The 57,671-nt window shown below is 47.8% G+C and carries 59 protein-coding genes (1 of these 59 running past the window's edge); 16 read left to right on the forward strand and 43 right to left on the reverse strand.

Going from position 1 to position 57,671, the window contains the following annotated elements; translation table 11 throughout:
- The 6 genes from EKM92_RS06965 to EKM92_RS06990 all read right to left on the reverse strand — a co-directional run.
- Window positions 1-2,408 (reverse strand): MucBP domain-containing protein (locus EKM92_RS06965; protein WP_191988948.1); only part of this gene is annotated, 2,408 nt, incomplete at its 3' end.
- Window positions 2,409-2,621: 213 nt separating this feature from the next.
- Window positions 2,622-2,927 (reverse strand): hypothetical protein, encoded by a 306-nt coding sequence (locus EKM92_RS06970; protein WP_056964496.1) that lies wholly within the window; start codon window positions 2,925-2,927, stop codon window positions 2,622-2,624.
- Window positions 2,928-2,993: 66 nt separating this feature from the next.
- Entirely contained in the window at window positions 2,994-3,857 is an 864-nt protein-coding gene (gene sdaAA / locus EKM92_RS06975) for an L-serine ammonia-lyase, iron-sulfur-dependent, subunit alpha (protein ID WP_125709250.1), read from the reverse strand.
- Between the two features lie 11 nt (window positions 3,858-3,868).
- Window positions 3,869-4,534, reverse strand: coding sequence for an L-serine ammonia-lyase, iron-sulfur-dependent subunit beta (gene sdaAB, locus EKM92_RS06980; protein WP_125709252.1), 666 nt, complete (start codon window positions 4,532-4,534; stop codon window positions 3,869-3,871).
- Between the two features lie 813 nt (window positions 4,535-5,347).
- A complete protein-coding gene (locus tag EKM92_RS06985; protein WP_125709254.1) occupies window positions 5,348-6,754 on the reverse strand; it encodes a C69 family dipeptidase in 1,407 nt (468 codons plus the stop codon).
- Between the two features lie 36 nt (window positions 6,755-6,790).
- A complete protein-coding gene (locus tag EKM92_RS06990; RefSeq protein WP_225420738.1) occupies window positions 6,791-8,620 on the reverse strand; it encodes an OPT/YSL family transporter in 1,830 nt (609 codons plus the stop codon).
- A gap of 274 nt (window positions 8,621-8,894) precedes the next feature.
- Here EKM92_RS06990 and EKM92_RS06995 point away from each other — a divergent pair, with 274 nt between their 5' ends.
- The 5 genes from EKM92_RS06995 to EKM92_RS07015 all read left to right on the forward strand — a co-directional run bounded on the left by EKM92_RS06995 (window position 8,895) and on the right by EKM92_RS07015 (window position 12,196).
- Window positions 8,895-9,305, forward strand: a complete 411-nt coding sequence (locus tag EKM92_RS06995; protein WP_125709258.1) for a peptide deformylase — start codon at window positions 8,895-8,897, stop codon at window positions 9,303-9,305.
- Window positions 9,306-9,514: 209 nt separating this feature from the next.
- Entirely contained in the window at window positions 9,515-10,510 is a 996-nt protein-coding gene (gene dhaK, locus EKM92_RS07000) for a dihydroxyacetone kinase subunit DhaK (RefSeq protein WP_125709260.1), read from the forward strand.
- A 15-nt stretch (window positions 10,511-10,525) separates the two neighbouring features.
- Entirely contained in the window at window positions 10,526-11,110 is a 585-nt protein-coding gene (dhaL, locus tag EKM92_RS07005) for a dihydroxyacetone kinase subunit DhaL (protein WP_125709262.1), read from the forward strand.
- Window positions 11,107-11,475, forward strand: coding sequence for a dihydroxyacetone kinase phosphoryl donor subunit DhaM (gene dhaM / locus EKM92_RS07010; RefSeq protein ID WP_125709263.1), 369 nt, complete (start codon window positions 11,107-11,109; stop codon window positions 11,473-11,475). The genes dhaL and dhaM overlap by 4 nt, the downstream gene beginning before the upstream one ends.
- 13 nt (window positions 11,476-11,488) lie before the next feature.
- Window positions 11,489-12,196, forward strand: coding sequence for an MIP/aquaporin family protein (locus tag EKM92_RS07015; protein ID WP_125709265.1), 708 nt, complete (start codon window positions 11,489-11,491; stop codon window positions 12,194-12,196).
- 525 nt (window positions 12,197-12,721) lie between these two features.
- Here EKM92_RS07015 and EKM92_RS07020 read toward each other — a convergent pair.
- The gene (locus tag EKM92_RS07020; protein ID WP_125709267.1) at window positions 12,722-13,195 is read right to left on the reverse strand and encodes a GNAT family N-acetyltransferase; all 474 of its coding nucleotides are present in this window, start codon (window positions 13,193-13,195) and stop codon (window positions 12,722-12,724) included.
- A 119-nt stretch (window positions 13,196-13,314) separates the two neighbouring features.
- Between EKM92_RS07020 and EKM92_RS07025 the strand changes: the two genes are divergently transcribed.
- Window positions 13,315-13,851, forward strand: coding sequence for a GNAT family N-acetyltransferase (locus tag EKM92_RS07025; protein ID WP_125709269.1), 537 nt, complete (start codon window positions 13,315-13,317; stop codon window positions 13,849-13,851).
- 33 nt (window positions 13,852-13,884) lie between these two features.
- Here the strand turns inward: EKM92_RS07025 and EKM92_RS07030 are convergent, their stop codons facing one another.
- From EKM92_RS07030 to EKM92_RS07045, 4 genes are all read right to left on the reverse strand, one after another.
- Window positions 13,885-14,472, reverse strand: a complete 588-nt coding sequence (locus tag EKM92_RS07030; protein WP_125709271.1) for a TIM44-like domain-containing protein — start codon at window positions 14,470-14,472, stop codon at window positions 13,885-13,887.
- Window positions 14,465-14,806 (reverse strand): thioredoxin family protein, encoded by a 342-nt coding sequence (locus tag EKM92_RS07035; protein WP_125709273.1) that lies wholly within the window; start codon window positions 14,804-14,806, stop codon window positions 14,465-14,467. Before EKM92_RS07035 ends, EKM92_RS07030 begins: the two co-directional genes overlap by 8 nt.
- A gap of 172 nt (window positions 14,807-14,978) precedes the next feature.
- Window positions 14,979-15,713: a hypothetical protein gene (locus EKM92_RS07040; protein ID WP_125709275.1), complete on the reverse strand. Its 735-nt coding sequence runs from the start codon at window positions 15,711-15,713 to the stop codon at window positions 14,979-14,981.
- 16 nt (window positions 15,714-15,729) lie between these two features.
- Window positions 15,730-16,422 (reverse strand): 2,3-diphosphoglycerate-dependent phosphoglycerate mutase, encoded by a 693-nt coding sequence (locus EKM92_RS07045; RefSeq protein ID WP_054717482.1) that lies wholly within the window; start codon window positions 16,420-16,422, stop codon window positions 15,730-15,732.
- A 143-nt stretch (window positions 16,423-16,565) separates the two neighbouring features.
- Here EKM92_RS07045 and EKM92_RS07050 point away from each other — a divergent pair, with 143 nt between their 5' ends.
- Entirely contained in the window at window positions 16,566-16,769 is a 204-nt protein-coding gene (locus tag EKM92_RS07050) for a hypothetical protein (protein WP_125709277.1), read from the forward strand.
- Between the two features lie 114 nt (window positions 16,770-16,883).
- Here EKM92_RS07050 and EKM92_RS07055 read toward each other — a convergent pair whose 3' ends face one another.
- The 8 genes from EKM92_RS07055 to EKM92_RS07090 form a co-directional block, all read right to left on the reverse strand.
- Window positions 16,884-17,831, reverse strand: coding sequence for an alcohol dehydrogenase catalytic domain-containing protein (locus EKM92_RS07055; protein WP_125709279.1), 948 nt, complete (start codon window positions 17,829-17,831; stop codon window positions 16,884-16,886).
- Between the two features lie 77 nt (window positions 17,832-17,908).
- Entirely contained in the window at window positions 17,909-18,919 is a 1,011-nt protein-coding gene (locus EKM92_RS07060) for an AI-2E family transporter (protein ID WP_125709281.1), read from the reverse strand.
- A 477-nt stretch (window positions 18,920-19,396) separates the two neighbouring features.
- Window positions 19,397-20,092: a class A sortase gene (locus tag EKM92_RS07065; protein ID WP_125709283.1), complete on the reverse strand. Its 696-nt coding sequence runs from the start codon at window positions 20,090-20,092 to the stop codon at window positions 19,397-19,399.
- A gap of 33 nt (window positions 20,093-20,125) precedes the next feature.
- Window positions 20,126-20,833, reverse strand: coding sequence for a sortase family protein (locus EKM92_RS07070; protein WP_125709285.1), 708 nt, complete (start codon window positions 20,831-20,833; stop codon window positions 20,126-20,128).
- A gap of 72 nt (window positions 20,834-20,905) precedes the next feature.
- The gene (gene sfsA, locus EKM92_RS07075; RefSeq protein WP_125709287.1) at window positions 20,906-21,631 is read right to left on the reverse strand and encodes a DNA/RNA nuclease SfsA; all 726 of its coding nucleotides are present in this window, start codon (window positions 21,629-21,631) and stop codon (window positions 20,906-20,908) included.
- A gap of 48 nt (window positions 21,632-21,679) precedes the next feature.
- Window positions 21,680-22,141: a universal stress protein gene (locus EKM92_RS07080; RefSeq protein ID WP_054717497.1), complete on the reverse strand. Its 462-nt coding sequence runs from the start codon at window positions 22,139-22,141 to the stop codon at window positions 21,680-21,682.
- A 624-nt stretch (window positions 22,142-22,765) separates the two neighbouring features.
- On the reverse strand, window positions 22,766-24,025 hold the full coding sequence (locus EKM92_RS07085; RefSeq protein ID WP_125709288.1) for a carboxylate--amine ligase: 1,260 nt from the start codon (window positions 24,023-24,025) through the stop codon (window positions 22,766-22,768).
- A 148-nt stretch (window positions 24,026-24,173) separates the two neighbouring features.
- Entirely contained in the window at window positions 24,174-25,154 is a 981-nt protein-coding gene (locus tag EKM92_RS07090) for an NAD(P)-dependent oxidoreductase (RefSeq protein WP_125709492.1), read from the reverse strand.
- A 996-nt stretch (window positions 25,155-26,150) separates the two neighbouring features.
- Here EKM92_RS07090 and EKM92_RS07095 point away from each other — a divergent pair.
- Window positions 26,151-27,509: an MFS transporter gene (locus EKM92_RS07095; protein WP_125709494.1), complete on the forward strand. Its 1,359-nt coding sequence runs from the start codon at window positions 26,151-26,153 to the stop codon at window positions 27,507-27,509.
- A 27-nt stretch (window positions 27,510-27,536) separates the two neighbouring features.
- On the opposite strand, the gene EKM92_RS07100 is transcribed toward EKM92_RS07095, so the two are convergent.
- The 8 genes from EKM92_RS07100 to EKM92_RS07135 form a co-directional block, all read right to left on the reverse strand.
- Window positions 27,537-28,628: a metallophosphoesterase family protein gene (locus EKM92_RS07100; RefSeq protein WP_191988949.1), complete on the reverse strand. Its 1,092-nt coding sequence runs from the start codon at window positions 28,626-28,628 to the stop codon at window positions 27,537-27,539.
- Between the two features lie 14 nt (window positions 28,629-28,642).
- Window positions 28,643-29,527 carry a 1,4-dihydroxy-2-naphthoate polyprenyltransferase gene (locus tag EKM92_RS07105; protein WP_125709290.1) on the reverse strand — a complete coding sequence of 295 codons (885 nt, stop codon included), beginning with the start codon at window positions 29,525-29,527 and terminating at the stop codon, window positions 28,643-28,645.
- Between the two features lie 8 nt (window positions 29,528-29,535).
- Window positions 29,536-30,435 (reverse strand): polyprenyl synthetase family protein, encoded by a 900-nt coding sequence (locus tag EKM92_RS07110; protein ID WP_164509926.1) that lies wholly within the window; start codon window positions 30,433-30,435, stop codon window positions 29,536-29,538.
- A complete protein-coding gene (cydC, locus tag EKM92_RS07115; RefSeq protein WP_125709294.1) occupies window positions 30,420-32,141 on the reverse strand; it encodes a thiol reductant ABC exporter subunit CydC in 1,722 nt (573 codons plus the stop codon). Before cydC ends, EKM92_RS07110 begins: the two co-directional genes overlap by 16 nt.
- Window positions 32,125-33,846, reverse strand: coding sequence for a thiol reductant ABC exporter subunit CydD (cydD, locus tag EKM92_RS07120; protein WP_125709296.1), 1,722 nt, complete (start codon window positions 33,844-33,846; stop codon window positions 32,125-32,127). The genes cydC and cydD overlap by 17 nt, the downstream gene beginning before the upstream one ends.
- Window positions 33,847-33,873: 27 nt before the next feature.
- Entirely contained in the window at window positions 33,874-34,875 is a 1,002-nt protein-coding gene (cydB, locus tag EKM92_RS07125) for a cytochrome d ubiquinol oxidase subunit II (protein WP_125709299.1), read from the reverse strand.
- Window positions 34,872-36,287: a cytochrome ubiquinol oxidase subunit I gene (locus EKM92_RS07130; protein WP_125709300.1), complete on the reverse strand. Its 1,416-nt coding sequence runs from the start codon at window positions 36,285-36,287 to the stop codon at window positions 34,872-34,874. Before EKM92_RS07130 ends, cydB begins: the two co-directional genes overlap by 4 nt.
- A 126-nt stretch (window positions 36,288-36,413) precedes the next feature.
- Window positions 36,414-37,715: a thymidine phosphorylase gene (locus tag EKM92_RS07135; protein ID WP_125709302.1), complete on the reverse strand. Its 1,302-nt coding sequence runs from the start codon at window positions 37,713-37,715 to the stop codon at window positions 36,414-36,416.
- A gap of 49 nt (window positions 37,716-37,764) precedes the next feature.
- Here EKM92_RS07135 and add point away from each other — a divergent pair, with 49 nt between their 5' ends.
- On the forward strand, window positions 37,765-38,778 hold the full coding sequence (gene add, locus EKM92_RS07140; RefSeq protein WP_125709304.1) for an adenosine deaminase: 1,014 nt from the start codon (window positions 37,765-37,767) through the stop codon (window positions 38,776-38,778).
- A gap of 36 nt (window positions 38,779-38,814) precedes the next feature.
- Here add and EKM92_RS07145 read toward each other — a convergent pair whose 3' ends face one another.
- Both EKM92_RS07145 and EKM92_RS07150 read right to left on the reverse strand, forming a co-directional pair.
- Complete coding sequence (locus EKM92_RS07145; RefSeq protein ID WP_125709305.1) at window positions 38,815-39,255, reverse strand: acetyltransferase; 441 nt, start codon at window positions 39,253-39,255, stop codon at window positions 38,815-38,817.
- A 9-nt stretch (window positions 39,256-39,264) separates the two neighbouring features.
- Window positions 39,265-40,431 carry a GNAT family N-acetyltransferase gene (locus tag EKM92_RS07150; RefSeq protein WP_125709307.1) on the reverse strand — a complete coding sequence of 389 codons (1,167 nt, stop codon included), beginning with the start codon at window positions 40,429-40,431 and terminating at the stop codon, window positions 39,265-39,267.
- 162 nt (window positions 40,432-40,593) lie between these two features.
- Between EKM92_RS07150 and EKM92_RS07155 the strand changes: the two genes are divergently transcribed.
- Window positions 40,594-40,836, forward strand: a complete 243-nt coding sequence (locus EKM92_RS07155; protein ID WP_125709309.1) for a hypothetical protein — start codon at window positions 40,594-40,596, stop codon at window positions 40,834-40,836.
- Here the strand turns inward: EKM92_RS07155 and EKM92_RS07160 are convergent.
- Window positions 40,820-41,308, reverse strand: coding sequence for a hypothetical protein (locus EKM92_RS07160; RefSeq protein ID WP_125709311.1), 489 nt, complete (start codon window positions 41,306-41,308; stop codon window positions 40,820-40,822). The two genes, EKM92_RS07155 and EKM92_RS07160, sit on opposite strands and share 17 nt — an antisense overlap.
- Before the next feature lie 127 nt (window positions 41,309-41,435).
- On the opposite strand from EKM92_RS07160, the gene EKM92_RS13595 reads away from it, so the two are divergent.
- Entirely contained in the window at window positions 41,436-41,603 is a 168-nt protein-coding gene (locus tag EKM92_RS13595) for a hypothetical protein (RefSeq protein ID WP_164509925.1), read from the forward strand.
- Window positions 41,604-41,877: 274 nt separating this feature from the next.
- Here the strand turns inward: EKM92_RS13595 and EKM92_RS07165 are convergent, their stop codons facing one another.
- Window positions 41,878-42,780 (reverse strand): DMT family transporter, encoded by a 903-nt coding sequence (locus EKM92_RS07165; protein WP_125709313.1) that lies wholly within the window; start codon window positions 42,778-42,780, stop codon window positions 41,878-41,880.
- A gap of 318 nt (window positions 42,781-43,098) precedes the next feature.
- Window positions 43,099-43,545, reverse strand: a complete 447-nt coding sequence (locus EKM92_RS07170; RefSeq protein ID WP_125709314.1) for a universal stress protein — start codon at window positions 43,543-43,545, stop codon at window positions 43,099-43,101.
- 262 nt (window positions 43,546-43,807) lie between these two features.
- Here EKM92_RS07170 and EKM92_RS07175 point away from each other — a divergent pair, with 262 nt between their 5' ends.
- On the forward strand, window positions 43,808-44,209 hold the full coding sequence (locus tag EKM92_RS07175; protein WP_125709316.1) for a helix-turn-helix domain-containing protein: 402 nt from the start codon (window positions 43,808-43,810) through the stop codon (window positions 44,207-44,209).
- A gap of 113 nt (window positions 44,210-44,322) precedes the next feature.
- On the opposite strand, the gene EKM92_RS07180 is transcribed toward EKM92_RS07175, so the two are convergent.
- From EKM92_RS07180 to EKM92_RS07200, 5 genes are all read right to left on the reverse strand, one after another.
- The gene (locus tag EKM92_RS07180) at window positions 44,323-44,901 is read right to left on the reverse strand and encodes a class I SAM-dependent methyltransferase (protein ID WP_125709317.1); all 579 of its coding nucleotides are present in this window, start codon (window positions 44,899-44,901) and stop codon (window positions 44,323-44,325) included.
- 110 nt (window positions 44,902-45,011) lie between these two features.
- A complete protein-coding gene (locus EKM92_RS07185; RefSeq protein WP_125709319.1) occupies window positions 45,012-45,377 on the reverse strand; it encodes a hypothetical protein in 366 nt (121 codons plus the stop codon).
- 36 nt (window positions 45,378-45,413) lie between these two features.
- Window positions 45,414-46,199, reverse strand: coding sequence for a tyrosine-protein phosphatase (locus EKM92_RS07190; protein WP_125709321.1), 786 nt, complete (start codon window positions 46,197-46,199; stop codon window positions 45,414-45,416).
- Between the two features lie 679 nt (window positions 46,200-46,878).
- A complete protein-coding gene (locus EKM92_RS07195) occupies window positions 46,879-47,505 on the reverse strand; it encodes a type 1 glutamine amidotransferase (protein WP_125709323.1) in 627 nt (208 codons plus the stop codon).
- Window positions 47,506-47,508: 3 nt separating this feature from the next.
- Window positions 47,509-48,255: a TIGR02452 family protein gene (locus EKM92_RS07200; RefSeq protein WP_125709325.1), complete on the reverse strand. Its 747-nt coding sequence runs from the start codon at window positions 48,253-48,255 to the stop codon at window positions 47,509-47,511.
- Between the two features lie 132 nt (window positions 48,256-48,387).
- Here EKM92_RS07200 and EKM92_RS07205 point away from each other — a divergent pair, with 132 nt between their 5' ends.
- The 3 genes from EKM92_RS07205 (at window position 48,388) to EKM92_RS07215 (ending at window position 51,996) form a co-directional block, all read left to right on the forward strand.
- A complete protein-coding gene (locus tag EKM92_RS07205; RefSeq protein ID WP_125709327.1) occupies window positions 48,388-49,755 on the forward strand; it encodes a hemolysin family protein in 1,368 nt (455 codons plus the stop codon).
- Between the two features lie 304 nt (window positions 49,756-50,059).
- Complete coding sequence (locus EKM92_RS07210) at window positions 50,060-51,520, forward strand: MDR family MFS transporter (protein ID WP_125709329.1); 1,461 nt, start codon at window positions 50,060-50,062, stop codon at window positions 51,518-51,520.
- Complete coding sequence (locus EKM92_RS07215) at window positions 51,517-51,996, forward strand: DUF4811 domain-containing protein (protein WP_125709331.1); 480 nt, start codon at window positions 51,517-51,519, stop codon at window positions 51,994-51,996. The genes EKM92_RS07210 and EKM92_RS07215 overlap by 4 nt, the downstream gene beginning before the upstream one ends.
- Before the next feature lie 118 nt (window positions 51,997-52,114).
- Here the strand turns inward: EKM92_RS07215 and EKM92_RS07220 are convergent, their stop codons facing one another.
- The 5 genes from EKM92_RS07220 to EKM92_RS07240 form a co-directional block, all read right to left on the reverse strand.
- Window positions 52,115-52,789 (reverse strand): ABC transporter ATP-binding protein, encoded by a 675-nt coding sequence (locus EKM92_RS07220; protein ID WP_125709333.1) that lies wholly within the window; start codon window positions 52,787-52,789, stop codon window positions 52,115-52,117.
- Between the two features lie 10 nt (window positions 52,790-52,799).
- Window positions 52,800-54,251 carry an ABC transporter permease gene (locus EKM92_RS07225; protein ID WP_125709335.1) on the reverse strand — a complete coding sequence of 484 codons (1,452 nt, stop codon included), beginning with the start codon at window positions 54,249-54,251 and terminating at the stop codon, window positions 52,800-52,802.
- Between the two features lie 291 nt (window positions 54,252-54,542).
- Window positions 54,543-55,637 carry a hypothetical protein gene (locus EKM92_RS07230; protein WP_125709337.1) on the reverse strand — a complete coding sequence of 365 codons (1,095 nt, stop codon included), beginning with the start codon at window positions 55,635-55,637 and terminating at the stop codon, window positions 54,543-54,545.
- A 3-nt stretch (window positions 55,638-55,640) separates the two neighbouring features.
- Window positions 55,641-56,510, reverse strand: a complete 870-nt coding sequence (locus EKM92_RS07235; RefSeq protein ID WP_125709339.1) for an ATP-binding cassette domain-containing protein — start codon at window positions 56,508-56,510, stop codon at window positions 55,641-55,643.
- Window positions 56,507-56,878: a GntR family transcriptional regulator gene (locus tag EKM92_RS07240; RefSeq protein WP_125709341.1), complete on the reverse strand. Its 372-nt coding sequence runs from the start codon at window positions 56,876-56,878 to the stop codon at window positions 56,507-56,509. The genes EKM92_RS07235 and EKM92_RS07240 overlap by 4 nt, the downstream gene beginning before the upstream one ends.
- Window positions 56,879-57,067: 189 nt before the next feature.
- Between EKM92_RS07240 and EKM92_RS07245 the strand changes: the two genes are divergently transcribed.
- Complete coding sequence (locus tag EKM92_RS07245) at window positions 57,068-57,274, forward strand: hypothetical protein (RefSeq protein WP_225420740.1); 207 nt, start codon at window positions 57,068-57,070, stop codon at window positions 57,272-57,274.
- A 103-nt stretch (window positions 57,275-57,377) separates the two neighbouring features.
- On the opposite strand, the gene EKM92_RS07250 is transcribed toward EKM92_RS07245, so the two are convergent.
- Window positions 57,378-57,671 carry the 3' portion of an S-ribosylhomocysteine lyase gene (locus EKM92_RS07250; protein ID WP_125709344.1) on the reverse strand. Its footprint extends 180 nt past the window's final position, so 294 of the gene's 474 nt are visible here — the last part of the coding sequence; its start codon lies beyond the right edge, outside the window; it ends in the stop codon at window positions 57,378-57,380.

Raw genomic sequence — 57,671 nt, forward strand, 5'->3', positions numbered from 1 at the left:
GTCAAGTTGCCTGCGGTAGTCGGCGTCGTTTCTTCACCGTGGTTTTGTTGATAAACCAAGGTGATGGTTTGAGCACCGGTGGTGAATTTACCAGTCAAAGCTGCGGAGTCTGTCCCTAAACCTTGATAAGTATACCCTCCAATCGTTGATGGTGTAATCCCATATCCGTTGCCAACGTAACCACTCTTCACTGTATCAGCTTGAATCGATTTACCATTTTGATCAACGTATTTGATGGTTAAGGCGCCAGCATTCGTCGGCGTGGTTTCTTCACCGTGGTTTTGTTGATAAACCAAGGTAATGGTTTGAGCGCCTGCAGTGAATTTACCATTCAGCGCTGCGGAACCTGTTCCCAATCCTTGATAAGTGTAGCCACCAATGGTTGATGGTGTGACCCCATAACTGTTGCCAACGTAACCGTTCTTCACTGTATCAGCTTGAATCGACTTACCGTTTTGATCGACATATTTGATCGTTAAGTCACCAGCTGCTGTTGGTGTCGTTTCTTCACCATGGTTTTGTTGATAAACCAAAGTAATTGTTTGAGCGTTGGCGGTGAATTGACCAGCTAACGCTGCAGAGTCGGTACCTAAGCCTTGATAAGTGTAACCCACAATTGTGGACGGGGTCACGCCATAGGCATTACCAACGTAACCATTCTTTACATTCGGTTCTTGAATCTCTTTACCATTTTGATCGACATATTTGATCGTTAAGTCCCCGGCAGTAGTCGGCGTTACTTCTTCGCCGCGATTTTGTTGATAAGTCAAAGTAATTGTTTGGTCATCTGCGGTGAATTTACCGGTTAAAGCGGCGGAATCTTTGCCCAACCCTTGATACGTGTATCCGTTGATCTCAGATGGGGTCACGCCATAGACATTACCAACGTAGCCCTTCTTTACATTCGATTCTTGAATCTCTTTACTATTTTGATCGACATATTTGATGGTTAAGTCACCGGACTCTGTTGGTTTTGAAACGGTACTTTCTTTTTTGTTGTACTCTAGCGTAACTGTTTGTGAATCATCGGTATACTTGCCATTCAAGTCCGCTGAACCGTCTGCGACCTTCGAATAAGTGTACCCAGAAATGTCAGGCGCCGTAACTGAATACTGATCACCAACATAACCAGATTGCGTAGTCGCACTCTGAATTTCCTTACTATTTTGGTCAACGTATTTCACTTTAACCGTTGACGGTTTGGCGAATGCTAACGTGGCCACATTTTTACTATCGTCAGTAGCAACCGTCAAAAATTGTGGTTGCTTGAGCACATAATCACCAACTGCTGGCACTGCAATCGCAGTTGTCACGGGTTGTCCGCTAGCGTCGGTAGTCGGTGCAGTGGTGCCTTCAGGGTAAAATGCGACGACGTTCCCGGCGATTGCGGCAATGTTACTTTGATCGTATCCAGTCGTTCCTGCTGGCAAACCAGTCGACTTAATGCTCATGGTCGTGCCAGCAGGGGTGTAGGAATAACCGTTTAACACTGCTTGGTAAGCACCATGGGAGCCGGCAGTGGAGGCAGAAACACCCATGGTATAACCAGTATCGGACCAGGTGTCAGGCACTTGAAAAGTCCATGTTTGTAACGGGTCGCTATTACTATCGCGATCACGGACGACCGTCGTTAACGTTCGGGTGCTAGCAGTGTATTTCATGTCGTAGGTGTATGAAATAGAACCGTTCTGCCCGATGGCAACTCCAGAGACAATCGGTGTATCGATTGCAACTAATGGGGCCGCGTTCGACTCATAAATAATCCACTGTTTCTTCGGATAAGTAGTTGTGCCATACTTGACCCAACCCATTGCATTAGATGATATATTAAAACTGACTACGCTTTTGTTAGCAACTACATAGTTGCCGACGAGTCCAAGATCACTCCCTGTGCCAGCTTTACTTAAACTGGTGGCAGCGTCCAGTGGTTGAAAGAATAAAGCCGTTCCGTCGCCAGGCACCCAACCGCCCATTGTGGAGTCGTAGTTAATATTCATCGTCAAATTCAATGAAAAGTCAGATTTAAAGTCAATTTGTTGATTGGCCAACATCAAGACAATGCCATCTGCGTACACGTTATCTTCCGATTCATGTCCAGTGGTTAACTGCACAGTGTTTCCGGTAATCGTGCGCGTGATGCCGGCTTTACTGGTGGCGGTAAAATAGTCTGCCGCATTACTTGGTGTGATCGCCACAGCACTACCGGCAGTGTTCGTTGGATCAATCGACAAATTTCCATTAGCATCTTTTGTCATCACCAAATCATTCGTGGCTGCTCGAACAATTTGAGGAGTTGCACTGATGGTCGGAACGTTCACCACTCCGGCACCAACGCCAACGACAAAAATCGCAGCAGCCAGCCACACCTTGCCTGATTTATAAAGTTTCACATGTCGTTTCATTTCCATGATGGTAACCTCCCGAAATTCTTATATCTTAAGCATAATGAGAATTTTCAGGCGTACTCTTCAAGATTTGTAAATTTTTGATCTAAAAATTGTTTTGGTCCCTCGATTTGTGCAAGGCACAATCTCAAGTCCTTCTAATTGTGGATTAGCGTTTTCTCAATTAATGGCCAACAAAAAAGTCGCCAGAAGATCATCTCCTAGCGACTCTTTCAATTAATCCATCACGCCTTTGAACATGCCTTCTTCAAGCCATGCCCGCATCAACCGAACGGCAAAGCTTTGGGCTTGTTCACCACCGAGCTCAGGTTTAGTGGCTTCGATCACGCGCCCCAGCGCCTTGGTCGTCACCGTGTGATCCGCGATCATTTGCGTCATCATGAACTGGTTAAGTTCATCGATTTCGCTTTCTGTAAACCCAAATTCGAGGTACAAAAGCGAACTCGAATGGATATTTAATTTTTTATTAATGCGACCTAACACGTCTAGAATCAAGATGCGGTCGTTGTCTTCTTCTCCCATACCTCAAAGCTCCTCATCAATTTCACATCAAGTATAGCATAGCTGATTAAGGCATGGAAAATAATCTCACCCGAAAATTTTCTTTTTCAAAGCGACGGCAGTTGGCGTTGCCGCTAACCCACCTTCACCGGTTTCCCGCAAAGAACTTGGCAGCTGGACGCCGACGCGGCGAACCGCTTCGATCACTTCATCAGTAGGGATCACCGACAACATCCCCGCTAACACCATGTCCGCGGAGATCATCGCTTGGCTGGCGCCTAATGCATTACGCTTGACGCAAGGCACTTCGACTAACCCAGCGACCGGATCACACACCAACCCCATCATATTTTGCAAGGTGATGGCGACAGCGGCACTTGCTTGTTCGACAGTGCCGCCTTTTGCGATCACTAAGGCAGCGGCAGCCATTGCAGACGCGGAGCCGACTTCTTCTTGACAGCCGCCTTCAGCTCCTGCGATACCGGCGTTGTTGGCGATCACTAACCCGAAAGCCCCGGCAGTGAACAAAAAATCAATTTGTTGGTCGCGCGACATGTTTAAGCGATCACGCACAGCAGTGAGCACGCCAGCTAATACACCGGCAGAACCGGCAGTTGGTGTGGCGCAGATCAACCCCATTTTCGCATTCACTTCATTGACAGCTACGGCATTACGCACGGCTTCTAAAATCGGTTGCCCAGATAAAAAGTCGCCGGCTTCAATATAGGTGTCCATTTTTTTCGCTTCGCCGCCAGTCAACCCCGTCAGTGAATGGACGCCAGCGACGCCTTCTTTAACAGATTGCTCCATGACTTCCAAGTTCCGCGCCATCAGCTGGCGGATCTGTTCGCGAGAGCGTGTGGTATTGTCCATTTCTGTGGCGATCATCAGTTCTGCGACTGAGGGGTAATCATGGCTTTGCGCCACTAATTCTTCAATTGAATAAAACATCTTGTCTCCTTTTACTCAAAAAACGTGACGTTGACCATATGCGGCAAAGCTTTCAACTGCGCCAGGATTTCCGGTTCATAGGCATCCACTTCGATAATCATGATGGCGCGTTCGCCTTTGGCTTCCCGCGTCACGGTCATGGTCCCGATGTTGATTTTTGCCGCAGAGAAAATGTTCGTCACCGCAGCGATCATCCCTGGCACATCATCATGAATGGTAATGTAAGTTGGCGTGCCCATCGACAGCGAAATCTTGAAACCATTGAGTTCGGTGATGCGAATATTCCCACCGCCGATAGATTCACCTAGTACAGAAAGTTTGTGGTCGCCTTTTTGCAAAACGATCCGTGCAGAGTTGGGATGATTGACTTTGTCAGACTTCGGCACAAAGGTCACTTTAATGCCAGCTTCATGGGCAAGTTTGAGGGAATCCGGCAATTGCGGATCGTCTGGCGCCATCCCTAACAACCCACCAATGATGGCGACGTCAGTGCCGTGGCCACGGTATGTTTTGGCGAAGGATTCATATAAGTACACGTCGATGCGTTCCGGTGCTTCTCCGAAAATGTCGCGGACGACTTTGCCGATGCGCGAGGCCCCGGCAGTATGTGAGGAACTGGGACCCACCATCACTGGGCCAATAATATCAAAAACGCTGTGAAAACGAATATCTGGCATGACTTTACTCCATTTATTTTTTTACGAGGTGAAAGGCTCTTAGTGTCCGGCATCGTCAGTGTGAATTTGATTTTTCAGTTTGCTATACCAACTTGCCTTGCGGCACGAAAATCTGTGGGCTACGACGATTTGGCGACACTACGGTGAATTGGACAAGTTGCCAGTGCGGCCGTCTGCAGAAATCGGCAAAGCCCGCCGATGTTCTTGCGACTAAAAATTGAACCAAAGAAAAACGCTTTGTTTCAATTTTTGCCGGTGAAATCCGCGTGAACCACCAAAACCCGGCGTTTCACTTGATTTCACTGCCACAGACAATTGTCCAATTCACCTCCGTTTTGCCAAATCATCTCCGCCCACAGATTTTCTCGTTGATGTATCTCACTTCTAAATCAAATACGCTCACGTGTAACGTTATTCGATAGATAAAATGTCATAGCAACCTCGGCAACATGTGTTTCGTAGCCATCAGGTGACAGTGGGCCAGCGTAGTGGAGGAACTGAAATCATCGAACGTGGCAGAAATATTAGCTAAGACAGCGCGTTTCTGTCTTAGCTAATATTTCAGGTAAATTTCAAGACAAGTGATCTTCTTGGCTTGAAATTTAGGTGGAAGAGCATCGGCGCACTTTGCCGATCTCTGGAGCCGGCCGGCCACGAGAGATAATTTCAGTTCCGAAACGGAGCTAGACCACTGTCACCTGATGACAGCATGAAACAATTACGATGCCGGACTGCGTAAGAAAATTATTCCTTTCACACGGTAACACGTTTGCCGCATGAAAAAAAGCGGCGCTCAGCCGCTTTTCATCAACTTTACAGATTTGGATCCATTTTGAAGGTGAGCTTGGACAATTCCGTGCCTTGGGTCATCAAGTCAAACAGGAAATCACGCGTCGTGGATAAGTAGTGATCGACGATGCGTTGGTTTTGTTCCGTCAAGTATGCCGTTTGTGCTGCCCCATCAAGCGTCAACGCCTTGGCTTGGATGGTCGCGATTTCTCGGCGTGCCCATTCACTTAAATCTTTTTGATAAGCGAGGTCAGCTTCGATGAAGTCTTCATAATGGCTTTCAACCACCATGGCTAACGCTTCAAATAACCAGTAGGCGGAATCTAAGGACATTTTGGCAGGGACATCAGTGTAAGCTTTGGCGATGGCGTCGGTGTTGGCAAACATCGGCACATGTGGGCAGAACGTTGGGATCCCAAAGCCGACCCATTGCACCGCGAGATCACCCATTTGCAAAATGTGAGAGTTGGCAGTGCGGGATAAGGAAATCGCGCGATACGTCAACTTATCATGTGCCGAGCCGTTACCCATTGGATCATATTGGGTTTCATCAAAGTGAGACTTCAACACATATTGCACATCTTCGATCGAAAGCTTCCGGCTTGGTTTGCGAATAAACGGTAATTCTGCAGATTCAGGATCTTGGCTTTGATCTTCTGGGTTGAAATACTTCTGGGCAAACCACACCCGCGGCGTGTTGTAGTGATGATCTTTTTTGGTGTCGGTGCCAAAGATACGGCGGAAGTTGAAGCCTTCAGGATCAGGATTTAAACGATGATCTTCAACAAATGATTGAATGCCATCAGCCCATTGATAATTGTCAGGGTCGTTAAAGTCGATTTGTTGAATGGCGACTTGGTTGGCCGCTACTGCATAGCAATCATCAGGAATGCGGACGGCGACCCATTGATGGCCAGTAACGATTTCCATGTACCAGACTTCCTCAGCGTCGATGAATTGCACGCCGTTACCTTCGGCAGAACCATACTTGGCCACTAATTCGCCTAAATATTGCACGCCGTGGCGCGCAGAATTGATGAATGGCAATACCAAGGTAGTCAATGCGTCTTCAGCGAGGCCATTTTTGACAAAAGGATCATAAGCTAAAACGCGTTCGTTAGCGTACACAGATTCAGTGGCAGATTCGCCGACGTTTTTGCTGTTGAAGCCGTCTTCTTCGTTAGGGCCTGCGGATTGGTCAACATCAGGCGTCGCAGTGTAGCGCATCCCATTTTCTGGCAGTGGCACCGTCAGTTGGTTATAAGCAGAGACAAAAGTTTCTTTGCGGCCAGTGACAGCAGGTTGGACGATCACTGCTTTTGGATGGATCGCTTTGAGGCGGTCTTCGTTTCGTGAAATATAAGTCGTGCCTTCCAGTGAGGCGTTTTTCCCGACCATAATTGAGGTACATGCAGAACGTTTGATTGACATGTTGCTTCCTCCTATTCAAAAACCCAAACCATTATACTATTTTGCCGTCTGCTTACGCAAAAGCGGCACCACCATTGCCAAACCCATCAACACCAACAACCCTGCTGCCAAACCATTGCCAGTTGGATGCCCTGGCGTTAAGATCCCAGACACTTGCAAGCCGATGCCGATCAACCCGATCAACGACCCGCCAGCGATCAAGCCACTGGCTAACGACACGCCGGAGTCGACACGTTGTTGCTTTAAGGCCTCATCTTTAGACAACTTCTCAATGAGCACGCGCAACAGCGCGCCGACTAAAATCACGCTAGTCGTCGCCATCGGCAAATAAAAGCCTAACGCTACCGTCATAATCGGCAGCTTCAACAACCAGCACACGATCCCCAGCACCGCACCGACGATGATCATGATCCAAGGCAAGTGCCCCGACATGATGCCTGCAGTCAACGTGGCGATCAAATTCGCTTGCGGCAAGCCGAATGGTGGATTCGCACCAGTGACAGCAAGCTGTGGTGCCAGCAAGCTCATCGTCCCGATCACCACCACCACACCAACAAGTGCTGCGATGACAAAATACTTTTGCATCCGTTGGCGATCGCCTTTGACCAAGTAGTTCACTTTTTGCGTCTGCGTATACGCGCCACCGACAGAAATCGCAGTGACGATAAAAACACCAAACAACAACAGCCACTGGGTATGATGCGCATCACTCCAACCGCACAAGACAAACACTAAGGTCATGATCACAAGACTCGCAATAGTCATCCCCGACACTGGCGCATTGGAACAGCCGATAGTCCCCGCCATGCGGGCGCTGACGATGACAAACAACAGCGCTAATACCAAAGATAAAAATCCGGCTAACAGTGCTAACCACAAGTTATCGGCGACGATCAACCCGATACCAAAGATCCCGACACTGGCGACGGCTAAGCCGATCAACCCTAACGTGTCCTTTTGGGAGGCATCTTTGGCATGCATGGTTTGTTGCAATGAGGTTTTGATCACTGGTAATAATTTCAACGCCCCGATCAACCCGCCACAAAGCATCATCCCCGCACCGATATACTTGGAATAAGCCCCGGCTAACGCATCGACACCTAAGGCATTGACTGCGGCTTCCGCATTCCACACCGTGGCCGAGTCTCCTGCCATATGCGCAAAGTACGCCACTAATGGTGTGATGCCAAAGTTTGCTAACAAACTCCCTGCAAACATCGTCAATGACACTTCCAAGCCAACCACAAAGCCGATCCCTGCTAACATGGGATTGACTTCTAAAGCAAACTTCCAACGATAACTGGCATTTCCAAAATACGTCATTGTGGTGTTGACCCAGCCTAAGACTTGCGTCGATATGGCGGTGAGGACACCACCGACGCCGAAGCCCCAAGCCATTTTCGTTAAAGAATCGCGATTGCCATCGCCGGCGGTCAACGCTGTGGCGATGGCTTGAGATTCTGGATAAGCGAGCTTGCCATCTTGTTCAACCACCATATAATGTTCAACGATGCTGGCGACACCAACAGCAAACAACACAGCCAACGCGCCGACTGCGACGCCGACGAAAAAGTTCACCTTTCCGCCGATCAAAATGATCGCCGGTACCACATAGATCATGCCGCTGGCGATGGATTCCCCACCACTGGACATGCCTTGGATCAAGTTCTTCCCGCGCATTCCTTGGACATGGGCGAAGGCTTTGACCAGCCCTGAGCCGATGATTGCCCCAGGGATCCCTGCGGCAACGGTCAATCCGGCTTTCATACCAGAATACGCAGTGCTGGCAGCGAAAATGATCGCCAACACGATCCCGACGATGGTGACAAATGTCGCTCCCGCCGGTTGTTGAGTCGAGTCTTTCATGATATCCTCCATTAGGCTTGTCTTTGGTGGCAATCGTAGTGGAGTTTGGAATTTCACACAATAGTTGTGAGAGAAGCCTCACATTTTCACAAAACGGTTGTGTAAAACCGATATTAACCACGATTATTTTTTGAAAAAGTTCGGAATTTAACTTTCGCGTCACCGCGACGACCTGCTCCATGAATATTTTGATATTAACGTTTCTGAGCCCGTCTTCGTTTTCTCATTGCTTTCACGGGTATAATTGAATTAATCAAACCTTGGAGGAATTTTTATGATTCGACCGATCAATCACGATACCTTATTTTTGCAACAAAAGGCCAAGCCCGCCACCCCGAAAGACCAAGCCTTGATCAAAGACTTGCATGACACCTTAGCTGCACATCGCGATCGCTGCGTCGGTATGGCCGCCAATATGATCGGCGCTAACATTGCGATGATCATCGCCTCAATGGGTCCATTGGACATGGTATTGATCAATCCCCGCATCACACAAAAAAATGGTGCTTTTGATACTGAAGAAGGCTGTTTGTCACTGACTGGGGAGCGCCCTTGCACACGCTTTGAGCAAATCACCGTCCAATATTTAGATGAACAGTGGCACCCGCAGACGCGGCAATTTTCTGATTTCTTCGCCCAGATCATTCAGCATGAGTGTGACCACTTAGCTGGGATCTTGATCTAACCTATCATCTAAATGGCAATCAGTTTAATTTTGTCAACCAAACAAGCTGAAAAGCTTGTTTTTTTGTGATTAAAAAATTAATTATATTTGGTGTGAGCCTTTGCAATTTGTGGATTTTCAACTTTTTTGATTGACAGCTGTCAGTGGCAACGCTTGCAACCATCGCGGTATAATGAAATCAGCGTCAAACAGAAAGGAATGTGATCCTCTTGAAAAAAATTATTAATGATCCTGCCGCAGTCGTTCCCGAAATGGTCGATGGTTTGGTGCGTGCCTATCCTCAAATTCTAGAACAAATTCCTGATACTACCGCAGTCGTTCGCGCAGACAAAGCGTCAATGGTAGGCAAAGTCGCCGTGATCTCAGGTGGCGGCTCTGGTCACGAACCCACCCACGCTGGATTTGTCGGCAAAGGGATGTTATCTGCCGCAGTTTGTGGGCAAGTCTTCACCTCCCCGACCCCTGATCAAATCTATGAAGCGATCAAGGCCTCTGATCAAGGTCGCGGCGTTTTCATGGTGGTCAAAAACTATTCTGGTGACGTCATGAACTTCGACATGGCCAAAGACATGGCGGAAATGGATGATATCCAAGTCGCTTCCATTGTGGTCGATGATGACATTGCCGTTGAGAATTCGTTGTACACCCAAGGTCGCCGTGGCGTAGCTGGGACTTTGTTCATGCACAAGATCTTAGGCCACGCCGCACAAAATGGTGCTAGCCTTGACGACTTATCTAAACTTGCCGCAGCGGTGTTACCACATATCAACACCGTTGCCGTCGCCTTGTCCGCTGCGACAGTGCCAGAAGCGGGGAAGCCTGGTTTCACCTTAGCTGAAGACGAAATCGAATATGGTGTCGGCATTCACTCAGAGCCTGGTTATCGTCGTGAAAAACTACGTCCAAGTAAAGCCCTGGTCGCAGAATTGCTTGAAAAGCTCGACGACTCGCTGCATTTAGATTCTGACAAGCAATATGCAGTGCTCGTCAACGGCATGGGCGCAACACCGTTGATGGAACAATACATTTTTAGCCATGATTTGTTTGATGCGTTAGCGGTGAAAAATATCACCCCAGCGTTCACCAAAGTCGGCAACCTCATGACTTCCATCGATATGGCCGGCATCAGTTTAACAATTTTTGAATTGGCGGATCCTGAATGGTTGGCAGCCTTGCAGGCACCAGTTGAAACCATTGCATGGTAAGAAAGAAGGCATTGTATGTTAACTCCTGAAATCGCTCGTTTATGGTTAGAAAACTTTGCCACTTTGATCGACACCAACAAAGCGCATTTATCTGATCTGGATACGCCGATCGGTGACGCCGACCACGGCAACAATATGGCCCGCGGCATGCAAGCATTAACGGAAGCGTTAGCCGCAAAACCTGATCTTGATTTAGCCGGCGTCTTTAAAACTAGCGCAATGGCATTGATCTCAAAAGTTGGCGGCGCTAGCGGTCCTTTATATGGGACAGCATTTTTGGAAATGGCCAAAGCTGCTAAAAATTCCGCCGACTTGCCAACCTTGCTAGATGCGGCACTTGCCGGGGTGATCAAACGTGGTGGCGCCCAAGTTGGTGATAAAACAATGGTGGATGCTTGGACACCACTAGTAAAAGCGGTACATGACGGTACTTTGTCGCAAGCCGTGATCGACGAAGCTGTGGCAACCACTGAACCGCTAGTCGCAAAGAAAGGCCGCGCAGCATATCTTGGTGAACGCGGGATCGGCCATCGCGACCCCGGCGCTGAAAGTACCGGCTACTTGTTTGCAGCCTTACTACAAACGGAGGGCGCGCTATGACTTACGGCATCGTGATCGTTTCGCATGTTCCAGAAATCGCTAGCGGCTTACCTAAGTTGTTGCAACAAGTCGCCCCTCACCTCAGCATCACCTACGCTGGCGGTACTGACGATGGCGACATCGGCACCAGCATGGCTAAAATCTCTGCTGCCTTTGGAGAAAACACGGCAGCTGAACTGCTCGCCTTTTACGATTTGGGATCAGCGAAAATGAATTTAGAGATGGCCATCGAATTTGCTGACAAGCCGGTGCATTTATATGATACGGCGTTGATCGAAGGCGCGTATACCGCAGCGACGTTGCTTGAAGCTGGTGTCAGTTTGTCTGACGTGGAAAAACAATTGCAACCGTTGGTGATCAAATAAGGAGGAACCACTTATGAACGGATTTCTTGGCGAATTTCTCGGCACCATGGTGTTGATCGTCTTTGGCGTTGGGTGCGGGGCTGGCAACAGTCTCAAAGGCACCTTTTCCCAAAAGCAAAACTGGACTTTCATTTCATTGGCATGGGGCATGGCGGTGACCTTCGGGGTATATGTTGCCGGACAATTCGGCGCTGATGGCCATTTAAACCCTGCCGTCACCCTCGCTTTTGCGGCATTCGGCTTTTTCCCATGGGATCAAGTGCTCCCTTACTTGCTGGGACAATTCTTAGGGGCATTCGTTGGGGCAGCAATCGTCATCGTGCAATATTATCCCCATTTCAAAGCAGCGAAAACGCCTGATGACGGCAACTCAGTCGGGATCTTTGCCACTGGTCCTGCGATCCCTAATCCGCTGTTCAACTTTTTAAGCGAAACCATTGCGACCTTCTTCTTTATTTTTACCTTGTTGAACCTCGGGGACTTCACCAAAGGCTTGAAGCCATTGATCGTCGGGTTGTTGATCATGGTGGTCGGCCAAACGCTTGGTGGCACCACCGGATTTGCGTTGAACCCAGCGCGGGACTTGTCGCCACGATTAGCTTATGCAATTTTGCCAGTGCCGAACAAGTCTGATGCTAACTGGGGTTACGCCTGGGTCCCAATTTGCGGTCCGATCGTTGGTGGACTGTTAGCAGCTGCCTTGCAAGCAGCACTGATTTAAAGCCATACAAAAGTCGCCTCGAAAAATCATTCGAGACGACTTTTTGTTTGCGATTGGTAAAAAGGCACAACAAATCCACGAAACAAGATTCTGCTTCGTGGATTTGCGGCTTTTATGCCATTCAATTACGTTCATGCAGTATCAAGCATTTCAAGGACGTTGCTGCGGGCCTTGGCTTATTAGACCTCAACCGCGTTCGTTGCTAATCGGCTTTGCACTGCCTTTCGCAAACAGACGTCGCCTTGCGTCTCACGTCACCGTGAGGGCACTACTCCCGGCTGTAACTGGTTTGAGTCCACGACTGGGACCCTTCAGTACCGGCACTTTGGAACTGGAGATCTAGCAGCGCTCGACAGTTAAGCCCAGATGCTACGGGATGGTCTCCGAGAGTTTAGCGGGCACTTCCACCCGTCGCGAAGTGATACGAGTGACCTGCGCTCAGCCACTCACTCCTCATAGAATTCGACATCATGATAACGTCTTCATAAACCAAAGTCAAGTATTTTGTGTAAGCTTATGTGTTGCTCACAAATTTTTGACAAAGAAATGATCCATCGTGGTGTGCGGCCCCACATGCATTGGCCCAGTTAATGGCGTCCAACCAGCATTGGTATAAAGCTGGATCGCCGCTTTCAAGTTATGATGCGTCTCCAAATATAATTGAGTGTAGCCTGCCGCTTTGGCGCCTGATTCGACTTGTGCCATCAATTGATGCGCTGCGCCGTGACCGCGGGCATCAGGATTGACATAGAGTTTTTGTAACTCAGCGGTGTCGTCTTGATATTCCGCAAAGCCACACCCGGCTAGTACCTGATCTAAATCGTCGACCAATACCCAATAACCGCGTTTGGTATTAGCCGTGTAATAATGATATAAATCATCAAGTTGAGGATCATAATAAGCGGTGCCAGGCTGTTTTAAACCTGCCGCGGCTAAACAGGTTCGCACTAAATGAGCGACGGCTTGATTATCTTTTGCTTCCATTCGACGGATTGTCATTGCAACACGTGCTTTCTGTGAATCATTTTCACTAGTTTTTAACCTCAATCTTCGCATAATGCACCGAGAAGTCAACGACTATGCTAAACTTAGAGCAGAATAAATGAAGAAGGCTATTTATGTTTACTTACCGAATTGATGATGAAATCTCCCTTGCCTTACCGCGACCTGAAGCTGACGCCGCACCGCTGTTTGCGTTAGTCGACCACGACCGTGACACTTTAGGTCAATATCTACCTTGGGTGCCAGGAATGTTGACAGTGGATGATGAAGCGCGCTTTTTGCAAATGACCCTTGAACATTATGCCTCAGGTCAAAGCCTTAACACCGTGATCCACTATGGGGATGCAGTTGCTGGGATGATCAGCTTCAATCACCTTGATCACTTGAATCATCAAGCGGACATCGGCTATTGGCTCGGGACTGAATTTCACGGTTTGAACATCATGCACCGCGCAGTGTCTGGCATGTGTGCGTTAGGCTTTGTTGATTATGATTTGAACCGTTTGATCATTCGCGCCGCTGTCGACAATGCACCGTCGAATCACGTCGCTCAAAAAGCAGGATTTACGCTTGAAGCGCGACTGCGAGAAGCCGAGTTGTTAGCAGATGGGTATCATGACGAAAACCAATATTCACGTTTGAAAAATGATTAAAACAAAAAATTCACGCTGGCTGGCGTGAATTTTTTAGTAAGCAGAGATATTGGTCAACAGCAACCGGCCATCTTCTGCATAAGCCAGTGACCACACTTCTGTAAATCGCGTGATCAAGGCATCATCGCGAGTCGCAGCGTTAGCTTGTTCAGTCCGACTGGCAATCGTGAAATAAGTTTTCGCTTGGGCGGTGACCACCACTTTAGGATGATCCACATCCCCATCGCCTGCTTGGGTGTCGACGATCACCAAGCCATCCATATGTAAGGTTTTGCCAGCATGGGCCCATTGCGTGATCTGCGTTTGCAACTGATGCAAACCACTGGGTGTTGCATGTTGGGCGAGAGTTTCGAGATCTTGTTCAAGGCGCGTGGTTTGAATTTGATAAAACAGCGTCGAGAATTGTTCAGCAAGATCTTGATCGATCGGTGCAACCGGTATTGCCCGAGCCGATGGTTGTTCTGCAGTTTGTGTGCGTCGCCGCCACAACCACCACAACACCAGCAATACCACGATCACCAACACACCGCTGCCACCAAGGCTGCCGACGCGACCGCGCATCAACATCCGCCGCCCCATCATCCGGGTGATGCGACCCATCCCCATCACTAATTCAAACATTGGCAACCGCCTCCTTTAAGGCATGATCAAGCAATGCTTGCACGCGACTGGCTGGTTGCGCCCCGAAGAAATGCCCAATGATCTGACCATTTTGTTTGATCAAGACAGTTGGCGCAGACTTAACGCCGATGGCTTCAGCGACTTGAAAGTCTTGATTGATCGACAAGGCAACAAATTTGATCGATCGGTTTTGAGGCAGGTTGGCCAAATGCGACAACACGGCATCCATACGCTCACAACCTGGGCAAAAGTCCATGCGAAAATCCACCACAACAATACCTGTCGCAGTGGCTTTAGCATAATCACGATCATGAATCAATTGAATATTAGACATGACAGTCGCTTCCTTTAACTTTAGTGTACGCCGGAAAATAAAGGTGGGCTAGTCAACTTTTGATAACTGTGGCGCGTTTTGCATTTTTTTAGGAATTTCGTTTCCTAACGAGCGACAGCACAACTGCGATTTCATCATTAAAAAAGCACCCATTGAAATGGATGCCTTGCCTTTAGTTACTGCCATACCGCTCATACGCGCAAAATGCTTGATAACCTTGCGCCTGTGCTTGGGCCAAGGTCATCGTTTGTGTCCCGCCATAACGCTGCAGCCCGCGACAGTTGGGATCTTTGTGATAACGTCCAGGAATTGCCGCACTGACATAAACCGTTTCACTTTGTGCAGTGTTTGGTACTGGCGCATAATCATAATGACGTTCAGTTGGTGCTTGTGATGGTCGTGGATCTGAATAAGCATTCGCTGCTTGGCGACTGGCCTCGGCTGCACTTTCAGAAGCCGCTACCCGATCAGCTTCTGCTTGACTAGCTGCAGACTGGCTGGCAGCAATTGACTGGCTTGTCGCGATCGATTCGCTTTCTGCAATCGACTCAGATTCAGCTTCGATTGACTCACTTTCAGATTCTGATGCTTCAGAATCGTCATCGTCGATTGGTTCTAAATCATCAGCGGTGACATCATCTGATGATTTTGACTGCGCTTCGGCCCTTGCTTGTCGATCAGTTTGCGCCTGACTAATTGATGCAACGAAAAATCCCAAACCCAAAACGATAACCACGACACCCGCTTTTTGCCATTTGGATTGGTTTGAAAACAATAATTTCACGCCACCTAATAAACAAATCGTCATGACAATCAAATAAAAATACGTCACGTAATATTCCCCCAAAGTTATATTTATGCCGAAAAAAAGATCCGCCTGCAGGTGCAGACGGATCGCCTGACTCAATGAGTCAGTTTTAGAATTACTTGCCGAGCTTAGTCTTGTCAGTTACTTCCAACTTGTCGTTGAAGGTGTAGACAACTGGTTCGCCAGTAGCCATTTCCAAGTTGATGATATCATCATCGGAAATGTTTTCGATGTACTTAGTCAAAGCGCGCAAGGAGTTACCATGAGCGGCGATGATGACGTTCTTGCCGGCTAACAAGTCAGGGGCAATATGGTCTTCCCAGAATGGGATAACGCGTTCGAGGGTAACTTTAAGGTTTTCACCACCTGGCACGATGCGTGGGTCCAAGTTAGCGTAACGACGATCGTTAGCTGCGGAACCTTCGTCGTCAGCGCTCAATAATGGTGGCAAAGTATCGTAAGAACGACGCCAGATATGAACTTGTTCGTCGCCCCACTTTTCAGCAGCTTCAGCCTTGTTTTGGCCTTGTAAAGCGCCGTAATGACGTTCGTTCAAGCGCCAAGTCTTAGTTTCAGGAATCCAAAGTTGGTCGGATTCTTCAAGTGCAAAATGCAACGTCTTGATCGCACGAGTCAAAACAGAAGTGTACGCTTGGTCGAATTCAAGGCCAGCTTCTTTGATCTTACGACCAGCTGCCTTTGCTTCTTCAACACCTTTGTCGCTTAAGTTAACGTCGACCCAGCCAGTGAACTGGTTAGACAAGTTCCATTCACTTTGACCGTGACGGATAAGCACTAATTTTGCCATCTAGAGATTACCTCGCTTAATATTTTTAGTATCATCTTATGATACCGCATTTTCAGAAATAACGCGACGTTCTTTAAAAAAATTTGCTATGATCAACGCGGACACGTTAGAATAATTGAAACGTCGTCATTTCGGAGGCTCCTATGCGCAAGTTTTATCTCGCCGTTGGTGCGATTTTCATCCTCAGTGTGATCTACTTTATCGTTTACGTGAATTCGCTCACCTTACAAACTTTAGTCAATACTTCCACTGTTTGGGGCGGCGTGCATATCGCTGCTGATGTTGGTTTATTTGGCGGTGGCATCACCTTAATTTTGAAATTCGTCAGCATTTTACGCAAACACTGATCCACAGCGGTTATCCACTTTTCCACCACTTCAGGCAAATCACATATTCAAGTCAAAAAGTTATCCCCAAGCTCAAACAAAAATTGCGTTATCCACAGTGGATAACGCAATTTTTTAGTTGAGGACGACCACTTTTCCGAAGCTGTGCGCACTATCTAAATAGGCTTGTGCGTCAGCGGTGTGCGCCAAATCAAAGACTTTTTCAGGTGTGACATCGATTTGGCTGACAGCGATAATATCCAGCAGCGCTTGCAGCTTTGCTTCCGTAATGCTTTCAGATGAAAAAGCCGTTAAGAAGCCATCCATTGGCAAGCTCCCAATCGGATCAAAATCAGTCGACCACACCCCGCCAAGTTCTCCCGTCACACACAAAATCGATGCTTTTTTCATGGCTTTGAGCGTGTCTGTCATGGTCAGTGGGCCGATCAACTCGATGCCTTTGTCCGCTACTGCCGTGAGATCGAGATGGTTATCCACATCTTGGACAACTTGATCAAAACCCACTGCTTTAAGTTGTGCCGCCTTTGCTAAATTGCGCGTCGTCCCGATCACGGACCCGACGCCCATGGCTTTGGCTAACTTCACAATTGCCACCCCAACACCACTGGTTGCGCCGCGCACCAACAACGTATCATCTGACTGTAGATCCAGTTTCAACAGCGACCCATAAGCGGTGAAAAAGGTTTCTGGAATTGCCGCGAGGTCGGCCCAAGGCAAATCAGTGGTAACAGGATACAATTGTTCATTAGGAACTAACGTATATTCCGCATAACTCCCATTAAATTGACGTCCCAAACCGCCCATTAACGTGATCACCTTTTGTCCGACTGGCAGGCGCTTGGTATCAGTCGTTTCTGAAATCATACCGACACCTTCAATGCCTAAGATCCGCGGCAATTTCACTGAAGGTGACCAACCATTGCGGGTGAAGATCTCCGAGCGATTGATCCCAAAGCCTTTTACTTTCATCAGCGACCAACCTGGACGCACTTGCGGTGTTGGCACTTCTTCATAACTTAACACTTCAGCGTTTCCTGGTTGACGCAAGACAATGGCTTTCATGATGATCACATACTCCTTTTTTACAATCATAACGCCCTTGCACCAAATGTCTAGACATTTGACGCAAGGGCGTTATGTTAGTCTTCTTCGATTTTTTTGACGCCAATGATATCTAACAAGAAGGTAAAAATCGGGATCCCAACGATCAAACCCCAAGTCCCAAAAATTTCTTCACCTAGCAGCAACACCACAAAGGTGAAAAACGCTGGCAACTTGGTGCGACTGGACATGAATTTCGGATTCAGCACGTAAGCTTCTAGGGCGTGAATCGCCAAGATCATAATAATGATCGTGATGACCCCTTGCAACCCATCGACGGTAAAGGCGATGATTGCAAGCGGAATGGTTGAAATGAATGCCCCTGCCACTGGGATCAACGAAAGAATAAATACCATGATCGCAAGCGTGGGGATATTTGGCATTTTCAAGAAGATCAAGGTGATCGTGGTGATCGTGGTGTTGACGATAGCGATCACGATTTGCGCTTCGATCACCACCCCGAAGGTATCGATGAACTTGTCAGCGAAGAATTTCAAATCCGCGAAGTACCAGCCAAATGGCGAGCGCAAAAACATGTTCCCGAATTTTTTTAACGAGTCGATTTCCACCGTGAAGAAGAAACTGAGGATCAACGACAAGAAGAACGTCACACCCATCGCGCCGATCGACCCGACATATTCAAGGATACCGCCGAGCCATTTTTGAATTTGCGTTTTCAAATTCATTTGGTCGATCGATTGCAAGATCCACTGAATCGTTTTGTTATTGTCAAAGCTCCCAGAATTGTAAAACTTCATCACCGAATTAAACGAGCTGACCGATTGGTTGATGATCTCTGGGACGTAATGAATCAACACGTAACTGACACCGGCGATGATCAACAGATATAGCGGCGCGACCACCACCACTGCCGGCACGTGCACATATTTGCGGACCAAGTTGATGGCGCGCGTCACCAGGAAGGCGAAGATGAACGTTAACAAAATGGTGCTCATGATGCTACGCGCTAACCACAACACCAACACGACGCTGGCTAATACCACGCCGCGGCGCACCGGGGTGTTGCGCAAAAACTTTTCGTATGTCATCTGACGCCTCCTTGTTAGGGTTTTATTATACCATTGACTTTCGCGATTCTAGAATTCAATTGCAACAATTTGCAGTTTGTCGTGTGGTAGCAAAGCAGTGATTTGAAGTGGCGACTCCAGCTGACTCGCCGTTACACAAACCACTGCCACCTGATAGCTACGAAACATGTGATCACGACATTAGCATGATATTTCGTCTGATGAAGTTGTCATAATGTCGCATTTTTGATTTGTGGGCTAGCGATATCAACAAAGAAAAGCTGTGGGCGGAGATGAGTTGTCAGAACAGAGGTGAATTGGACAATTGCCTGTGGCAGAAGCTCCTCGAACGCTCTTTGTTCGAGAGCTGGCGCCGGCCGCACTGGCAACTTGTTCAATTCACCGTCGTGGCGCCAACTCAGCGGAGCCCACAGCTTTTCGAACCGCTTGGCAATGAGTAAATAAAAAGGACAAGACGTTTTGTCTTGCCCTCACTTGTTAATCAAAGACTTTTAAGGCTGATTTGGTGGCATCAGTGGTTTGCGTTAAGCTTCCTTGAACGACGATGCGATTGGTTTCACCTTCTGTCGCAGACGCACAAGTGATCAAAGTGACCAGCGTTTTGCCTGCGACGTCATCGATCCACTGGACCTGCGTTTCATTAACAGTCGTCTTGGTGGTCACGGTGTAGGTGTAAACCTTACTCATATCAGTTAAATACAATTTGTTGCCGACTTGGACGTTTTTCAACGGTGAAAACAAAATGCCTTGATTGGTCATATAGTGCCCAGCTAACGCGTAGTTGCCTTGCCCCAACGTTTGATCCGCCTTCATGGTGCCAGCGCCTGTGGACAAGTTCTCATTGGACAAGCCTTTGAGGATCGGCAAGCGCATGTTGACAGCCGGAATTGAGATCTTGCCGATCGCGTTGCGGTAATTGGCCGTTGTTGCCGCCTTGGCCACATGTTGGACATCTAAAGCTTTCACAGACTTGAAATCAAAGTTGCCTTTAGATTTTTCGTTTTTCTTGACCGATTTGACGTCGATGGTTTGCATCGTGCGTTGTGATAAATGATCGACCACAAATAATTTGATCTGCTCATTAAATACCAACGCCAAGCCAATCAATAAACCGATGATCAACAGCACGCGCACAAGCCAAACGCGGCCTTGCTTTGCTTTTGTTTTCGCCATGAGTTACCTCCGAATAACATCATTGTACCTGATTCAATGAGCAAATACGATCAATTTGTCTGAAGCGTTAACAGAACTTTGCAAAACGATCCTTTCAGCATTCCCACGTTCTGTGATGCTTGGATACAAGTCAACACCAGCTTGAGTATAGCCCAAGGCATTCACCACCGCGATTTTATCCACATGGTAAGTGAAGGCACGGTTAGCAGCATCTGTGACTTTGAGCGCATTGCCGACTTTCAACAATTTATTTTGGACAAAAACCCCTGGGTTATGCCCAATAAACTGCGTATTTTGATGATCTGTTCCTGAAAATAACACATTGCCGCCCCAAGTTTGAGCAGTGAGCGCTGGCGCTTTGGTCACCGTCATGTTGCCTTTGATATAAGGCACTGCTGATTGCAAAAAGTAGATCATGTTGGCGCGTTGTTTCAACGCGTAATTGGCAACAACGTGTAACGCGATGGTTTTAGTTGCCACCGTGCGATCTGTGGCAATGACCTTCACGCCGATGGTTAAATTCTGTGGTGCCGCCAACACTGGTGGTGCCGTGGTCAGCGTCACTGACTGAATTTTATTGCTGGCATAGCTCGTTTTCACTAAACTCTTCAAGTTAAGCGCTGCATCAACGGGTGACGAGATGCTAGTGCTGGTGATTTTCACCGCAGCATTCACGGCCTGCGTTTGAAAACCAATGATCCCCAAGACAACCAACAAGAACCCAAGTAAAACTTTTCTCATGGTGAACACTCCCTTGTCACCACTTCGCCACCACTTACATTGTACAAGTGATATGACTAAAAACGCAACTTTTTAGTCCGAGTCGACTTCTTCAAATGGTAGCCCTTCGTCAAAGCGCACGACATGAGCTAAATCGATATGATCAGGTCCCACATCACAAGCGATTGCTAACACTTGCACACCTGCTGCTTTCGCGTTGGTAATTGCCGGTGCCAGTTCGGGAAAGCGTGCTTTGTAAATGGTCATGTCTTCGATCCCAGACAATTGCACCACAAAAATCAAATAACTGGCGATCCCTTCTTGTTGCGCCATGGTCAAGGTATGGACATGTTTCAACCCGCGCGTGGTAGGCGCATCAGGAAAGGCTGCATGTACGCCATTCGCTAAAGTCACACCTTTAGTTTCTGCAAACCATTGTGCACCGGTTGCATCAACACCAGCAAAATCTAATCGTGAATCACGCCAAGTAGTTTCTGGGTGCACCGTCAAAGGCGCTTGCATCCCTGGCAAGGTCAAACTACCATCACGCAATGCCGCATTCACCACGCGATTCGGTGCTAAGCTATCAATATTGATCCAGCGGCCATCGCGGGCAACGGCGAGAATATCATAAGGCGTTTTGCGATCAGGATTTGCTGCTTTTTTTATACTGATGTCATGTCCTGGCACTAACAATTCCTTATTACGACCGGTATTGGATAAATGGGCCAACACCACTTCACCGTTTAAGTCGACTTGCACCGTGAAGCGACTGATACGCTTGATCACCTGTCCAATTTCAACATTTTCGTATTGCATATTCCCTCCATTAAAAAAAGCCAAGACAACTTGGCTTTTTGAAAAAAATCAACGAACGATGATCACGCTAGCTTCTGCTTCACGGACGATTTCACCAGCCACATGACCGATGTGTAATTTCCCGCGGCGAATGTGTGACCCTAAAATAATCAAATCAGGCTTAAACGCTGGCAAGATCTCATCTAAGATCACATGCGCCGGCTTGCCTTCACCGATCAATGGTTGTACATCTTGCGCGCCAAAGGCTTGAGCCTTTTCCACATAGGTATTTAAATGCGCGGCAATATCGCTACGCCGGTCGCTTAATAAATCAGGCGAAAGGGATTGATAAATATTTAAGTCACCAGTTTCCAAAACCGACACAATACCCAACGGGATCGCATAGATTTTAGCCAACGTGCAAGCATAGTTGAAGGCTTTGCGCGAGGAGTCGTCGTCATCGTCGTCGACAGCCAGCAATAAGCGGTTGTAGTGCATGGATTCAACTTCAAAATCTTCTTCAGTCGCCATGGTGATGCCTCCTAGTTTTAGGTAATCCTAACAAATATCATTATACCCGCCTGCCCCACTAAAATGCAAGAGCTTACACAACTGCCTCGCGGCACGAAAATCTGTGGGCTCCGATAAAAAGCGTTCCGGCGGGCTAGTCATGGAACGCTATGACGTTCGTCGGAGCTAACTTTGCATTCGCTACGCTCATAACCGCAAAGTGGATCTCCTTCTCACTGGGCTCTAAGCGATAAATCGCTAAGAGCCCCACGGCTGATGACCAGCCCGCCTTCACGCTTTTTATCTCCGCTCACAGATTTTCTTTGTTGACGTCGCTAGCGTACAAATCAAATAGGCGGACGTTGGCCATTAATTCGAGCATCGTATTAACGTCGACATGGCGCCGATCATAGCCACCAGGTAACCGTCGGATAGCGTAGTGGAAGTGATTTGAAATGGGGACGGAAGCTGGCTGCCGATGCATATTGAGAATGTTATTAGCGACTTGTCGCTTACAACATTCCGCAGTTCGAAATCCGGCGAGTGGGGAGCGCAGCGACACATCTCGGCTAGTTCGGCTTCGGACCCTCTATATGCGTCGGCGGTCAGCTGGAGTCCCCATTTCAAATCACTGAAACGGCCACATTAAGCGTCGCCTTTGTTTTCAGCGAAGAATTGCTTGTAGCGGCCCACATAGTTGTGGAACATGTACTTCATCAAGACCCAACGCTTCAACGACATGTCTTTGTTGTAGAAGACTGTGGTCCCAAAGCGCCCTTCTTTTAACAATTCAAGCGCTTGTTGCTTGTATTCATTGTCTTTGGCATAAGTCTTAAACACAGACTTCGGGACACCCAACCATAATTGGTGCTTGGATGTATCTTGGTTGCCATAAACCGTTGGGGCATCAGCTAATTCGCCAGTGATGTAATCTTTAACTGGCCATTGCGCTAAGTTATAGCCGTTCAAGGTGACAAAGAAGCTGGAGCGACCTTGGCGAATGTTGATTTCAAACAGCTTGAAACTTTGATCGCGTTCATCGTATTTCATATCGAAGTTGGCAAAGCCGGTGAACTTGATGTCTTCAAGGAACTTTTGCATGCGATCATACACATCTTGATTAAATTCAGGAATGATCGCCACATAGTTCCCGATCGCAGCAGGCGTTGGGTCTTCAAGCAACGGATGGCCTAAGCACATCATTTTCACTTTGTGGTTCTGATCGACATAAGCGTTTAATACCCGCATGTGGGAGTCATCACCTGGTACAAAGTCTTGCAAGATCAAGTCGCTGGTGTAGCCATTGTCGTAGATTTTGGCAATGATAGTGTTGAGTTCCACTTGTGAATGAATGGTGAACGCTTTTTTGCGGCCTTCAAAATGGATCAACAACCATTCCACAGAGTTCGTTGGCTTCAACGCCACTGGGAAAGCAAATGGCGTGGAGATCTGGGCGTCTGCTTCATACATGGCTTTGGTGATGATCTTCGTCTTTGGATATGGCAGATCATATTCGTCACAAACTTGATAGAAGCTTTCTTTAGAGTTCAAGCGCTTCAACAAGTCATAATCCACGTATGGGCAGACGAAAGTTTTCTCCAGTTCTGGCTTATGCTTGGAAACCAGTTCCGCATAGCCATCCCCGCAAGCGATCAAAATCACTTTGCCGGCGCGGTCTTGATATTTCTCCGCGATTTTGTTCATGTGTTCAATAAACGTTGGATCCGAATCGAAATCTGGGATCAAATGCACATTAACGATTTTGGAAAAACGCGTCGGTGCGAGTTGCACTTTGGCATATACATCGACGACTTGCCCAGTGAGCTCATGAAAAGAACGCGCCATACCGTACACATTCATATCACTGCCTAACAGCACTGGGGTGAAACTTTGATTCTCTGACATCTATTCAGTCTCCTACTCATTTCGCCATATGACGGTTTCAAATCGCATTATACCACAGCCTTCCTGCCGCTCAAAAAAACGCCGCAACTCTACTGGGTTGCGACGCATTCTTAACCTAAATTTTATCGATGAACATGAATATTTACATTTATGCCGTCACTTCATGTTCAGAAACTTCGCCTTGCGCGATCACGTCGGCATCATGAAAAGCAATAGCGACCATGTTTTCCACTGCAGGCTTGGTGTAAAAGGCCATATGTGGCGATACGGAAACATTCGGCATTTGCAACAGCTTCAACAACCGGGGATTGTCGACTGTTTGGCCTTTTAAGTTGTCGCCGAAAATCCCGTTTTCGCCTTCGATCGAATCGATCCCAGCTGCCGCGATTTGCTTAGTTTCCAAAGCATTGATCAAGGCATCAGTGTCATCGATGGGACCACGTGCACAATTCAAGAAAATCGCTGTGTTTTTCATTTTGGCGAAGGCGTCAGCATCGATCAAATGATGCGTGGTGTCATCCAGTGGCGTATGGACGGTGACGATATCAGCGGTTTTCAACAAGGTGTCTTTGTCGACATAAGTCAAAATATCGCTGAGTTCTGGGCGCTTGATGGGGTCATTGGCAATGATGGTCGCGCCTAATGCGTAAAACAGGCGCGCAACCGCAGACCCGATCTTCCCGACGCCAATGATCCCGACAGTCAGCGTATGGATCTCATCAGCTTCTAAGCCGCCCCAAGAAAAGTCTCCTTGCAACATCCGCGCTTTTGATTCATTCAAATGCCGCAATAACAACATCGCATGGGTTAAAGTCATTTCACCAACGGAACGTGGCGAATACGCTGGGACATTGGTGACTTTAATGCCATTGTCAGCCGCAGCCTTTAAGTCAATGATGTCATAGCCGGTGATCCGCAACGCGATATGTTTGATCCCAATGGCCGCAAGCTTTGCGTAATCATCAGGTGTGCCGATCGCACCATGTTGCGCCAAACACAACACGTCGGCGCCTTTAAGGCTAGAAATATCAGCTGGGGTAAAATCATGGCTGACCGTTTCGACAGTCGCGTTGATGGCCGCGGCGTTCTTCTTGATCGCAGCTTGTTCGTCAGGACGCACAGAATACATTTGAATCTTCAAGTGACAACCTCCAAATGAGAATATGATGAGATAAGCGTACCGCTTTCACCAAATTTGTCAAGACCAACGCGCCTGGCATCTTGCAGTGATTTGAAATAGGGACTCCAGCTGACTCGCCGCTACATAGTAAACGTCCAAGCGGTTGCTAGCCGAGATGTCTCGTACGTTCGTCACTCGCCGGATCTTCCTTTGTGGAACGTACTAGGCGGTAACACCAAAGTACCGGAGGCAAGTTGACATGCTAACTGAAAGATCCGTGTCAGATTATCTGTAAGCATCAAAATAGGCTTCAAATCGTATACTTAACGATTCGAAGCCCTTAGGTTAAGGATGAATATGATGTGACATTGTGGTTATCTAAAATAGGTTGTTACCTGTGCTTTCTAAAACTTATTCACTTGTACGAAACCGACGAGTGTAAAGTTACTTGATGTGGCCATTTAACCTGGCTCAGTTTGGTGACTAACATGCACCTGAGAACATCTATGGGAAACTCATGGTTTCGCTTGGAACGTAAAGTCTTGTTATTAGACTCGCGCCTCCGTGTTATTCAGATACTTTTTACAGTGTTGGAACTTGTACCTATACATATTGGTGGATCACATGGAACTCTTGTTACTGTGGAACTGGAAAGACCTACTCTAATCGTTGTGTTGAACTGCATGTTGCACTTTCGAGCAAGTACATGAAGCTTGGAGCTGGAACTTTGCTTTCATATCCTTTCCTTAACCTTGACTAAAGTATATCATCGTTCTGCCGTTTTTGCAAGCGCTTTCGAAAAATTAATTTTGTTATTTTTCGACGGCATGATGGCCTGCACAAACCCGCGTCAGATCAACTCTTTGGTCTTCAAGCAGTGATCTGATCGCAAAAATTCCTCACGATTCGGCCTAAATTGTTAGCAATTCATTCGTGCTATACTAAAAATCAATACGAAAGGAAGGATCACTGTTGTCCACTACTCACCAAAAGTCTGGCAATCCCATGATTGTCGTGATGGTCGTCGCCTTAATGTCTTTCATGGGGGTGCTGACTGAAACATCGCTCAACGTTAGTTTTCCTGCCTTGATGCAGCAATTTCACGTGAGTTTAAGTACGGTTCAGTGGGTCACTGCAGGTTACCTTTTAACCGCAGCGCTAGTGATGTTGACGTCTGCCTACATGAAGCGGCGCTTTACCAATCGCGCGCTTTTCGTCACCTCAGCGTGCTTGTTCATCATTGGCGATATCATGTGCGGGGCAGCACCTGCTTATTGGGTGTTGTTGCTTGGCAGACTGATTCAAGCAGGTTGTGTCGGGTTATGTACCCCGCTGATGGTGAATATTATTTTAGATGTGGTGCCACGGCACAAACTTGGCACTTATTTAGGGATCGCCAATCTCATTATCTTAGTGGCGCCTGCCTTGGGGCCAACATTTGGCGGCACCGTCGTTGCCTTTGCGAGCTGGCGGATGATTTTTTGGATCCCGTTGCCATTTGCAATGATTTTATTGTTGTTAGGGCAACGTCGCATTAAACAATATACCCCGACACAACATTATGCGTTTGATTGGTTGCGCTTTGGGATCTTAGCAGCCGCATTGATCTGCCTCATTGTCGGCATCAACGCCTTAGGTGACGCACACTGGTTGACTTTCGGAGGACTGTTTCTGTTAAGCCTTATGCTAGTCTGGTGGTTTTACCGCTTATCACAACATGCCACTCGCGCATTATTTGATCTTGCCGTTTTTAAAAACCAAGCCTTTTTATTTAGCTTTTTACCTTATATCATGTTGCAATTTGCCAATGTCGGGATCAACTTCCTAGTTCCAAATTATGTGCAAGCAGTGTTCGGCGCGACGTCGTTGATCGGTGGGTTGGTGCTGTTGCCTGGCAGCTTGTTCAATGGCTTTGGCCAGCCAGTGTATGGTTGGATGCTTGATCGCTTCGGGGGCAAACTCCCGCTGTACTTAGGCGATGCCTTATTCACTTTGGCGCTTGCAAGCATGGCGATCGCAGGAAGTCGTATGGGCGTTGTCGGTGTCACCACCGCTTATATGATTTTTGCCATCGGCCGTTCAATGGCTTTCGGAAATTCAGTTGCTTACGGATTGAAGCATATGCCACAACAATTGCAAAACGATGCCAACGCCCTTTACAACACCGGCCAGCAAGTCACTGGGGCGCTTGGCACCACAGTATTAGCGTTATTAATGGGATCAGTGCATCGCAGCGGCAATACCCACGCCCAAAACATTGCCGCAGGTAGTGCGATTGCCTTCAGTTTGTTGGTGATTTTTGGGATTGGGATCTTTATCTTGTTTCACAAATTAGTCAATCTACCTGAATCAAAAAACTCGTGATTACGCATCACGAGTTTTTTTAATGACTTAGTATGCAAATACGCGCTTAGGCGTCGCCGCCCCATAACCAAAGATCCGCAGACGGCGCGCAGTGGTGTCCACTGAAACCACATAACCAGCATATTCACTAGGATCATTGATGTGACGATGCCACTTGCGGTTGTACCGAGTCGTCAAGCCGTGGCTCCAACCCATCAACGCAGAATTATTCAATAAGCTATAATGAATGCCGTTGACTGAGAAATCTTCTTCCACATGCCAATGTCCGGCGACATAAGCGATGATCTTGCCAGGATTCCCAGAAAAATCAAAACTGACCAACCCGCCAAAGTCGGGATGATTGCCACAATTCAACACCCCTTTAAGCCCATCATTGAAGGCCCGCAGTAATTCATGTAGCGGCTTTGCGTTATAACGCAAACCAGGTTTATTCGGCCGCGTCATCGCCGGCGCATGCGCTAAGATCAACACATCACGCTCCCCTGCACCTTGCAAGGCATCAGCAAGCTCTTGCAGTTGCGCCGCGGTGACGGCGAGATTTTTCTTGATGTCATAATTTTTGCGACCAGCGATCCATTTCACTGGGACGTCTGAGGTGTTTAAAGTGATCACGCGGACATTGCCATGATCAAACACACTCAATCCGTGCCGCGAAACTGTGGGGCCACCCACTTGTTGCGACATTTTCTCCCAAACCAAGTCATGGTAGACCCAAGGGTGAAAAGAGCCGGCAAAGCGGCGATTTTTTTCGGCGTATTTGTCGTTATCATCATGATTGCCGCGTGCAATGACAAAAGGCACACTGTCGGCACAATAGTCATTCACGATATTGCGCAGCCGCCACATCGTCAATACTGCAGGTTCTGAGCCATCGACCATATCACCGAGGTGGACCCGCCAGTCGATCGGCAATTCATTGGTCAACCAATGCTGTTCTTGCACATGCCAATAGCCATTGGGACCATAGAATGTCCGAGACAGCTGGGTGCGATCATGGGTGTCGGTGATCACCGCTAAATTCAACGCTGCCCCAGTAATTTGGGGCCCGACAGTTTGCGCGAATTGTTCCAAATCGCGTTTGGCAAACCTTCGAATTGAGATGTTGTGCAAATAATGCATGGGATCCTCCTATCTCACGCCACGATCACCCCGATCACAAAAGTCACCGTTAAACTGACTAGGATCATCAACAAGTTCTGAACGATCAGTTTAAACGTTTTTGTTTTCACAGGTGTTTGGGCAAACGTACGCGTGTTGCGCCATACTGGGATCGCCGCTGCTAAACTCAACAAACAAGGCCAAGGCAACAAGTTGTTGTCAACTGCGATCACGATCATCACGAAGCCGCATGCGTATAGGCTGAATAATCCGATCAACGCGCGGCGTCTGCCTAAATAATACACGATTGTGTGGCGCTTGAGGACAATATCTTCATCAAAATCGGCAATATTATTTGCCAATAGCAACGCTGCGATCGCACATTGTGGCAAACCACTGGCCACAAACACTGACATGATCGGCAATTGTTGGGCATTCACCCACACGGCGATCAACCAAATCACAAATCCCATGGTAAATCCTGAAAAGAATTCTCCAAATGGCGTCCGAGAAATTGGATAAGGTCCGCCGGCATAACCATAGCCCACCGCAAAGCTGAACAGTCCCATCACAAGCACTGGCCACCCACAACGGATCGTCAACCACACCCCAATGCCACCGGAAATCAAGGTGAAGCTGACGATCAACTGCCAAATGCGATGCGGATCTAGATGCCTTCTGCCGATGATATTGGTTTCTTGACGGAAATGATCAGAATCACTGCGACGATAATCTTGATAATTGTCATTGGCATCCACTGCCATGTTAAATAACAACATCGCGATAAAAAATCCCACTAACGCGAGCAAATCTAAGGTGTGGTAATGCCACCACGCATATAAACTCCCAAGCAAACACGGAAACACCGAGGCTGCTTTGGCTTTGAATTCCACTAACTCCAAAAAATCAGCTTTCGTCATGGTTCGCCTCACACTTTACGTGACAACACTAACTCTGCGATGGCGGTTAACCGATTTTTATTGACGCCATCTGGGAACTGCTCTAAAGCATGCAAGGCTTGTTGTTGATAAGCTAAGGCCACTTGTTGCGCCGGCGGCACCCCTAAACGCTTGATTTCAGCCATGGCTTGACCGCGAGTGGTCGCTGACTGCATCAATCGCGTCAATTCATCCCCTGCAGTCGTCAACGCATAAATGATCGGTAACGAATAAACCCCGTTTTTCAAATCTTGGTCAATGGGCTTTTGTAATTGGTCATCAGTGCTGGTGAAATCTAACACATCATCAATAATTTGAAAACTCATCCCTAAACTACGACCGAAGACATTGGCTAAATGTGCATCCACGCCGCCAAGCGTGGCCCCAACTTCAGCAGCTAATCCAAATAAAGCAGCGGATTTCCCTTGAATTTCCGTGAGATACGCCTCAACGTCAGTGGCTTTAGGGGCAAAGTTTTGCGCCAGTTCTCCCATGAAAATAGCTTTCATCACTTGGGCATGTCGCGCAAATAATAGGTCACTTTCTGCTAACAAGTTGAAATATACGGCAAACATGAAATCACCAGCATAAATTGCTGCCCGATTGCCTGCTTTAATGCCGACGGTTGGCACCCCTCGCCGTAAGTCAGCGTCATCTAACACATCATCATGTAGCAATGTCGCCAAATGTAAGGCTTCGATTGCCGCAGCTGCAGTGATCACTTGCGTTTGATCTGATTCACCAAAATCGGCAAAATCTAGTAATAGCTGGGCACGCAACATTTTCCCACCAGCTTGAATTTGCGCTTTAACCAATGCTTCCACTGGTGGCGCATCGAGTTTGACTTGGGCGAGTAATTTCGCTTGAATCGCGTTTAATCGTGCATCCATGACTGCCACCCCGAATCTAATTGCCATAAGCTTTGATAATACGTGTTGGTTTTAAGTAACGTTTGCGGTGTCCCTTGTAACAAAACGTGGCCATCAGCGATAAATACCACCTGATCCATGGCTTGCACCCCTTGCAAATGATGGGTCACCCAAATCACGGTGCGATCTTTCAACGCCGTGAAAATTGTTTGCACCAAGTCACGCTCTAACGCAGGATCTAGCCCAACTGTCGGTTCATCTAAAATCACCAACGGCTTTTGTTGCAATAAGATCTGCGCGATCGCCACCCGTTGCTGCTCCCCACCTGAAAGACTCAAACCGGCTTCTTGTAGCGGCGTCTCTAACCCTTGCGGCAAAGCTTTCACCAAGTCGGCTAATTGCACTTTTTGCAGTGATTGCCATAAGTCATCGTCGGTGGCATCAGGTCGTGCGAGTAATAAGTTTGCTTTGATCGAGGTATTAAATAAAAATGGCGCTTGGGGCAACACACTAAAAAGCGACTGTTCACGATTTTGATAATGAGACAGTGGCACCTGATCCAAGGTGATGTCACCGCTGGTAGGCGACAGCTTGCCTTCTAGCAATTCCAATAACGTCGTTTTGCCAACGCCGCTAGTGCCTAAGATGGCAACTTTTTGGCCTGCGTGCACTGCAAATGATACCGATCGCAACAGTGCATGTTCTGCTTGCGGATAGATGAAGCCGACGTGATCAAGCGTCAAGGTCTGAAACGTTGATGGCATTGGTGTTAGCGTAGTCGCTTGCAACGAGGCATTATCAAGGGCCTGCAAGCGTTCAAACTTCGCCTCATCCCCAACAACCGACACCACGCCTTCACCACCTGCCATCAATGGTTCTGCCAATGGGAAGATCACCAACACCACAGCAGCGACCCAATTGGCTAAACTTGCTGACTGCGTCAAATGCATACTCGACCACCACAACAACACCAAAGGTAACAACACGAACCACAGTTGACTGAGCAACTGTCGCTGTTGGGTGTGTTTGACGAGTTGTTGATGTTGATGTTGATATTGACGCCAAGACGCTGTGGCAACGGCGACAAATCCGGCTTCTGAATGACTTAACACCCAATCACGCTGACCTAAGATCGCATCATTCACACCGATGTAGGCATCATGTAACGATTGATCAGCCGCTTTGATCGTTGCTGCTGCCCGCATTTTATCAATGATCGGCAACACCAGCAGTTGCACCGCAAGCAGCATCGCCATCACCAACACATCTTCCCAAGCAAAATACCCAGCCAATAAACTGAGGATCACCGCTAACACCGCAGCAACGATCGTCGGCAACAAACTCCGCAAAAAGTAATTTTGTAGCTTGCCAACATCTTCTGCAAGCAATGCCATTCCTTCACCTACAGGCCGGACAGTAGTCGCCTTCATTTTGATAAAAAGTTTTTGCCGCAACACACTGGTGTAATGCAATACCCAGTTATGACTGACTAAACGTTCTAAGTATTGGGCGACCGGACGTGAGATCCCAAATAATCGCGTCAATACTACTGGTACGTAGATTGCGGCAAATAAAGGCATCCGCGCAGAAAAATCAATCAAATATCCGCTGGTGAACATCAACAACGCGGCACTAATGGCAGTGATCGCTGCTAAGCAAATCGCCAGTAGCGCTTGTTTGCGATATTGTTGCATCGCCAAACGCACCCAATTAGTTTTCGGCATCATGACCACCTCCAAGCGTTTGGACCAATTGTTGAAATGCGACTGAATGTTTCGCTAAAGCTTGCGGCGTTCCCACATCAACTAACTTGCCGTGAGCCATCACCAACACCAGATCCATTTCTGATAACCAATGTAAGCGATGTGTGGCCATGATCACCAAATGTTGATCAAACAACGGCGTCATGGTTTTCTTCAACGCAAGTTCTGTTTCGATATCTAAATGGGCTGTGGGTTCATCAAACAACCACACGGCACGGTTGGTATCTAACAAAGTCCGTGCTAACGCAATCCGCTGGGCTTGTCCTCCTGAAATTCCGCGTCCTCCGGCTCCGATGCGTGTGTTTAAGCCTTCTGGTAAACTGGTCAAAAAATGTTGCAACCCAGCGATCGTGGCCACGCGGTTGATTTGTTCACGAGTCGCCTGCGGTTGATAAAAATTGATATTCGCTGCGATCGTATCTGCAAAAATATAAGGAGATTGGGGAATATAGCTGATCTGTTGTTGCCAATCGCTTTGATTCAAAGTATTCAACGCCACACCGTTGAGATCGATCGCGCCATCAGGTGTCAAAAATCCCGCGATCGTATTTAACAATGTCGTTTTTCCAGAGCCACTGGCCCCAATGATCGCGACTTTTTGAAACCCTGATAAGGTAAATGACACTTGCGATAACGCTTGATGCCCGCTATAGCTGACTGCAAGATCTTTCACAGCTAGCGTTGAATTGGCATCCCATTGTGGCACTGGCAGCAGCGCCATTGGCGGCAGTGGTCGAACTAAGATCGCTTGCGTCGCTTCAAAAGCAGTTTTTCCATTTAATGTGGCATGGTAATCTGCCCCAAAAGCGCGGATCGGCAAAAAATATTCTGGTGCTAAGATCAAACTTAACAATGCAGGCATTAAACTCACGCGACCAGCAAGCAGATCAAGGCCTAAGAACACTGCAACCACAGCGATCGCTAAAGTGGCAAAGAAATCCATTGCAAAGCCTGATAGCATCGCAACTTTCAACACCTTCATGGTTTGTTTGCGGAAACGTTCCGATACGGTATACACCTGCTGGTCATAATCGTTGACCCCTAAGGCATCTAGTGACGCCATACCGCGCAACGCATCTTGAAAATGATTGGTCAATTTTGCAAAACCTGCATATTGTACGTCAGCTTGATCTTTTGCTGCTAAACCTAAAATCACCATAAACCCGATGATCACCGGAAAAAGCAACAACAATGCGATGCCTGCTTTTAAAGACTGCGTGCTGACCATGACAAATACCGCTATCGGAATCACCAATAGCGGTACGAGTTTGTTGAAGGTCAACGCGAGGTAGGCTTGAATCTCACTGCTGCCTGCAAGCAATTGCGTGACCACAGCGCCACTGCCGATTTCAGCAATTGCTGAAGGCCCCAGACGATACAATCGCTGTAATAAATCAGTGCGCAACTGTTCGCTTTGCGCTTGCCCAAAGCCGTCACTGAGCAGGTTCCGCGCATAAGTCGTCAACTGTCGCACAGCATAAGCGACTACAAATAATAAAACCGCTGCGCTGACGTCAGCGAAATGTTGACCCTGCCATAATCCTACGATTGCTTGGGCTAAGCCGAATGCCTGGGCAATGATGGCAAAAGCTTCAATGATCGTCAAGCCGAGTAATTGAATCAGTAATTTTTTTGCGCCTGGTAGCGCCAATAAACGTCGATCAAACATCGCAATCTCCCCATTGCGCCAAAAAACTTACGACAATTCTGGAACGCGTTTGTGAAATACCACATACGCCCAGATGAAATAGGCTAAAGCAATCGGCAACAGCACCACAGTCACGCCTGTCATGATCGTCAAGGTCAAATTCGATGCTGACGCTTGGGTGATCAATAAAGAATTAGCAGCGTCTTTGGCGATCAACACTCTTGGGAACAACCCGTTGAAAATCAACACCACCACTAATGCCAACGCTGAGCCACTGGCGATCAACGACAACCCTTCGCGATTTTTCACGATCGCGATGTGCTCGCAAACGATCGCTAACACAATCAAGCCGACGATGATCGCAGAGCTGACTGGCCGTTTCACAAAGAAATCAGTGGATAAGTATACTAAAATCGCAAACACCACAGCCCCGGCATATAACACCCAAATCAACACGCGGTTATAAGCAAGTGCGCGTGTCCGCAGCGCCCCAGTGGTTTTCAAGCGGATGAAATTAAGGCCATGCATGAAGCACATTAAGGTGACTGCAACGCCTCCGACGATCGTCAATAAGTTGACTTGTTCACCGAAGCTGGCGTAAATATCCATTTTCCCATCAATGGTCAGTGGTTGAATGATCGCCGTGAAGATCATCCCGAGCAAAAACGGTGGGATCACGCTCCCGACAAATAACGCCCAACGCCAAATGTCGCGTCCTGATCGACTTTGGGCATGCGCAGCAAATTCAAACGACACCCCACGAAGGATCAACCCAACTAACACTAAGAAAAACAAAATGTAAAATCCTGAAAACAAACTCGCGTACCACAGTGGATAAGAGGCAAACATCGCCCCGCCAGCTGTGATCAACCACACTTCATTGCCATCCCAGTGCGGTCCGATCGTCGCCACCAGTTGCTTGCGCTCCCCTTCGTTTTTGGCGAGTAACCGGGTCGCCATTCCCACACCAAAATCAAAGCCTTCCAAAACAAAGAAACCGATAAACAACACTGCTAATAACAGAAACCATAATAATTGTAATGGGCTCATGACGGTTGCCCCTCCAATGGCGTGATTTCATCGATGCCGTAATTCAACGTGCTAGGGGCATCAGGCCCTAACACCAAGTTGCGATGACTGAAGTAAACCATCACCCCACCTAATAAACTGAAGATCAACAAGTAGGCAATGTTGGAGAACCACAGTTGTCCTGCCGTGGTTGTCGCACTGATCGCATCTTCAATGGTATACAATCCATACACTGTCCAAGGATAACGACCAAGTTCAGTGATCAACCACCCACAAGTATTGATCAAAAATGGGACCCACAACGCAATACCTAGTAACCACAATAGCCAACGCTTACTTGACAACGTATTTTTCTTTGCGCGACTGAACCACAACCCTAATATCGCGACGATCGCTAAGACTACGCCGCCGCCTGACATCACCCGAAACGACCAAAACAAGGTTTTTGCTGGGACATAATAATCTTTATCTTTGCCATACTTCGCTTGCAACTCCGCATTCGCTTGATCCATGCCTTTCACGGCACCGGAAGTTTTGTGATAAGCTAACAAGCTCAACAACACTGGCACATCGAGTTGATTGGATACGGTGTGATTTTTGCTATCGATCAACTCGACGACAGTCCAAGCAGCAGGATCTTTGGTGTTTTTGTAGATCCCTTCAGTGGCAGCAAACTTCATCGGTTGATCTTTAATAATAAATTGCGTTTGCAAATCGCCGACACCGATCGCGCCAACCACTGCTACTAAGCCGACAATCAACCCTACCCGCAGCGACCTCAGATAAAATTCTTCGTGATCATGTTTCAGCAGTCGCCATGCTGCCATGCCGGCAACGGCAAAGCCGGCAGTGGTGAACGCCCCAAAGATCACATGCGGAAATTCCACCCATAATTGCGGATTGGTGATCACCGCACCAAAATCAACGAGCTTCACCCGTCCAGTGGCTTGATTGATCGCAAAGCCAGTCGGATGTTGCATAAAGGCATTCGCACTTAAGATCCAAATTGCCGAAAGCGTCGTGCCTAACCATACCAACCAAATCATCGCGGCGTGCAAGGCTGGCTTGAAGCGATCCCAAGTAAACATCCACAACCCAATGAAGGTCGACTCCATGAAAAAGGCTAACAACGCTTCGATCGCCAATGGTGCCCCGAAGATATCCCCCATAAACCGCGAATAATTCGACCAATTCATCCCGAATTGAAATTCTTGAATGATCCCAGTGACCACCCCAACGGCAAAACTCAATAAAAAGATCTTGCCCCAAAACAAGGTCATTTGTTTATATAATGGCTTTTTGGTGCGCACAAACATGGTTTCCATGATCGCAGTGACTAACGCCATGCCGATACTAAACGGCACAAAGAAAAAATGAAACACCGTGGTCATTGCAAATTGAAACCTGGCTAGCTCTAACACTGATGCTCCCATACCTGCCACCTTCCTTTTCCCCAACTATCCCAATGATGTCCCTTGACACAAAAAATAAGCGCTTACAATCGATGACATAATAATACCGCGGATACATTCAGCACCCGCGGCAAGATTCGTAAACATTTATTTGATAATCTGGTGAACCAATGGCATCACGTTCGGTTTTTGTGCGGTGATGGTGTATGCATCGCGGACCGCATCGACGATCATTGCTGGATCTTTTTCAGTGGCATAAGCCACCGCTAAGGTATCCCCGATAGAAACTGGCGTCCCCAGCTTCTTGTGCATCACTAAACCTGCAGTGAGATCTAAGTCGTCACCTTGTTGCGCACGGCCACCACCGATTTGCATCACTGCAATGCCTAATGCTTTGGTGTCGATTTCCCCAACAAAACCGGCAGCTTCTGCTTTGATCGCAACTTTTTGGGTCGCTTGTGGCAAACGTCTTGGATCATCGGCAACTCGGACATCCCCACCTTGCGCTTGGATCAATTGTTTAAACGCCCGCAAAGCGCGTCCATCACGCAAGGCATCTTCTGCCATCCCGATGCCTAGTTCTAAAGTGTCGGCGCGTTTGCCGAGCACTAACATATGTGCCGCTTGGGTCACTAACAATTGATGGACGTCTTGCGGACCACGGCCTTTTAATACCGCGATAGATTCGGCGACTTCCAGTGAATTGCCGATGGTGATGCCTAGTGGTTGATTCATGTCAGTGATCAAGGCGCGGGCTTGCACCCCATTTTGCTCAGCGATGCTGATCAAGGCATGGGCGAGTTTTTCCGCTTGATCATCATCTGACATGAAAGCACCATTGCCGCTTTTGACATCAAATAATAAGGCATTGGTACCGCTGGCCAATTTCTTGGACATGATCGACGCGGCGATCAATGGGGTTGAAGCGACAGTGCCGGTGACATCACGCAACGCATATAACCGCTTGTCCGCAGGAGCCAAGTCCGCACTGGCTTGGGTGATGGCTTGATGGATCGTTGCCACTTGATCGATAAACTGTTGGGTGGTGAGTTGGACGTTAAAGCCAGGGATACTTTCCATTTTATCTAAGGTCCCACCGGTGAAGCCGAGACCACGACCAGAGATCATGGGTACTGGGACGCCAAGGCTGGCCATCAGTGGCAATAACGGAATGGTCAACTTATCGCCGACGCCACCAGTGGAGTGCTTATCGACTTTGACGCCAGCAATGGCACTGAGGTCTAGGCGTTCCCCAGAATTCAGCATCGCTTGGGCCAGTTGACTTTGTTCTGGATCAGTCATGCCGTTAAAATAAATCGCCATTAACATCGCACTCATTTGATAATCTGGAATGTGTTCTGCGACGTAATTTTCGATCATCCAATTGATTTCTTCAGCTGTCAAAGCTTTGCGATCGCGTTTTTTGGCGATCAAGTCGACCATTCGCATGATTTTGCCTCCTATTGTGCTACACTAATTGAAATTGGAGGGTTGCCCCATGACTTCATTGTATCACCACTTGCCGAAAGTTGAATTACATTGCCACTTAGATGGGTCGCTGTCGCTTGGTGCGATCCATCAATTAGGAAAAATGGCACACATTGATTTGCCTGCAGACGATGCGGCACTTGCTCAGCTAGTTCAAGCACCACACGATGCCGAAACGTTAATGGATTACCTGCGGCCTTTTGATGTGATCCGACCGCTGTTGCAGACACCTGAAGCTTTAAAACTTGCAGCATATGATGTGGCGCGCCAAGCCGCTGAAGAAAATGTTCGCTACATCGAGATCCGCTTTGCCCCTGAGTTTTCGATGGATGCGGGATTATCCGTTGCGCAAACCATCGACGCTGTGGTCAGTGGCCTGCATCAAGCAATGGGAGAATTTGATCTGGTCGCGGCATGTTTAGTGTGCGGCATGCGCCAATCAGATCCTGCGCTGAATCAACAGATCTTTCAATCAAGCGCCAAGGTGCCAGGTTTAGCAGGCTTTGATTTTGCTGGCAACGAAGCTGACTATCCCACATCGGTACTCACCAATACGGTGAAATATGCCCAACACTTAGGCGTGCCACTGACCTTACATGCTGGCGAATGTCATTGCGTTCAAAATATTCGCCAAGCCATAGAACTAGGCGTCAAACGCATTGGCCATGCGACAGCTTTGCATGATCATCCAGAAGCCATCGCTGAATTCGTTGACGCGCAGGCCTTAGCAGAATTGTGTTTGACCAGCAATTTGCAGACGAAAGCCGCGGCAAGCTTTGACGACTATCCTTACCCAGAACTCAAGGCCGCGCATGTGCGCATGTGCATCAACACCGACAACCGTACAGTGTCCAATACTGATTTGACCCGCGAATATCAATTGTTTGCAGAACACTTCGGCACTAGCATTGAAGACTTCTTACAATTCAATCGCGATGCCTGTGCTGGGAGTTTCCAATCAAAAGCAGCCATTGCAGCGTTAGATCAGCGCCTGCAACAAGAATATGCGCAATATTTAAGTTAACAAAACAGGACCACGCAAGTTGCGCGGTCCTTTTCGTTAATGTCGATGCATCGTTAAAATCGGATAAGGCTGGCCTTGTTCATCAATCGGTGAACGACTGACCGTTTGAAAGCCCATATGCTGATAAAAGCCCACCGCATGAGGATTTTGCTCGTTAACAACGACTGAAGACACGCCGTAACGGTCAAAGGCTAGTTGCACCAGTTGTTTGCCAAGTCCCAGCCCTTGCACATCCGGATCTAAAAATAACATTTCTAGTTTGTTACCAGCGATACCCATAAAGCCGACTGGACGTGCACCATCAAAGGCAACAACTAGGATGGGGACCTGCTGTAAAGCCTGGGGCACATATTTTTGAATGTCTGCAATTTCATCGGCACTTAAAAACTGGTGGGTCGCCGTCACCGAGCGTTGCCAAAGGTCAACTAACGGCTGAATCAAAGCAGCTTCGCGATGTGAGATCACAGTTAACTTCATCGCTGACCTCTAGAAATAATCGTAAAGTTGGGTTTGATGGGGAATAAAAATATCCGACAACACGCCGATGGCATAAGCATCCCCATCAACTAACCCTAAGTTGTACAATTCGCGCAACCGCCGCACCCCAAACGTTGCTTTCACCAACTGCTGTTCGGACAAGGTGACTGCTGGGGTGCCTTTTTTCACTGACTTAAAGCTGACTTGGCCGTCATTGATCGCCAATTCCCACAAGCCGTTGTTTTCAGCAATGAAGTCATCATTGACTTGCATGATCACTGGCGCCAAATCACTGACTTGGTAAGGATAACGTTGCATAAAGTCTTTAAGATCAACGATACGCGCCATCATATAAGCAGCTGCCGAACTCTTCAACACCAAAGGCTCTGGGAATAAGTCATGCAATGATTCCGGATTACCAGTGGTATAGACAAACTTCGCAAATGCTGAGCGATGCGCCCCGACAAAACGCCCTAACGCGATCAACGCATCCAAATCATCATGCATCAATTCATGCAAGATGAAGGTATCCCCAGCGCGTTCATAAATCACGTAACCAGTGGCGCGATCACCCATCATCGCCACCGCGACTTCGCGTTGTGGATAGTGATCAGCGAGGTTCAACCACCACCAGTCAGCGCGCAACAAGCCGCCGCGCGTCGACACTTTGTTGCGATCGTAAACTTCTTGCATCGCTGGGATCGCAGCGGCAAAGCGCATGCGCTTCACTGAGATCGCGGCGTTTGGCCGTGGCACTTTCGGAAAGTCGCTGGCGTTTAATTCATGGGTGACTTGATCAAAAGCCCCTTCATAACCGAACCGGCGATAAAACGTCGCGGAAAATGGTGCCAAGTACGACAAGGTCTCACCGTTTTCCCGCATTTTAGCAAAAGCTTCGTGCATGATCGCAGTGATGCCGCCATTGCCACCAGCTTCTGGGTAGCTGGCGACATAACCAATGCCGCTCATTTTATAATTGACGCCGGCAAAGTCGACCGCAAAGTTCGTGGACAACAACCCACTTTGCAAAGGTTCGCCGATCCCCCAAGCATCTGAATGGGCATAAAGGCTAGCAAAAGCGGCATCGCGATTAGGCGATTGCGGCTTGTTAAAAGCGTAACGCGCCAGTGCATAGAATTCTGCTTCTTGGGCTTCTTGTAGTAATTGAACCGTCATCAGTTTCCTCCTTGTAAAGCGCTTTTGTAATTAGTATAGACCAATTCACCCAACTTTGCATCTTTAGAAATCTTCAAGCAACCGTTCACAAAATCATCACAACAGCTTGGAAATTCGACCACATTCACTTGGTACATTAAGATCATCGAAAGGATGAGTGCGATGTTACTGAATGAATTAGATGTGTTTGCGGCCCAACTTGAGGCGATCAATTATCCTAATATCCAAGCGCGCACCGAAGAAGGCGCAGAATTGGTGATCCACACCAATCAAAAACAGCGCGAAGACCCGGCCTTTTGGCAAAGTATTCGCGCAATTTTAAAAGCACAATTATGGGTGCCAGTGTCAAAAACTTGGCATCAGCTGTCTGATTCTGATTGGTTAACGCCTAGCCCTGCCATTTAGTAAAGGTGTGCGCCGCAACAATCAAGGTGACCATGGCATCAGGTGACAACACGCTGGCTTCAGTTTCAATATGGCAAGTGGTAGCAACAGCGCCGATCACTTCTAAGCCGAACTTGATAATGTTCAAGTCTTTTTTAGGGGCGTAGCCATTTTCAAAAACTGGTTCGTGGTTATAGGTGAAGTTGAGGTGATCTTCAGTGATCGAGCCATCCACATGGTTGACCATGACGCGATCTTCAAGTTCGGAAAGTGGCGCTTTGTCAGCCAACAAGTTTAACTTGTGATCAGATTCATGGCGATCATAGTGGCCTTGTAAGGTATCTAAGTAGGCTGCTGCTGGGTGCTTTAACACCTTTAAATAATCGACAACAGCTTGGACTTTGGTTTCTGGAAATGCGACTGATTTTGCTAACAGCGCATCTGATTGGGCTTCCAGCCAGTCAGCTAATTCACTAATGCTATATTGCTCCATGGGGACCTCCAGTTAACTTTTCTGGTAACCATTGTATCATTAAGTGCTCCAACTGTAACCCAGTGGTAACCTCAAAGCTTGTGAAAAAGATTATACTAAAGTTAGAAAGATTGAGGAGGGATGCAGTGTGACAACACCAACAAAAGAATTACCGATGTATGATGCTTTTGGGAAGCCAACCGAATTAAAGCCCAAGATCACTTACAAGTTGCGGGTGAAAAATGGTTATATCTTGGCGTTGTTGCCTGATCAACATCAACGCCGGCTCCCGAATCTTCTGGTCGATCACAAATAAATCACCTCAGCCAAGGCATATGCCTTGGCTGTTTTATTACAAGTGATTGAAAATGGGGACTCCAGCTGGCTCGTCGTACCGTCGTGAGGGTCCTCGAGAAAGCTAGCCTGGATGTCTCGCTTCGCTCGCCACCAGCCGGATCTTTCTCTGCGGTTTCTCGTAAGCGGTAAACCGCTAACGAGAATCTCACTACGGTACGACGGCCAGCTTCCGTCCCCATTTTCGATCACTTGTACGCTCGCAGGAACGCAAATGTGTTGACGTTAAATTTGAGTTAACTTTCTGGTGCTTTAGGCTCCATTAAGCTCATTAAAATGACTGCCACGATGATGATCACGCCACCGAGTAATTCAGCACCAGTCAACACAAAGCCCATAAACAATACTGATGTCAACGTTGCGCCAAGGGGTTCAAAGGCATCAAGCAAACTGACAGCGGTGACGGAAACATATTGCAACGCCATCAAATACAACAAATATGCCACAATGGTTCCGGCGATGACGACAAAGGCATAAGCACCCCACTCAAACGTGGATAAGTGCGGAATCCTGGTCCACCAAGGAGTTTTGATTGACAGCAACAAGCCACCTAATAACTGCGCCCAAGCCGTTACCGTCAGCGGCGAATAAGTTTCCAGTAGCGCCGCTGGCAAAATCGCATAAGCAGCGGCAGCTAGTGCAGACAACAACCCCCACATCAACGCTTGCGGGCTAATAGCCAGTTGCGTGAGATGGCCTTTGGTCACGACTAACAAGGTTCCAAACATCGCAAGCGCAATGATCAACACATCCACCCGGCGAGGCAATTCGCGGGTTTTTAACGCGACGTAAATAACGACGACGACTGGCGAAAGAAACTGTAAAATCGTGGCGGTTGGCGCATTGGCCACGGCTACGGCTTTATAATAAATATATTGCATGGCGATCATCCCAAATAAAATGAACACCACCATTTGCGTCGCGGCTTTTTTGTTTTGCCAAGGGGCGAGGACTTTTTTACCGTCGATGACCAAAGCTAACACCATGGATACAACGCCTGCGATCACCATTTTTGAGCTGATCAACCAGCCGACGCTCATATTATGAGCAAATAAAATTTCACTAGCAGGCCCTGAGATCCCCCATAGCAATGCCGCTGCCATCCCCATGAAGATCCCTAATAATCGTTTCTTGCGCATAGTCGACTCCAACGTTTTTCTTCATTGTAACATGCATGCCTATCTACTAAATGGCAGTCGATGGCAATTTGTCAATCGATCCTTTGAAAACAATTATCCTGTTGGTGAAATCTGCGGCATCCGCAGATTTCACCGGCAAAGTTCAAGACAAGTGGTTTGCTTGGCTTGAACTTTAGACGCAAGAACCTCGGCCGGCTTTGCCGATTTCTGCATTCTCCCACACTGGCAACTTGTCTCGTTTGCTGTAAGGGTGCCTGCTATTCAATATGAAACGGCAAATAAAAAGAGCCAAGGCAAAAGCCTCAGCTCTAATGGCGATTAAGCAGTTTTGACGATCAACACATCACAAGGTGCTGTGCGGTTGACATATTCAGTCACAGAACCGACCAAGACACGTTCCATAGCGTTTAAGCCAGTAGCGCCAATGATGATCAAGTCGATTTTATGATCATGTGGGAAGTCCGTTGCGATAACGGTTTTGGGATTGCCAAAACGAACGTGAATGGCAACATCTTCCAAGCCAGCTTTTTTCGCCCGCTCAGATAACCCGTTCAGGTAGCTTTCGGCATCTTGGGTGAGTTGGTAAACCGCGTCACCGGAGATCATGCCACCATAACCGCCGATGAACTGCTTGGTGTCGAGGACGTTCAAAATATCCAAATGTGCATGGTTTGCCGCAGCGACTTTCACCGCTTTTTGAAAGGCAAGCTCTGCTTCATCTGAGCCATCAACTGGCACTAATAATTGATTATATTCTTGGTCCATCTGATCACTTCCTTTATTCTTATAAGTTAAGCGTAAGCCAACGCGGCGGTGAAAACAAGTCTTAGCTTTTAAATTTAGCAAGCGCTTGCGCAGCGACAAAAGATCGGCGTTATTACCAATGACTTGCAAACGCGAACAATGCCCACCAAGTAATAAAAAATTAAATAAATTCTGCGGATAACGATTGCATTTTGTGCGATAAAAAGTTAAATTATAATGTGTAACAAAAGCAACAAAATTTTGGAATCGTGGTGAAAACAAAATGACAGAAACTGTTGGGAGCGCCTTACGCCAAACTCGTAAGAACCGCGGCGAGTCCATCGTCGAAGTGGCTAAGGCAACGCACACTTCCCCTGCTAGCTTCACGAAGTGGGAGAACGACCAAACTGTTCCTAGCGAACGTAGCATCCGCAAACTCGCTGAATATTATGATAGTGATCCATTAGCCATTTTAGCTTTAGCATATCCAGATAAATATGCCAAAGCCAAGAATGCTTTGCCTGATATCGAAGGCAAAACGATCATTCGCTTAGAAGACCTGTTGAGCAACAACACTGTATTGACCTATAATGATCAACTCTTGTCAGCTGCGAAAAAAGAACTCGTCGCAAGTTTTGCCGCTGGTCTTGTGATCGCAAGTACCAACGCCTCAGAAGTTGAATAACATGGCGCATCTTGAAAAAGTTATGCGCGCCACAAAACCCCCAGTTAATTTTGGTTAACTGGGGGTTTTGCTTTATTTCAAGGGTTAACATTTACAAAATTCGTTCATGCTTCTTAATCATGGCGATGGGCCCGAGACGAGAACACCAAGTGGATCTGCTCACGGGTCGCCAAACGCGCATCCGTAATTTGATACACGGTATCAATGGCTAAATGTGTGGTGAACAACGTATTCAATTGCGGGGCTTGGTCAACTTGTGGTTGGGCTAAAGGCGTGGTCACTGCGGCTAACATTTGCCCGCTGTGACGCAACAACTTTGCCAACACATGGGTGATTTGATGGAGATCATCATGGGCCAAATCAAAAGTGCCGATGATCAAATCATAAGGGCCTGTCAGCAAGTCCAGCCGATCATCTGGCATAATGCGGTATCGCAAGCGATCAGAACTAGCAGTTGCACGCGCATCAGAAATCGCCTGAGCATCTGAATCCACGCCTAATACCGCAACTGCCCCATGATTGATCGCATAGCGGCAAAACCATCCATCACCTGAATGGATCGCTAAAACTCGCTTACCATTTAGATCTGGGGCTTGTTTGGCAAGGGCTTGCCATAATGGTTGCCGGTCGCCGGTATTTGTCGGTAAACTTTCCGGTTGATCTGGGTGCATTTTTGGATAAACATCTGGCATGAATGACACGTCCTTTCGACAACACATTATAGCGAAGTTTTGCGGCGATTGCATCTAAGCCGCAAACGACCGCCACTCAAGAGGCCGAGTGGCGGTCGCGTTTGAAAACTCTAATCCACAAACAAAAATTCAAACCGGTTCAACTTGGTATCCAAGTTAATCGCAACATGGCGATTGAGATCTTCAACCACGTTACGTGCGAAAGTCATTTTATCTTCGAAGTCCGTCAGCTTGGCAGTTTCAGGATCGCTTTTATAGTCGTAGTTTTCACCGATGAATGCTGGGTCAGATACAAATTTGAGATTATTTTGATCGTGGCGACTACCAGCTTTTAACACATGATCGATATAGCGATAAAGCAAGCTTGGGCTGTAGTGCAATGGCTTAGTCAGCTCGGTGGCGATGGTAAAATCATGCGCATCTGAAATCATAGTGTCATTGACTTGAACTTGGGTCAATCCTTGATAAAGTTTCAAAACCCTCACTCCTTTCCAACTACCTACATTATAAGCCTATTGTAAATAAATAGCCCGTAAGTCACGTCGTTGTGCTGGCGTGATTTTCAACGCAGATTCCAAATAATGTTCTAGCGAGCCAAAATGGCCATCGATCGTCATCAACGCTGAATCTAAATATTCATTGGCGACGCCGCCAAGCGAACGCGTTGAGGCAATCATTGCCGGGCCGGCACCAGTTTTGCGCGCTTCGTTGACCATCCGTTCAGATTCTTCAGCCAAATATAAATTTGACGCCAAATAATCGCGGCGAATCGTGATCGGATCCACTCCTAGCGCGGTTAAAAAGTACACGGCGCCCATGCCAGTGCGGTCTTTGCCGGCAGTGCAATGGAACAACAAGGCGTCATCGCCATCATTGGCAAGCAGTAAATCAAAGAATTCACGATAAGCTTTCTGGGCGCTTGGTAAAGTCACAATATCCGCATAAGTATTGACCATGTTGCGAAAGCCGCCTAGGGGATCTTTAGCTAAAGCTTGGCGCCGCAATTCTTCGGCTTTGATCGAGGCTTTGGTTTCATCAGTAGCAAACACTGGTTCAAAATGATAAGCCACGCCTTCAGGCACGCGATCTGGTTGGTCACTTTGTTCTTGCGGCGAGCGGAAATCCACATCATAACGTAACCCGTAATCAGCAAGGTATTGTTGATCACGGTCGGATAATTCACTTAACCGCCCTGAGCGGATCACTTTATGATAACGCAAAGTTTGACCGGCTTTGGTGGTGTAGCCGCCTAAGTCACGAAAGTTAAACCCATGATGGATCTTCAGCAATTCTGGCAAAGTGTTGCCTCCTTTAGGTGATGCTTCTAGTATACAAGCCTACTGAATAAAACGCCACCAATGCCTCCGGCACGAAAAGCTGTGGGCTCCGATCAAAAGTGTTCCGGCGGGCTAGTCATGGAACGCTATGACGCTCGTCGGAGCTAATTTTGCAATCGCTACGCTCATAACCGCAAAATGGATCTCCTTCTCGCTGGGCTCTAAGCGATAAATCGCTAAGAGCCCCACGGCTGATGACTAGCCCGCCTCCACGCTTTTGATCTCCGCCCACAGCTTTTCATCGTTAGTATTACTAGCTTACAAATCAAATACGTTGATGTTACGACGTTATTCACAAGACTAAATGTTGTATCAGTATAGGCATAACGTGTTTCGTAGCCATCAGGTGACAGTGGACTAGCGTAGTGGAAGTGATTTGAAATGGGGACGGAAGCTGGCCGCCGGTGCGTGGTGAGATTTCCGTTAGCGGTTTACCGCTTACGGAAAGCCGCAGGTGGAGATCCACTTGGCGATGAGCGTAGCGAAACGTCCAAGTTAGCTCCGATTCGGACCCTCACCACGCACCGGCGGCCAGCTGGAGTCCCCATTTCAAAGCACTGGAACGTAGCTAGCCCACTGTCGCCTGATGGCGGCATCAAAAAAGACAAGACTGACATTGTCTTGCCCTTGAAATCAAAGATTATAAGAATACTTCATCCAACAAGCCGTTTAATTCAGTGACGGCTTGAATTTGTTCCATTTCATTTAAAGCTGGCAAATCAGCGAATTCGCTATGGGCGATCATCGCCGCTTGTTGCTTGGGGGTGAATTCTAAGTGGAACTGCACACCCATGATGCGATGGTGATAGCTGAAACCTTGGTTGGTAACCGCTTGGTTGGTGTAGCGAATCGTGGCGCCTGGCAATTGCCCCATCCCCATCATATGCCACTGGAACACAGCAAGTTCACTGCCATCAGGCCGGGCGACAGTGCCGCGACCGAGTTCTGGTAGTGGCATCGGCAATACTGGTGTGCCAAATGCGCGGACGATTTGTTGGGCCCCTAAACAAATACCAAACACAGGGCGACCAATTTTATCCATGCTGCGGATCAAGATCCGCTCTGCTGCTAACCAACGATGATCGTCGTCGACATTTTGGGGACCGCCAAGCAAGATCACCCCATCAAGATCATTGGCATTGATCGGTGTGAGGTTATCGCCGAGATCTGGGCGCATGATTTTTAATTGAATGTCATGAGCGGCGGCCCAATCAAAAATCAATCCTGGGTCTTCGTTTTCCTCGTGTTGTAATACCAAAATTTCCATTTTTCACTGCTCCTGATTTCTTAAACCTTTAACGAATTGCCCGTAGATCTCGCCATGAGGATCATACAATGCAAACACCACTTCATCCCAAGCGCCATTAAATTCCCGGCGCCGCAACGATTGTCCGAACAACTTGCCGACTGCATACGCCGAGTTGCCAAACACCCCACAACCAAAAGCCCCTAAGATCGGTACCCGCACACTGTTTGCTTTAAATGCCCGCAATGTTTGCATGATCTTTTGTTCAATATCGACTAAGGCTTTGGTTTCATCTAAATCAGGATAACGCCGTAAGTTCGGTGCCGCAACTGTGACGATGTCGACATATCTGCCAACCAGCATTTGGCCTTCATGGTCGAAGACTTGGCGCACATGTTGGGAATAAATCAAATTTGGCGTGTTCAACCCACCATTTGGTTCGGCACGATTCGGCGCATAATAACTTGACTCAAATTGCCGCAACGCCGGCACCAAATATGTGCCTTTGGCGATGCTTTCTTCTTGCGCCTTGGCACCGAACTCGACGCCACCACCGGGATTAGTCGGGCTGGCAAAGTTCATCACCCCGACATGTTCGCGTGGCTCTGACATCACCGCAAACACATCAGCGTTGATCGCCCGCCATGACGCTCTTTTACGGCCAAGGGCTGGGGTCTCAGGTATTGGTTCGGTGATCAAGTGGCTAGTCGGCCATTCAGGATCGGCTTTGAAGGCAGCCATGGTTTGACGAAACATTTGGATTTGATTCATCATGATGCTCCTTAACGCTGTTTTCTAAAGCATACCACAAGCAGAGTGTGAAGTTTCTGCAAACTGCTGTTATAATGTGCTCTGCAATGCTAAAATGGACGTAATTTACAATAAGAAATGGGGAATGTTTGAATGGACAGTGGCCAAGTCGCCTCTAACCTACTGGTGATGGTCGTCACCTTCTTGTTTGCCGCCTTTTTTGTGGCAAGTGAGTTCGCGCTGGTGCAAAGTCGCCCAAGCGCGCTAGAGGAACTTTTAGATGCGGGTGAAGGCAACCGTAAAAAGTTGAAACGCGCGCTTAAGATGGTCCACAACTTAAACGAGTATCTTTCCACCACCCAAGTCGGTGTTTCCGTTGCTGGGATCATCTTAGGGTGGATCGGGGAAGAAACCGTTGAATTCTTACTGTTAGACCTGTTGAAATTAACGCCATTGCAATTACCTAACGGCAGCTTGCATGTCGTCGGGGCAGTGTTTGGCGTGTTGATCTTAACCTACTTAGAAGTGGTATTAACGGAAATCGTCCCGAAAAACGTCGCGATCGATCTCCCAATTAAATCGTTAATGTTTGTGGTCACCCCACTGCATTACTTCCACATTATTTTCTATCCTTTCGTGTGGTTATTGAATACGTCTGCCACTGGCTTGGTTCGGTTGATTGGGATGAAGCCGGCAGATGAAGGCAATGAAGTCTTTACTCAAGCAGAAATTCTGAACTTATCCAAAGCCGCAGTTGGCTCTGGCGAAATGGATCAAAATGATGTCACCTACATGCAGCGTGCCTTTGATCTCAACGACAAAGAAGCCCGCGACGTGATGGTCGATCGTACCAGCTTAGTGGTGATCGATATCGACACCACTGTCAAAGAAGTGATCCGCGATTACTTAACTGAAGGCTACTCCCGCTTTCCAGTGGTCGCAGATGGGGATAAAGATAAGATCTTGGGGTATGTCTACATTTATGACTTAGTCCGCCAAGCCCGCGTCGATGATTCTGTCCGCGTATCAAAGATCTTGCGGACCATTGTCACAGTTCCAGAAGGCATGCCGATCCACAACATTTTGCAACAAATGATCCGCAAACAAACACCAATTGTCGTGGTAGTTGACGAATATGGTGGGACCAGTGGGATCGTCACAGATAAAGATATCTACGAAGAATTATTCGGGACGGTTAAAGATGAAATCGATGACGTCTCTGATGAATACATCATCAAAACGGACAAAGATGACGTCTTTAAAGTCTCTGGGAAAACCACGTTGTATGACTTCGAACGGTTCTTCCACACTAAGCTCAAAGCCTTCCAAGAATCTGACATCGTCACCATCGCCGGGTATTTAACGGAAGAACATCCTAACATCAAGCTTCATGATGAAATCAAAATCGATCGTTATACGTTCACGGTCACTGATTTCGCCCGTGGGTTTGCCAATTGGTTTGACGTGACTGTCGGGCCTGAGTTGCCACCTGCAGATGAAGACGAAGAAGATAATGAATAACCACCTAGCCGAAACGCGATTGCGTTTCGGTTTTTTGATGCCTCCGGCCATTTGAAATTGGGACTCCAGCCGGCTCGCCGGTGCGAGGTGAAGGTCCGTCCCAATTTCAAATGACTGCCACCACATTAACCAACATCACACGATGACGTGATTCTTGTTTCTTCAAGACTAATGATTTGTCGCTTGACGGCAAATGATGCGTAATATCTGGCATAGCAATTTTCATAAACTTTCATAGGTTTTTCTGAAAGTTTAGTGCTAACATTAATATTGGAATATTAATAAGAGAGGAAGCGAAAGTTTCTTGGATAAACCTTTAGACGTCAACGGCAAGCCGTACCACCGCGGTTTGCTGGTGGCGACCTTGTTGATCGGGACTTTTACCACTTTTATCACCCAAACCATTTTAACGACAGCCTTTCCGACTTTGATGGCGAGTTTTCATATCTCTGCTAGCGCAGTACAATGGCTGACCACTGGTTTCATGTTGGTGATGGGGATCATGATCCCAGTTTCTGCATGGCTATTAAATAAATTCAATGTGAAGCACTTATATATCACGGCGATGAGTATCTTCTTCTTGGGGACGTTGTTATCACGATTTGCTTGGAGCTTCCCTGCTTTGCTGGCTGGACGCTTGATTCAAGCCATCGGTGTGGGGATGAGTGCCCCAACATTCCAAAATGTGATGTATTCGATTTTCCCACCAGCAAAACGTGGCTCTGCCATGGGGTTAGCTGGGATCGTCATTGGCTTGGCGCCTGCCATCGGCCCAACGCTTTCAGGCTACGTGTTGTTAAATCACTCATGGCGCGCATTGTTTACCATGATGTTGCCGATCGTGGCCTTGGTGATCATTTTAGCGAGTTATTCGATGCATAAAGTGCTTGAAACCTCCAACCCTAAAATCGATGGCTTGTCCGTGGTCGAATCCACCCTTGGGTTTGGTTCTTTGCTGTATGGCTTCTCTGAAGTCGGCACCAAAGGCTGGGGCAGCCCGATCGTGATCGGCTTCTTGTTAGCCGGTGTGATCATTGTCGCCGCGTTTGCCCATCGTCAGTTACATATGGACAAACCATTATTGGAACTGCGCGTCTTCACGTCTAAAACTTTCACCCTTTCTGTGATTTTAACTGCGGTCGCCTTCATGTCGATGGTCGGGGTGGAAATGGTGTTGCCGATGTATATTCAAACCATTCGCGGCCAATCTGCCTTTCATTCTGGGCTGATCTTGTTGCCAGGGGCGATCATGATGGGGATCATGAGTCCGATCACTGGCCGCATTTTTGATCGCATCGGGGCCAAGCGCCTTGCCACCACTGGGTTATTCTTGTTGCTTTGTGGCACGATGCCACTGATCACGTTGACTGCAGAATCCCCGATTTTGTTCGTGACAGTGTTATACACGGTGCGGATGTTTGGGATCACCATGGTCACCATGCCAGTCACTACCGCGGGGATGAATGCCTTGCCTAATGACTTGATCGCCCATGGGACTGCCGTCAACAACACGATTCGCCAAATCGCCGCTTCCATTGGGACTGCGATCATGGTGTCAGTGTTAGCGACAGTCACTGCTGGCCACACCCCAGCGGCTGGATTAAAAGCTGCTTCGCCGATCGCTTATGCCAGTCAAATGCAAGCAGCCACGGTTGCCGGCTATCGCGCAGCGTTTGTGGTATCGTTGATCCTTTGTGTCTGCGGCTTCTTGTTATCTTTACGTTTGCAAAATGATCCGATCGACCAAGGAGGTGCGCACGCATGATCTTAATTTTATTCGTGTTAGCCGCTTTAGGCTTTTTCTATCATCGGGTCTTAGATACCCACGGTCGCGCACGGACTATTGGCAGTTGGGCCACAGGTTTAGTGATCGTGATTTCAGTGTGTGCCATTGCCGCCAATGATGCTTGGCACTTTGGGATGCATGAAGCGACCACCACGACGAGCACTGCTTTAGTCGGCAAAACGGTTGTGAAGCATGTGATCGGCACCAACGGCAAAGTCGCCGCTTACGGTTATACCACTGCCGCCGGTCAACAAAAAGCGGTCCCTAGCCTCACCACCACGACGAAGTTGAATCGCGGTGCGTCAACAGCAACGCTTATCACTCGCACCACGCGGTTAAAGTTTAATTCCAAGTTTGCTGCAGTGATGTACGCTGGGTCTGGGCTTGATGGTAAGCTGATCGCTAAGCACATCACCCTCAATTTGCCAACGAGTTGGCAAATTGTGAACAAGTAATCGACACTCTTTAAATGGCAGACGATTGGATTTTGTCAATCGCCTTTTGCACAAAAAGAAACACCGACTGATTTGTCCGAGGGTTTGGACTGATCAGTCGGTGTTTCTTTTTGTGAAATTAGTTCTCGGCGATCGTCTTCTCCCAAGTGAACTGCTTATGGGCCAAGCGAATCACCGCATCGCAGCGGTTTGCGACATCAGGTTCATGGGTGACGATGATGACACATTTGCCAAGGTCGCGAGCGATTTCTTGAAACAAGTTGATCACCGCATCGGTATTTTCTTCATCCAAGTTCCCAGTGGGTTCGTCTGCGACGACTAATGGCGCATCACACACCATTGTGCGGGCAATGGCAACGCGTTGTTGTTGACCACCGGAAAGCTTTTGAACATTTTTCGTCATTTGCTCTTCAGATAGGCCGAGTTTGGCAAGCATTTGCTTGGCGAACGCTTTATCGCCTTTATGCTTAGATTCGGTGATCGCCATGGCTGACATCAAATTCTCTAATGCGGACATGTAGGTGAACAAGTTGTAGGCTTGAAAAACGATCGCGACGTCGTTTTTGCGGTAATTGGATAAGCCGATGCCGGCAATGTCGGCACCGTTGAACTTGATCTTCCCTCCGCGAGGCTTGTCGAGGCCGGCAAGCAACGATACCATCGTCGTTTTCCCAGAACCAGATTGACCGACGATTGCATAAGAGTGGCCGGCACTGAATTCTAAGTCGACATCTTTGAATAGTGATTGATCAGCACTGGTGTACCAATACGTTAATTTTTCTGTGGTTAACATCGCGATCCTCCTATCCGATCAAGACTTTCTTCGGCTGCAACCGTAAGATCCCGCCTGCCCCGACTAAAATGGCAATGAAAATGATCACTAGACCGACTGCGATCAACAACAAGATCGCTTGTGGGGTGACTTGCGTGGATAGCTTCGTTTGCTTTTGTTTCTGAGTCGCCATGGCATTCGCTCGGTTACCCATTTGACCACTAGGGGCGCCACCTTGGGCATTGCCGGAGCCACCTGGCATACCACCCATTTGATTGGTGGTGCTGGTGGTAGTCGTTTGCGTGGACACGATTTGTTGGGCCAGTTTATCGCCGACAAACTTCCCACCAACACCAGCAACACCGACGCCGATGACTAATACCACCAGCAATTCGACGAAGAATTGCGCAATGATCTTCATGCGACTTTCGCCAAGGGATAACAAGACGCCGATTTCATAACGACGTTCGCGGATCATCAAAATCACGATCAAGGCTAAAATAATGGTCCCTGCAATCACCACTAACCAAACGATTTTATTGGCAAAGCCAGTGACAGACTTCATGGAAGCTTTCACCATTTGATAAGAGGCGTCATCTGAGTTGATCGAATACTTCGAGGTATTGATCAATTTCTTCGCTTGGGCCTTCACACTCGCGACCTTAGATGGTGTGGACACATTGAAGGTCACAGAATCTGCAGTGCCAGCATATTTGCTACCTTTTAACGTGTTGGCAAAAGTCGTACCTGTGAATACAGTATTAGCAGGATCTGATTGACCAGGTCCCATTGAAGCAGTGGCACTAGACTTCGCTTTGTAAATCCCGACGACTTTCAAGGTGTAAGTTGACTTGCTGCCAGTGGTGGCTTTCAACTTAATGGTGCTGCCAACTTTCAAGGAATTCGATTTCGCTAAGTTGGTTTCGATCACAACATTTTTGGTATCGGCATCGCTTGCTTTCAATCCGCGTCCTGAAGTGATCGTGTAAGTATCGTTTGAAAAGTTCGAGTTTGACGCCGTGCTCGTGACTCCTGATACCGTGATGTCACCACTTGAGGTGCTGCCGCCAGGCATTTTACCACCGAAACCTGATGACGAGCTCGAGGTTTCGATGGCATCAAAGCCTTTGGCATTCGCTGATGTCGATACTGTCGCCGAGTAACTGGAAACGCCTGATAACGCGGCGATTTTCTTGGCAGTACTCAACTTCACCGGACTGGTGGTAAGCTTTGGCATCGTCGGCTTGCCTGACGTCGTACTCGTGGAAGATCGCATTTTCTTAAAGGCGGCTTCGCGATTGGCACTTAACGTCAAGGTGGCGCCAACTGAGTCTTTAGCTTGTTGCGTCGCCGTGGTTGCAGCACTTTTGATCAAAAGGCCGGCCAGCACAAATAACATAATGGCACTCGTCACAAGGATCAACAGTGCAGTGCGGCCTTTTTTAAAGCGCAGATTCAACCAGGCGCGTTTGACAAAATTCATAATCATCGCTCCCTTATTCAACAATAGCTTCAGCTTAGCGAAAACTCTTGCATAAATAAGTGGCAATTCAAGGTGAAAATTTGGGGAAAATGTGAATAAAGTTCTGCTATTCAAAAAGAAGGAATCAGTACCCTATTTCACAAAAAAGCGAGGCCTCTTCATCGAGGCCTCGCCACTAACAAGACATCGGGTCACTACGCCGATGCGGTGTCATCATTTTCACTTATTCTTCTTTGATAAAATAACATGGCAGCGCCATGGTGACTAGTCGCATGTTTACCGCGCGCTAGCTTACACACTAGTCATTCGCCGGTGATGCCACACACCGATCCCCACAACGATCACCAAAGTCACTGCTTGAATCATTAAGCTTTGTGAGGCCCATTTCACCGTGCCAGTATAATCACTGAAGAAGGTTTCTGCACTGACCACTAAAATCGTCCCTGCGATCACCGTCGGCACGAATGCTTGTCTCAGCCGTAACCAACCTGGATAATCTAATGACAACCGTTGATAGGCCCAATTACCACCAAACAATGCCCATAATGTGAGCAACGCAGCCCCGATCATGATCGCCCAGTAGCCTCCTAATGGCGTGTCAAGTTGGAAACTATTTTTAATGAGCTTCAAGGTCACCGCCAGCGTCGCTAAATGATTCACACCGAGATACCCTAAAATCATGCTGCCAACACTGACGGCCCCGACGGCAACAGGATTGGCGATCACAATGCCGATCAACTGGCCTAACAAGATCCCCATCACTGTCAATAACCAGTTATAAGCAAAAATCGCAAGTGCCGTGGAACCTGATAAGTTCACGATGTCACTGGGGATCTTAGTGTACAGCAAGGCCCAGTAGCCGCAAATACTGATCAACGCGGCGACTGTCGCTAAACCGATCAATCCAGCGGTGCGCCACCAATAATATTTCTGACGTTTGACCCCTAAGCCGAAGATAAAGCGATCAAATTGACTTAAGTGATCCCAGCCAGCTGCAAATGCCCCGATCAACAGTGCCGCGATAATGATCACGACATTGACCACATCCCCATTAGAGTAAGCAGGCAAGACATAGGAACTGGCTTCTTTTTTTGATACCCCGAAATATTCTGCTGATTCTTGGGCGTTTTTATACAGTTGCAAGTTATCTTTTTGCCAAGCGTTGAAATCTTTGATCGGTTCGCTGTAGTCTTTAGGATGTTGCTTGTAATTTTTGACGTCTTCGTTATAGGCATAGCGCGACGCATAGCCGTGATGTTGGATCCCGCTTTGATAACTGGAGATCTGTCCGTTAGCGACAATCGCCATGAACGCCGTTGCTGCGATCAACACGATCAAAAACAACCCGCGATAACGCCGCCACCAAAGTTGTTTGATATTCACCATCGTTTAGTCCTCCTTCAATTCGCTGATAAAAAGATCGGCTAACTGCAATGGCAAGGCTTCATTCAACACCGGATTCACCGCTTCGATCTCAGACTTCACCGTGTCGTTGTAATCTTCAAACAACACGATCGCCACGCGTCCTTGAATCGATAAAATGTGGCCGTTAGCTTTGACAACCTCGGGAATGGTTTTACCTGAGAATACCATTTGCCGCTTGGAAGCAAGCTGGCGCAGGTCTTCTAAGCGAATGTCTTTGATCAAGTGTTCGTGCTTGAGCATCAACACGCGATCGGCTAAGCCGTCAAGTTCGCGCAAATCATGTGACGCGATCAACACGCCACGCTTGCCATCGGCGACTAGATCGATCACAAGATCGACGATTTGTTGGCGGATGATCACATCTAAGCCATCGAATGGTTCATCAAACAAAATAAATTCAGCGTTGCTCGCAATCGCTAAGGCCACGCGCACCAAAGCTTGATAGCCTTTAGAGAGTTGGCCATAACGTTCATCTTTCAAATTGAAACGGGCTAATAATTGCGTGTATGCCGCTAAATCAAAATCCGGATACCCTGCTTGAAAAGCCTGACCGACTTTGGTGAGCCGCCAATGTTTAAAAAAGATCCCTTCTGCATCGAGGAAGAACAAATCACTGCGACGCTCTGGCACTTGGCCGAGGTCGGCATCATTCACCAGGATTTTGCCGCCATCTGGATGATATTGATCGACTAACGTGCGCATCATGGTCGTTTTCCCCACACCATTGCGGCCGACTAACCCCACGATTTCACCTGGGACTAACGTGAAGTTGATATCTGCCAATACTGGCTTTTTAAAAATCGTTTTTTCTAAGTGTTCGACTACAACTGTCATGAGATCCCTCCTTTGGCAGCGTCTTGCAACCAGGCTTCAAGTTCGGTTAACGGCACCCCCACCGTTAACGCCGATACCACCACTGCTTGAAACCGCGCTTGCAAGGTGCCCAGCGTTTTATCATCGGTGCCAGCTAGTTGTTCAGCAACGAAACTGCCAAGGCCTGGTTTGACTTCGATAACTTGCTGCGCTTCTAGCGCCTTATAAGCTTTGGCGACGGTGTTAGGGTTGAGCTGCATTTGTTTGGCCATGTCGCGCACTGACGGGAGCTTGTCGCCCACGGCTAACGCGCCGTTGAGGATCTGCGATTTGATTTCCAGCACTAAGCGTTCATAGTAAGCCAAATGACTGAATCTCGGATCATCCATACGCTGCGCCTCCTTATTTTGTATTACGTGTACTAGTATACACAGTACACTGAACAATGCAACTTTTAGCGCAAATTTTCACTCAACGAGAGGTATGCCAATAATGGCATACCCCCCATTGACTATATAGTCGTTCAGGAATACGCTTACATTAAGCCGAGTGATGGTCACTCGCAAGGAGGTAGCGATATGGGAATTTGGGCAATTGTGATCGGATTGGTTTTAATTGCTTTGGGTGGATTTGAGCTTTTCTCAGTCGTACGCGCATACAAAACGACGAAAACAAGCGGTAACAAATCAACCTCACCTTTTATTGCATATGGGTTGTGGACTGGCATCGTGATCGCCTTTTTCTTAGCAGTTGCAGGCATTGTCACGATGACACAATTTTATTAACCTCTACTTAAGACGCGTGGAAGTAATTCTGCGCGCCTTTTTGAATGCAACAAAAAACCGCCTCACCAGTGAAAACACTGGTGAGGCGGATCGCATTCACAAATTAGATCACATTGCGAACAAATGGGTCATCGGAAATACCTTGACTCAAGATCAACTTGCTCCATTCCTTTGCAGAGAACAAAGAGTGATCTTTGTAGTTCCCGCAAGAATCGATGGTCGTGCCTGGGACATCTTCCCACTTAATGTCATTGGCGATGGCTTCAAGGCTTGACTTCAAGGCCTTAGCAACTTCAGTGGTGGAATGTTCACCCCAAGTGATCAAATGAAAACCGGTGCGGCAACCAAATGGTGAGCAGTCGATGACGCCGTCCATGCGGTCGCGCAACAAGCTCGC

This window comes from Lacticaseibacillus porcinae, from assembly GCF_003946305.1.
Taxonomy (GTDB): domain Bacteria; phylum Bacillota; class Bacilli; order Lactobacillales; family Lactobacillaceae; genus Lacticaseibacillus; species Lacticaseibacillus porcinae.

Coding starts and splice junctions, on each gene's coding strand:
- EKM92_RS06970 (WP_056964496.1), bottom strand. CDS start 2,927: ATGGGAGAAGAAGACAACGACCGCATCTTGATTCTAGACGTGTTAGGT.
- sdaAA (WP_125709250.1), bottom strand. CDS start 3,857: ATGTTTTATTCAATTGAAGAATTAGTGGCGCAAAGCCATGATTACCCC.
- sdaAB (WP_125709252.1), bottom strand. CDS start 4,534: ATGCCAGATATTCGTTTTCACAGCGTTTTTGATATTATTGGCCCAGTG.
- EKM92_RS06985 (WP_125709254.1), bottom strand. CDS start 6,754: ATGTCAATCAAACGTTCTGCATGTACCTCAATTATGGTCGGGAAAAAC.
- EKM92_RS06990 (WP_225420738.1), bottom strand. CDS start 8,620: ATGAAAGACTCGACTCAACAACCGGCGGGAGCGACATTTGTCACCATC.
- EKM92_RS06995 (WP_125709258.1), top strand. CDS start 8,895: ATGATTCGACCGATCAATCACGATACCTTATTTTTGCAACAAAAGGCC.
- dhaL (WP_125709262.1), top strand. CDS start 10,526: ATGTTAACTCCTGAAATCGCTCGTTTATGGTTAGAAAACTTTGCCACT.
- dhaM (WP_125709263.1), top strand. CDS start 11,107: ATGACTTACGGCATCGTGATCGTTTCGCATGTTCCAGAAATCGCTAGC.
- EKM92_RS07015 (WP_125709265.1), top strand. CDS start 11,489: ATGAACGGATTTCTTGGCGAATTTCTCGGCACCATGGTGTTGATCGTC.
- EKM92_RS07020 (WP_125709267.1), bottom strand. CDS start 13,195: ATGACAATCCGTCGAATGGAAGCAAAAGATAATCAAGCCGTCGCTCAT.
- EKM92_RS07025 (WP_125709269.1), top strand. CDS start 13,315: ATGTTTACTTACCGAATTGATGATGAAATCTCCCTTGCCTTACCGCGA.
- EKM92_RS07030 (WP_125709271.1), bottom strand. CDS start 14,472: ATGTTTGAATTAGTGATGGGGATGGGTCGCATCACCCGGATGATGGGG.
- EKM92_RS07035 (WP_125709273.1), bottom strand. CDS start 14,806: ATGTCTAATATTCAATTGATTCATGATCGTGATTATGCTAAAGCCACT.
- EKM92_RS07045 (WP_054717482.1), bottom strand. CDS start 16,422: ATGGCAAAATTAGTGCTTATCCGTCACGGTCAAAGTGAATGGAACTTG.
- EKM92_RS07050 (WP_125709277.1), top strand. CDS start 16,566: ATGCGCAAGTTTTATCTCGCCGTTGGTGCGATTTTCATCCTCAGTGTG.
- EKM92_RS07055 (WP_125709279.1), bottom strand. CDS start 17,831: ATGAAAGCCATTGTCTTGCGTCAACCAGGAAACGCTGAAGTGTTAAGT.
- EKM92_RS07060 (WP_125709281.1), bottom strand. CDS start 18,919: ATGACATACGAAAAGTTTTTGCGCAACACCCCGGTGCGCCGCGGCGTG.
- EKM92_RS07065 (WP_125709283.1), bottom strand. CDS start 20,092: ATGGCGAAAACAAAAGCAAAGCAAGGCCGCGTTTGGCTTGTGCGCGTG.
- EKM92_RS07070 (WP_125709285.1), bottom strand. CDS start 20,833: ATGAGAAAAGTTTTACTTGGGTTCTTGTTGGTTGTCTTGGGGATCATT.
- sfsA (WP_125709287.1), bottom strand. CDS start 21,631: ATGCAATACGAAAATGTTGAAATTGGACAGGTGATCAAGCGTATCAGT.
- EKM92_RS07080 (WP_054717497.1), bottom strand. CDS start 22,141: ATGGCGACTGAAGAAGATTTTGAAGTTGAATCCATGCACTACAACCGC.
- EKM92_RS07085 (WP_125709288.1), bottom strand. CDS start 24,025: ATGTCAGAGAATCAAAGTTTCACCCCAGTGCTGTTAGGCAGTGATATG.
- EKM92_RS07090 (WP_125709492.1), bottom strand. CDS start 25,154: ATGTATTCTGTGCGTCCTGACGAACAAGCTGCGATCAAGAAGAACGCC.
- EKM92_RS07095 (WP_125709494.1), top strand. CDS start 26,151: ATGATTGTCGTGATGGTCGTCGCCTTAATGTCTTTCATGGGGGTGCTG.
- EKM92_RS07100 (WP_191988949.1), bottom strand. CDS start 28,628: ATGCATTATTTGCACAACATCTCAATTCGAAGGTTTGCCAAACGCGAT.
- EKM92_RS07105 (WP_125709290.1), bottom strand. CDS start 29,527: ATGACGAAAGCTGATTTTTTGGAGTTAGTGGAATTCAAAGCCAAAGCA.
- EKM92_RS07110 (WP_164509926.1), bottom strand. CDS start 30,435: ATGGATGCACGATTAAACGCGATTCAAGCGAAATTACTCGCCCAAGTC.
- cydC (WP_125709294.1), bottom strand. CDS start 32,141: ATGATGCCGAAAACTAATTGGGTGCGTTTGGCGATGCAACAATATCGC.
- cydD (WP_125709296.1), bottom strand. CDS start 33,846: ATGTTTGATCGACGTTTATTGGCGCTACCAGGCGCAAAAAAATTACTG.
- cydB (WP_125709299.1), bottom strand. CDS start 34,875: ATGAGCCCATTACAATTATTATGGTTTCTGTTATTAGCAGTGTTGTTT.
- EKM92_RS07130 (WP_125709300.1), bottom strand. CDS start 36,287: ATGGGAGCATCAGTGTTAGAGCTAGCCAGGTTTCAATTTGCAATGACC.
- EKM92_RS07135 (WP_125709302.1), bottom strand. CDS start 37,715: ATGCGAATGGTCGACTTGATCGCCAAAAAACGCGATCGCAAAGCTTTG.
- add (WP_125709304.1), top strand. CDS start 37,765: ATGACTTCATTGTATCACCACTTGCCGAAAGTTGAATTACATTGCCAC.
- EKM92_RS07145 (WP_125709305.1), bottom strand. CDS start 39,255: ATGAAGTTAACTGTGATCTCACATCGCGAAGCTGCTTTGATTCAGCCG.
- EKM92_RS07150 (WP_125709307.1), bottom strand. CDS start 40,431: ATGACGGTTCAATTACTACAAGAAGCCCAAGAAGCAGAATTCTATGCA.
- EKM92_RS07155 (WP_125709309.1), top strand. CDS start 40,594: ATGTTACTGAATGAATTAGATGTGTTTGCGGCCCAACTTGAGGCGATC.
- EKM92_RS07160 (WP_125709311.1), bottom strand. CDS start 41,308: ATGGAGCAATATAGCATTAGTGAATTAGCTGACTGGCTGGAAGCCCAA.
- EKM92_RS07165 (WP_125709313.1), bottom strand. CDS start 42,780: ATGCGCAAGAAACGATTATTAGGGATCTTCATGGGGATGGCAGCGGCA.
- EKM92_RS07170 (WP_125709314.1), bottom strand. CDS start 43,545: ATGGACCAAGAATATAATCAATTATTAGTGCCAGTTGATGGCTCAGAT.
- EKM92_RS07175 (WP_125709316.1), top strand. CDS start 43,808: ATGACAGAAACTGTTGGGAGCGCCTTACGCCAAACTCGTAAGAACCGC.
- EKM92_RS07180 (WP_125709317.1), bottom strand. CDS start 44,901: ATGCCAGATGTTTATCCAAAAATGCACCCAGATCAACCGGAAAGTTTA.
- EKM92_RS07195 (WP_125709323.1), bottom strand. CDS start 47,505: ATGGAAATTTTGGTATTACAACACGAGGAAAACGAAGACCCAGGATTG.
- EKM92_RS07200 (WP_125709325.1), bottom strand. CDS start 48,255: ATGAATCAAATCCAAATGTTTCGTCAAACCATGGCTGCCTTCAAAGCC.
- EKM92_RS07205 (WP_125709327.1), top strand. CDS start 48,388: ATGGACAGTGGCCAAGTCGCCTCTAACCTACTGGTGATGGTCGTCACC.
- EKM92_RS07215 (WP_125709331.1), top strand. CDS start 51,517: ATGATCTTAATTTTATTCGTGTTAGCCGCTTTAGGCTTTTTCTATCAT.
- EKM92_RS07220 (WP_125709333.1), bottom strand. CDS start 52,789: ATGTTAACCACAGAAAAATTAACGTATTGGTACACCAGTGCTGATCAA.
- EKM92_RS07225 (WP_125709335.1), bottom strand. CDS start 54,251: ATGAATTTTGTCAAACGCGCCTGGTTGAATCTGCGCTTTAAAAAAGGC.
- EKM92_RS07230 (WP_125709337.1), bottom strand. CDS start 55,637: ATGGTGAATATCAAACAACTTTGGTGGCGGCGTTATCGCGGGTTGTTT.
- EKM92_RS07235 (WP_125709339.1), bottom strand. CDS start 56,510: ATGACAGTTGTAGTCGAACACTTAGAAAAAACGATTTTTAAAAAGCCA.
- EKM92_RS07240 (WP_125709341.1), bottom strand. CDS start 56,878: ATGGATGATCCGAGATTCAGTCATTTGGCTTACTATGAACGCTTAGTG.
- EKM92_RS07245 (WP_225420740.1), top strand. CDS start 57,068: ATGGGAATTTGGGCAATTGTGATCGGATTGGTTTTAATTGCTTTGGGT.